Origin of the sequence: Psychrobacter sp. 78a-MNA-CIBAN-0178 (genome assembly GCF_040309625.1) — a bacterium.
GTDB classification, from domain to species: Bacteria; Pseudomonadota; Gammaproteobacteria; order Pseudomonadales; family Moraxellaceae; genus Psychrobacter; species Psychrobacter okhotskensis.
In genome coordinates, this window is the sequence record NZ_JBEOOZ010000004.1 from 115,343 (window position 1) to 173,013 (window position 57,671).

At 44.0% G+C, this 57,671-nt stretch carries 46 protein-coding genes and 1 pseudogene (1 of these 47 cut by a window edge); 20 read left to right on the top strand and 27 right to left on the bottom strand.

Features of this window, described 5'->3' with window-relative positions:
• The 6 genes from rpsA to AAEY80_RS04510 all read left to right on the top strand — a co-directional run.
• Positions 1-1,255, top strand: partial view of a 30S ribosomal protein S1 gene (gene rpsA, locus AAEY80_RS04485; protein ID WP_025653006.1) — the 3' portion only. 434 nt of this gene lie to the left of the window's left edge; 1,255 of the gene's 1,689 nt are visible here — the last part of the coding sequence; its start codon lies beyond the left edge, outside the window; the stop codon is at positions 1,253-1,255.
• A 334-nt stretch (positions 1,256-1,589) separates the two neighbouring features.
• Positions 1,590-1,895 carry an integration host factor subunit beta gene (locus tag AAEY80_RS04490; protein ID WP_025653005.1) on the top strand — a complete coding sequence of 102 codons (306 nt, stop codon included), beginning with the start codon at positions 1,590-1,592 and terminating at the stop codon, positions 1,893-1,895.
• Between the two features lie 98 nt (positions 1,896-1,993).
• Positions 1,994-2,398: a lipopolysaccharide assembly protein LapA domain-containing protein gene (locus AAEY80_RS04495; RefSeq protein ID WP_025653004.1), complete on the top strand. Its 405-nt coding sequence runs from the start codon at positions 1,994-1,996 to the stop codon at positions 2,396-2,398.
• A gap of 73 nt (positions 2,399-2,471) precedes the next feature.
• Positions 2,472-3,170, top strand: coding sequence for an orotidine-5'-phosphate decarboxylase (pyrF, locus tag AAEY80_RS04500; RefSeq protein WP_025653003.1), 699 nt, complete (start codon positions 2,472-2,474; stop codon positions 3,168-3,170).
• A gap of 231 nt (positions 3,171-3,401) precedes the next feature.
• A complete protein-coding gene (locus AAEY80_RS04505; protein ID WP_037026311.1) occupies positions 3,402-4,199 on the top strand; it encodes a metallophosphoesterase in 798 nt (265 codons plus the stop codon).
• A gap of 161 nt (positions 4,200-4,360) precedes the next feature.
• On the top strand, positions 4,361-5,197 hold the full coding sequence (locus tag AAEY80_RS04510; RefSeq protein WP_025653001.1) for a histidine phosphatase family protein: 837 nt from the start codon (positions 4,361-4,363) through the stop codon (positions 5,195-5,197).
• A 130-nt stretch (positions 5,198-5,327) separates the two neighbouring features.
• Here the strand turns inward: AAEY80_RS04510 and rpsT are convergent, their stop codons facing one another.
• Complete coding sequence (rpsT, locus tag AAEY80_RS04515; protein ID WP_010200097.1) at positions 5,328-5,594, bottom strand: 30S ribosomal protein S20; 267 nt, start codon at positions 5,592-5,594, stop codon at positions 5,328-5,330.
• A gap of 482 nt (positions 5,595-6,076) precedes the next feature.
• Between rpsT and AAEY80_RS04520 the strand changes: the two genes are divergently transcribed.
• From AAEY80_RS04520 to AAEY80_RS04540, 5 genes are all read left to right on the top strand, one after another.
• On the top strand, positions 6,077-6,778 hold the full coding sequence (locus AAEY80_RS04520) for an NAD-dependent epimerase/dehydratase family protein (RefSeq protein ID WP_025652999.1): 702 nt from the start codon (positions 6,077-6,079) through the stop codon (positions 6,776-6,778).
• 89 nt (positions 6,779-6,867) lie between these two features.
• Positions 6,868-7,383 carry a ribonuclease E activity regulator RraA gene (gene rraA / locus AAEY80_RS04525; protein ID WP_025652998.1) on the top strand — a complete coding sequence of 172 codons (516 nt, stop codon included), beginning with the start codon at positions 6,868-6,870 and terminating at the stop codon, positions 7,381-7,383.
• 234 nt (positions 7,384-7,617) lie between these two features.
• On the top strand, positions 7,618-11,388 hold the full coding sequence (gene mfd / locus AAEY80_RS04530) for a transcription-repair coupling factor (RefSeq protein WP_025653012.1): 3,771 nt from the start codon (positions 7,618-7,620) through the stop codon (positions 11,386-11,388).
• A gap of 219 nt (positions 11,389-11,607) precedes the next feature.
• Complete coding sequence (locus tag AAEY80_RS04535; RefSeq protein WP_025653013.1) at positions 11,608-12,039, top strand: HIT domain-containing protein; 432 nt, start codon at positions 11,608-11,610, stop codon at positions 12,037-12,039.
• A 315-nt stretch (positions 12,040-12,354) separates the two neighbouring features.
• On the top strand, positions 12,355-14,556 hold the full coding sequence (locus AAEY80_RS04540; RefSeq protein WP_025653014.1) for a neutral/alkaline non-lysosomal ceramidase N-terminal domain-containing protein: 2,202 nt from the start codon (positions 12,355-12,357) through the stop codon (positions 14,554-14,556).
• Between the two features lie 87 nt (positions 14,557-14,643).
• On the opposite strand, the gene AAEY80_RS04545 is transcribed toward AAEY80_RS04540, so the two are convergent.
• A complete protein-coding gene (locus tag AAEY80_RS04545) occupies positions 14,644-14,808 on the bottom strand; it encodes a hypothetical protein (protein ID WP_156915669.1) in 165 nt (54 codons plus the stop codon).
• 40 nt (positions 14,809-14,848) lie between these two features.
• Between AAEY80_RS04545 and AAEY80_RS04550 the strand changes: the two genes are divergently transcribed.
• Complete coding sequence (locus AAEY80_RS04550) at positions 14,849-16,249, top strand: adenylate/guanylate cyclase domain-containing protein (protein ID WP_025653015.1); 1,401 nt, start codon at positions 14,849-14,851, stop codon at positions 16,247-16,249.
• Positions 16,250-16,551: 302 nt separating this feature from the next.
• Here AAEY80_RS04550 and fdx read toward each other — a convergent pair whose 3' ends face one another.
• From fdx to AAEY80_RS04590, 8 genes are all read right to left on the bottom strand, one after another.
• A complete protein-coding gene (fdx, locus tag AAEY80_RS04555) occupies positions 16,552-16,890 on the bottom strand; it encodes an ISC system 2Fe-2S type ferredoxin (RefSeq protein WP_025653016.1) in 339 nt (112 codons plus the stop codon).
• A 93-nt stretch (positions 16,891-16,983) separates the two neighbouring features.
• On the bottom strand, positions 16,984-18,864 hold the full coding sequence (hscA, locus tag AAEY80_RS04560; protein WP_201577928.1) for a Fe-S protein assembly chaperone HscA: 1,881 nt from the start codon (positions 18,862-18,864) through the stop codon (positions 16,984-16,986).
• A gap of 249 nt (positions 18,865-19,113) precedes the next feature.
• Positions 19,114-19,695: a Fe-S protein assembly co-chaperone HscB gene (hscB, locus tag AAEY80_RS04565; protein ID WP_025653018.1), complete on the bottom strand. Its 582-nt coding sequence runs from the start codon at positions 19,693-19,695 to the stop codon at positions 19,114-19,116.
• A gap of 177 nt (positions 19,696-19,872) precedes the next feature.
• Positions 19,873-20,193, bottom strand: coding sequence for an iron-sulfur cluster assembly protein IscA (gene iscA / locus AAEY80_RS04570; protein WP_025653020.1), 321 nt, complete (start codon positions 20,191-20,193; stop codon positions 19,873-19,875).
• Between the two features lie 266 nt (positions 20,194-20,459).
• Entirely contained in the window at positions 20,460-20,876 is a 417-nt protein-coding gene (iscU, locus tag AAEY80_RS04575; protein ID WP_025653021.1) for a Fe-S cluster assembly scaffold IscU, read from the bottom strand.
• Positions 20,877-21,070: 194 nt separating this feature from the next.
• The gene (locus AAEY80_RS04580) at positions 21,071-22,297 is read right to left on the bottom strand and encodes an IscS subfamily cysteine desulfurase (protein ID WP_025653022.1); all 1,227 of its coding nucleotides are present in this window, start codon (positions 22,295-22,297) and stop codon (positions 21,071-21,073) included.
• On the bottom strand, positions 22,294-22,803 hold the full coding sequence (locus tag AAEY80_RS04585; protein ID WP_010199379.1) for an Rrf2 family transcriptional regulator: 510 nt from the start codon (positions 22,801-22,803) through the stop codon (positions 22,294-22,296). Before AAEY80_RS04585 ends, AAEY80_RS04580 begins: the two co-directional genes overlap by 4 nt.
• 466 nt (positions 22,804-23,269) lie before the next feature.
• Positions 23,270-23,914 carry a hypothetical protein gene (locus AAEY80_RS04590; RefSeq protein WP_025653023.1) on the bottom strand — a complete coding sequence of 215 codons (645 nt, stop codon included), beginning with the start codon at positions 23,912-23,914 and terminating at the stop codon, positions 23,270-23,272.
• 572 nt (positions 23,915-24,486) lie between these two features.
• Between AAEY80_RS04590 and AAEY80_RS04595 the strand changes: the two genes are divergently transcribed.
• Positions 24,487-24,759, top strand: coding sequence for an HU family DNA-binding protein (locus AAEY80_RS04595; protein WP_025653024.1), 273 nt, complete (start codon positions 24,487-24,489; stop codon positions 24,757-24,759).
• Positions 24,760-25,133: 374 nt separating this feature from the next.
• A complete protein-coding gene (locus tag AAEY80_RS04600) occupies positions 25,134-27,008 on the top strand; it encodes a SurA N-terminal domain-containing protein (protein WP_025653025.1) in 1,875 nt (624 codons plus the stop codon).
• 155 nt (positions 27,009-27,163) lie between these two features.
• Here the strand turns inward: AAEY80_RS04600 and purH are convergent, their stop codons facing one another.
• The 6 genes from purH to mrcB form a co-directional block, all read right to left on the bottom strand.
• Complete coding sequence (gene purH / locus AAEY80_RS04605; RefSeq protein WP_201615762.1) at positions 27,164-28,744, bottom strand: bifunctional phosphoribosylaminoimidazolecarboxamide formyltransferase/IMP cyclohydrolase; 1,581 nt, start codon at positions 28,742-28,744, stop codon at positions 27,164-27,166.
• Positions 28,745-28,896: 152 nt separating this feature from the next.
• On the bottom strand, positions 28,897-29,142 hold the full coding sequence (locus AAEY80_RS04610; RefSeq protein ID WP_037026284.1) for a helix-turn-helix domain-containing protein: 246 nt from the start codon (positions 29,140-29,142) through the stop codon (positions 28,897-28,899).
• A 325-nt stretch (positions 29,143-29,467) separates the two neighbouring features.
• On the bottom strand, positions 29,468-30,664 hold the full coding sequence (locus AAEY80_RS04615; protein WP_025653028.1) for a DUF3426 domain-containing protein: 1,197 nt from the start codon (positions 30,662-30,664) through the stop codon (positions 29,468-29,470).
• A 196-nt stretch (positions 30,665-30,860) separates the two neighbouring features.
• Positions 30,861-31,787: a 50S ribosomal protein L11 methyltransferase gene (gene prmA, locus AAEY80_RS04620; RefSeq protein WP_201565689.1), complete on the bottom strand. Its 927-nt coding sequence runs from the start codon at positions 31,785-31,787 to the stop codon at positions 30,861-30,863.
• A gap of 124 nt (positions 31,788-31,911) precedes the next feature.
• On the bottom strand, positions 31,912-32,778 hold the full coding sequence (locus AAEY80_RS04625; RefSeq protein ID WP_025653030.1) for a tetratricopeptide repeat protein: 867 nt from the start codon (positions 32,776-32,778) through the stop codon (positions 31,912-31,914).
• 33 nt (positions 32,779-32,811) lie between these two features.
• Positions 32,812-35,289: a penicillin-binding protein 1B gene (gene mrcB / locus AAEY80_RS04630; RefSeq protein ID WP_025653031.1), complete on the bottom strand. Its 2,478-nt coding sequence runs from the start codon at positions 35,287-35,289 to the stop codon at positions 32,812-32,814.
• A gap of 404 nt (positions 35,290-35,693) precedes the next feature.
• Between mrcB and AAEY80_RS04635 the strand changes: the two genes are divergently transcribed.
• Positions 35,694-38,528, top strand: a complete 2,835-nt coding sequence (locus tag AAEY80_RS04635) for a heavy metal translocating P-type ATPase (RefSeq protein WP_025653032.1) — start codon at positions 35,694-35,696, stop codon at positions 38,526-38,528.
• 118 nt (positions 38,529-38,646) lie between these two features.
• On the opposite strand, the gene AAEY80_RS04640 is transcribed toward AAEY80_RS04635, so the two are convergent.
• The gene (locus tag AAEY80_RS04640) at positions 38,647-39,369 is read right to left on the bottom strand and encodes a Bax inhibitor-1/YccA family protein (RefSeq protein ID WP_201606947.1); all 723 of its coding nucleotides are present in this window, start codon (positions 39,367-39,369) and stop codon (positions 38,647-38,649) included.
• Between the two features lie 297 nt (positions 39,370-39,666).
• On the opposite strand from AAEY80_RS04640, the gene AAEY80_RS04645 reads away from it, so the two are divergent.
• Together AAEY80_RS04645 and AAEY80_RS04650 are read left to right on the top strand one after the other, a co-directional pair.
• Positions 39,667-40,671 (top strand): NAD(+) kinase, encoded by a 1,005-nt coding sequence (locus AAEY80_RS04645; RefSeq protein ID WP_173238908.1) that lies wholly within the window; start codon positions 39,667-39,669, stop codon positions 40,669-40,671.
• Positions 40,672-40,709: 38 nt separating this feature from the next.
• On the top strand, positions 40,710-41,021 hold the full coding sequence (locus AAEY80_RS04650; protein ID WP_025653035.1) for a YeaC family protein: 312 nt from the start codon (positions 40,710-40,712) through the stop codon (positions 41,019-41,021).
• A gap of 106 nt (positions 41,022-41,127) precedes the next feature.
• Here AAEY80_RS04650 and AAEY80_RS04655 read toward each other — a convergent pair whose 3' ends face one another.
• From AAEY80_RS04655 to AAEY80_RS04675, 5 genes and pseudogenes are all read right to left on the bottom strand, one after another.
• A complete protein-coding gene (locus AAEY80_RS04655; protein WP_037026278.1) occupies positions 41,128-41,502 on the bottom strand; it encodes a HopJ type III effector protein in 375 nt (124 codons plus the stop codon).
• 168 nt (positions 41,503-41,670) lie between these two features.
• Positions 41,671-41,838 (bottom strand): annotated as a pseudogene (csrA, locus tag AAEY80_RS04660) (carbon storage regulator CsrA); the annotation flags it as partial.
• Between the two features lie 371 nt (positions 41,839-42,209).
• Positions 42,210-43,496: an aspartate kinase gene (locus AAEY80_RS04665; protein WP_025653037.1), complete on the bottom strand. Its 1,287-nt coding sequence runs from the start codon at positions 43,494-43,496 to the stop codon at positions 42,210-42,212.
• A gap of 342 nt (positions 43,497-43,838) precedes the next feature.
• On the bottom strand, positions 43,839-46,514 hold the full coding sequence (alaS, locus tag AAEY80_RS04670) for an alanine--tRNA ligase (protein WP_025653038.1): 2,676 nt from the start codon (positions 46,512-46,514) through the stop codon (positions 43,839-43,841).
• A 155-nt stretch (positions 46,515-46,669) separates the two neighbouring features.
• Positions 46,670-48,553 (bottom strand): DUF389 domain-containing protein, encoded by a 1,884-nt coding sequence (locus AAEY80_RS04675; RefSeq protein WP_173238906.1) that lies wholly within the window; start codon positions 48,551-48,553, stop codon positions 46,670-46,672.
• 309 nt (positions 48,554-48,862) lie between these two features.
• Between AAEY80_RS04675 and AAEY80_RS04680 the strand changes: the two genes are divergently transcribed.
• Positions 48,863-49,075 carry a hypothetical protein gene (locus AAEY80_RS04680; protein ID WP_025653040.1) on the top strand — a complete coding sequence of 71 codons (213 nt, stop codon included), beginning with the start codon at positions 48,863-48,865 and terminating at the stop codon, positions 49,073-49,075.
• 297 nt (positions 49,076-49,372) lie between these two features.
• Here the strand turns inward: AAEY80_RS04680 and AAEY80_RS04685 are convergent, their stop codons facing one another.
• Entirely contained in the window at positions 49,373-50,773 is a 1,401-nt protein-coding gene (locus tag AAEY80_RS04685; protein ID WP_037026291.1) for a L,D-transpeptidase family protein, read from the bottom strand.
• Between the two features lie 526 nt (positions 50,774-51,299).
• Here AAEY80_RS04685 and prmB point away from each other — a divergent pair.
• Complete coding sequence (prmB, locus tag AAEY80_RS04690; protein WP_025653041.1) at positions 51,300-52,475, top strand: 50S ribosomal protein L3 N(5)-glutamine methyltransferase; 1,176 nt, start codon at positions 51,300-51,302, stop codon at positions 52,473-52,475.
• 76 nt (positions 52,476-52,551) lie between these two features.
• Positions 52,552-53,655 carry a chorismate synthase gene (gene aroC / locus AAEY80_RS04695; RefSeq protein WP_025653042.1) on the top strand — a complete coding sequence of 368 codons (1,104 nt, stop codon included), beginning with the start codon at positions 52,552-52,554 and terminating at the stop codon, positions 53,653-53,655.
• A gap of 154 nt (positions 53,656-53,809) precedes the next feature.
• Here aroC and AAEY80_RS04700 read toward each other — a convergent pair whose 3' ends face one another.
• From AAEY80_RS04700 to AAEY80_RS04715, 4 genes are all read right to left on the bottom strand, one after another.
• Positions 53,810-54,295 carry a hypothetical protein gene (locus tag AAEY80_RS04700; protein WP_157824067.1) on the bottom strand — a complete coding sequence of 162 codons (486 nt, stop codon included), beginning with the start codon at positions 54,293-54,295 and terminating at the stop codon, positions 53,810-53,812.
• 26 nt (positions 54,296-54,321) lie between these two features.
• On the bottom strand, positions 54,322-54,522 hold the full coding sequence (locus AAEY80_RS04705; protein ID WP_101211734.1) for a hypothetical protein: 201 nt from the start codon (positions 54,520-54,522) through the stop codon (positions 54,322-54,324).
• A 110-nt stretch (positions 54,523-54,632) separates the two neighbouring features.
• Positions 54,633-56,393 carry a two-component system sensor histidine kinase CreC gene (creC, locus tag AAEY80_RS04710; RefSeq protein ID WP_201577300.1) on the bottom strand — a complete coding sequence of 587 codons (1,761 nt, stop codon included), beginning with the start codon at positions 56,391-56,393 and terminating at the stop codon, positions 54,633-54,635.
• An 82-nt stretch (positions 56,394-56,475) separates the two neighbouring features.
• Positions 56,476-57,291, bottom strand: coding sequence for a response regulator (locus tag AAEY80_RS04715; RefSeq protein ID WP_201577299.1), 816 nt, complete (start codon positions 57,289-57,291; stop codon positions 56,476-56,478).
• Positions 57,292-57,671: the final 380 nt, after the last annotated feature.

A 57,671-nucleotide genomic window follows, 5' to 3' on the forward strand; every position in this document is an offset into this window, starting at 1 on the left:
CACGCATCTTGAAGGCAAAGAGCTAGAATTCAAAGTCATCAAACTTGATCAAAAACGCAACAACGTTGTGGTTAGCCGTCGTGCAGTTATGGAAGCTGAAAACTCAGCTGAGCGCGAAGAGCTATTGAACAAGCTTGAAGAAGGTATCGAGATCGAAGGTATCGTTAAGAACCTTACTGATTACGGTGCATTCGTTGACCTAGGTGGTATCGATGGTCTATTGCACATCACTGACATGGCGTGGCGCCGTATCAAGCATCCATCTGAAGTCGTTGAAGTTGGTCAAGACCTAAAAGTTAAAGTATTGAAGTTTGACCGTGAGCGCAATCGCGTTAGCCTAGGTCTAAAACAACTTGGTACTGATCCTTGGGATAACGTTGGCGGCACTTACCCAGTGGGTAGTGTAGTAAAAGCACGTGTAACCAACTTGACTGATTATGGTTGTTTTGCTGAGATTTCTGAAGGTATTGAAGGTCTAGTACACGTATCAGAGATGGATCATACCAACAAAAACATCCACCCATCAAAAGTAGTTCAAGTGGGCGATGAAGTTGAAGTAATGATTCTTGATATCGATGAAGAGCGTCGCCGTATCAGCCTAGGTATCAAACAGACTCTAGCCAATCCATGGGATGAGTTTGATAAGAAACACGAGCGCGGTGATAAAATCACTGGTACGATCAAATCAATCACTGACTTCGGTATCTTTATCGGTCTAGATGGTGGTATTGATGGTTTAGTTCATCTATCTGATATCTCTTGGAACGAAACTGGTGAAGATGCTATCCGTAACTACAACAAAGGCGACACCGTTGAAGCAATGGTATTGTCTGTAGATGCAGAAGCCAATCGTATCAGCCTAGGCGTGAAGCAGTTAAGCTCTGATCCATTCAACGAATACCTAGTCAACAATGACCGCGGTGCTATCGTTAATGGTAAAGTAAAAGAAGTAGACGCTAAAGGTGCTACTATCGAGCTTGCTGACGAAGTTGAAGCGTACCTACGTGCCTCTGAGATCCAACGTGACCGCGTTGAAGATGCGACTAAGCATCTAACGGTTGGTGATGACGTTGAAGCGAAAATCATTAGTGTAGATCGTAAAACACGCAACATCAACTTGTCTATCAAAGCGAAAGACGAAGCTGAAGAGCGTCAAGCGATTAAAGATCTTGGTAGCACTAGCACGACTGCTGCTCCAGGTTCTGATGCACAGCCAAAAACCATTGGTGACTTGATTAAAGAACAAATGCAGTAAGCGACAAGCTATTAATATAGTAGTAACAAAAAAAAGCGACTCCGGTCGCTTTTTTTTATGATCAAATTTACCTAAGTAGTATGAATGATTGAGGTTTTTGCTAAAACAGGCAAACTCTTATTTCCATTTATCCCAATATCCGCTATCATTTGCAACATTGAGTAACAAGACACCAGTCAAATCAAGATTCAAGCGATATTACGGCTTTATGGTAACAGCGATAAGTTTAAGTGTTTATGAGTTAACTCATTAGTTAGCCAAAAAATAAGCCATCGTAAAAACAGATTTTGACAGACAGTCATTTTATCCATTAATCAACAGGGCAAGCGTCATAATGCAGCAAGCGATTAACAAATCCGAATTTATTAGTAATTTGAGTGCGAATTGTGAAAATATAACTGATACAGTTGTAGATGATGCAGTACGTGAAATATTAAATTTGATGACCCATACTTTAGCCAATGACGGTCGGGTAGAGGTTCGTGGGTTTGGTAGTTTTTGTCTCCATCATCGCCGCGCCCGTATGGGGCGCAACCCAAAAACAGGTGAGAGCGTACCGGTACCCGCCAAAGCGATACCGCATTTTAAGCCTGGTAAAGCACTACGTGAAGCCGTCAATGATAAAGTAGCCAATAAATAGTACAGTAGCAGCTATGCTATAGATGTGTTTATTAATGACACACTTTAGACTGCTATCATTAAACTATGAACTCTATTCAAAACCGAGGTATACGTCTCATGCGCATCTTACTGCTGATATTACTGTTCTTAAGCTTTGCTTATTCGCTAGGTTTAGTATTAGCCAATAATACTGAGGTCGGTGTCAATTTATTGTTCTCACAAGCACCGACGATGAATTTAGGACTGCTACTGATACTTTGTTTGATACTCGGTATTATCATTGGTATTTTGTTAGCGTTGCTTATCTTCCGTGTGCTGCAAAATAAGTGGGAAATCTCACGCTTGCAAAAGGCCAATATACATCTACAAGAGCAATTGACGCAAGCCAATATCGCTATCGATCGTCAAGCGAATGCGCCTACGGTAGAAGCTGCAGTTTACGGGACAACTGAGACCCATGTACAAGACACAGCGGTTAATATAGATGAAGCCTCTACTTTGGCTAAGCATAGGCGAGATTAAATCGCTGAATGAGATGAATGATTAAGCTGCACCTATAGTGCTTTGAATACTCTGATATAAATATGGCAAAACCATGAATAATGTAATTAAGTCTCCCGTCATCGTCGCCTTAGATAATATGACCATGGTGGCATCTTTAGCGCTGGCTGATCAATTAGATCCAGCGTTATGTCGCTTAAAGGTAGGCAAAGAGTTATTTACCCGCTGCGGGCCTGATATCGTCAAGAACTTGCAGCAGCGCCAGTTTGATGTGTTTCTAGACTTAAAATTCCATGATATTCCTAATACCACAGCGCAAGCCGTACTGGCTGCCGCTGAGCTTGGTGTATGGATGGTCAACGTCCATGCCAGTGCTGGCCTCGAGGCGATGTCATTAGCAAAACAGCGCTTATTGGATAATAACCTTAATACCCTGCTAATCGCCGTCACCGTACTGACCTCTATGGATAATCAAGCATTGACGCAAACGGGTATTACTGATGGCCTGGATGTGCAAGTGAGTCGATTAGCACAGTTGACCAAACAAGCGGGGCTTGATGGTGTCGTTTGTTCAGCACAGGAGGCAAAAGTACTTAAAGCATTATGCGGTCAAGACTTTAAGCTAGTAACCCCTGGTATTCGCTTGTTAGATGATAATGCGGATGATCAAAAACGCATCTGTACCCCGAAACAAGCATTGAATGAGGGCTCTGATTATCTGGTCATAGGGCGCTCGATTACTCAAGCTAAAGATCCTGCTACTAAGCTACAGACGATACTTCAAAGTATTTGATCTTTTTATGGTAACAGAATAATAAAAAAAGGCGGCCTAAATGGCTGTCTTTTTTACTTTTTGCTGGTCGATGAAAAGGTGCTACACTAGTTAAATTTATACTGATACCTACCTTAAACATATGATAGGCAATTACAAATTCGCATCGTCTATTAACAGACAGCACGCGGCCTCTAGTTTTGCTTGCTGCTCAATTTTGAGAAATGGTATTATCAAATAATATTGGATAGTATGAAATTACAGATTTTAAGCGACTTACATATTGACAGCTATGCGCGTCAATCGCATCCCATGGGACATATTCCCAAAACCGACGCAGATGTGTTGTTAGTAGCGGGAGACACCGCTAACAGCGATAACGGCATGCCATGGTTGCAGGAGCAAGCAGCGCGTCTACAAATACCGCTACTTACTATTGCAGGCAACCACGAGTACTTTGATGAAGATGTGTTGCATTTTGATAAGAAGCTTGCCACTTGGGACAATTATAATGCCCACTTGCAGCAAGGCGTTCGGGTTTTACAATGCCAACATTTTGATATCGGCGAGGTACGAATCTTAGGCTGTACATTGTGGACGGATTATCAATATCAGGCCAATGAAGACACGATGGCCGCTGCCAGACGTTTTATGCGTGACTATAAGCAAATCTATGCTGGCAACGATCTTTTCTCTCCTGAGGTATCGATGCAAATCCATGCTGAGCAGCGGCAATGGCTAAAAAAAGCCTTAATAACCTCTAAAGGGTTGGGCAAAACAACTGTTGTCATGAGTCATCATAGTGTCAGCGCCTTATCGGTGTCTGAAAAGTACGCTAGCCTACCGAGTAATGCGGCATTCGTTAGTGATTTTTCTGGCTGGATGCATGAAGACTGGGCGCCGACGCTGTGGGTGCATGGGCATACGCATGAGGCATTTGATTATCGTATTGGTAATACTCGCGTGATCGTCAATCCGCGTGCTTATCCTAATGAAGTCAGTAGTACTGAGATAGCATTCGCATGGAATAAGGTCATTGATATTGGGTGAGTAGCGTGTCTCATAACAACCTTATGTCGCAAACAGCAGCAGGTTTGATTTTGCAATCATGATAATAATCTGTCTTAAACTCTAATCATTATTACTGCTTATATTGCAACTGGATTTATATTTTGTTCATTCCTGATAAAAAATCTGCTACGCTTGCTGGCATGAGTAAATATCCTATTGATACCCCGTCAAAACTATCCGCTGATAAGCTTGCGAGCCACACGCCGAGTGCCCCAGCACCGTCACACTTACCGGATAGCATGATCTCGTCGGTCCGCCTTTTGCCCGAAGATAAACGACTGATTTTATTTACCAGACACTCCTTGCGCGAGCGTTCTGATGGTAATGGTTTTGCCAGCTACCAGTTGCCACTGACACCAAAAGGCCGTGTACTGGCCAAATCTTGGGGGCGTTGGTTGGCAGGACATTTGCCATACTCGCTCGATGTCGATAGCATCTCAAGCCCGATTGGTCGCTGTATTGATACTGCGCAGCTGATGCAAGAAGGCGCGGGACTACAGCGCAATATCGCTCATCAGTCTTTGCTAGTAGAGCCTGGCAGCCTAGTCACTGAGCCTGAGATTGCCAACGTGGTATTTAAAGAGATTGGGGTGCTTAACTTTATCAATCGTTTCCTCCAAGGCAACCTCGAAGGCACTAAAAATGCCTATCAGGGTGGTCTCGATATCTTGTCGCTTTTTTATCAACATCAACCGCAGCACGGGCATTTAATGCTCGCTGTTAGTCACGATACTTTATTGTCTGCTTTTTTAGCGGTCATGCTTGATGTGACCGAAATCGATTGGAATGATTGGCCTAAGATGATGGAAGGGGTGTTTTTGTGGTTTGATGATAAGCCCTTTGAGCAAGCCAATGCTTATTTTGTTTGGCGCGGTGAGGTTTATATCCGCCCGATTAGCGCTTTATTAGAGGGCTACCGTGCTGCTGGTTTTCATCCGAATAAATTGCTATTGCCACCTGAAGTAAAGTGGACTTAATTGTTTTTTTTGCCAAATGATGAATAATTTCTCAACAGGCATAAAAAAACCTTGCTCCAGTATTAGAACTGGTAACAAGGTTTTAGTCATCACGCTATAAAGGCGAGATGCGGTCTAAACGCTAGCAATCTTAAGCTTGTAGGCCTTTGATTGTTTTGTTTAGGCGGCTCTTACGACGAGCAGCTTTATTCTTATGAATAATACCTTTGTCAGCCATACGATCAAGAACCGGTACCGCTTTTTTGTAAGCTTCGGTAGCCGCGTCATAATCTTTAGCAGCGATTGCCGCATCAACACGTTTTAAGTAAGTACGAACCATAGAGCGTTGTGACGCAGAGTTCTGACGACGTTTGGTGTTTTGACGGGCGCGTTTACGAGCTTGTGCAGTATTAGCCACGCGTATCTCCTTGATAAAGACAGATAAAAATATGAATGTTGATTGCAATAATGGGTTTAACAATCATCGGTGACGAGCAGCCTCTCGCCAAACATGATGTCGATGTCTGATATTAAGACCTCTAATATCGATAGAACATCGCAAGCGCCAGAACTGTTTGGAATAATTAAACAGCGTTGACGTGTAAAGCCGGTTATCTTAGCAAATTATTGCGCTTAGGACAATATATTTGATAGTTAATGCACAAAGTAGTTAAACTATCTGCTAATATTTTGCTGTATTTGGCTATTAAGAGCAAAGTTGGTCGCCAAGCGATGCCTATTACTGACAAAATCTCTTACAATAAACTGTGTCTAACTGTGCCTAATAACCCTCAGTGATGCGTTAATTTAGGTATGATACATGAGCGATCTTTCTTTACGGATATGTCTTCTCATCATCATGGATTTTCTAACATTATACAAAATACAAATGGATAGGGTATGCAGCGAAAAGCAATTATGATTGGCGCGACAGGATTGGTAGGTCAACATCTTGTAAAGCAGCTTAGTGAGATTTATGATACGTTGATCGTGATTGCTCGGCGTCCACCACGCTATATCAATGCCAGTATGCGTTTTTATCAGGTCAATGATTTTGATAATTTAAGCGAAATCTTTGCCAGTGTTGGGGTTGATCGAACAACGGATGCCTTTAGTTGCCTTGGTACTACTAAGAAACAAGCGGGTAGTGATGAAGCTTTTCACAAAGTCGATCATGATTATAATGTCAATTTCGCTAAATTATGCCGCGATAAAGGTGTTGAAAACTTCTTTTTGCTGTCATCGATGAACGCTGATATCGGCAGTCGCTTTTTATACAATCGGGTCAAAGCGGAAACTGAGCAGTCGATTGTGGCCTTGGATTTTGCCCAGCTAGTGATTTTTCGCCCGTCTTTGTTACTTGGCAAACATAAAGGTCGTCCACTTGAAAGTATTGGCCAAAAAGCCTTTCAGCTTATATCACCGTTGGTGTCTGAATCGTTATCATTGCATCCTATTTCGGCCAAGCGTGTTGCTAGCGCTATGGCTATGAGCGCCCATGACATTTATCAGCGTAGCAAATACCGGACCGAACCGTTATTGGAGCACACGGATATCATTGAAAATAAGCAGATGCTGGCAATGACTAGAGTGAAAAAATAGCCTAAGCAGTACATAAAAAAATAGTTAAAATCAATTATAAGTAATTAAGGAGCCTCATCATGTCAAACACGATGCCAGAAGCAACCGCAATGAATAAAGAAAACTTTGTGACTTGCGATTTATTGGATGCCAACCCAGAGTCACAGGTGTGCTTGCCTAATATCGAAGGTAAGTCCTTTTATAGCTTTGGTGGTAAAGATAGGTTTTGCGGTGAAATCGTAACGGTCAAATGTTTTGAGGATAATAGCCGCGTAAAATCGTTATTAAATAGTGATGGCAAAGATAAAGACGGTAATGGCAAGGTATTGGTCGTCGATGGTGGTGGTTCTATGCGTTGCGCGCTGCTAGGCGATATGATTGCGCAGTCGGCGATTGATAATGGCTGGGCAGGGGTTGTGGTGTACGGCTGTGTGCGCGATGTTGATGATATGGCAGCAATGGATATCGGGGTCATGGCGCTCGGTTGTATCCCGCGTAAATCAACCCGCCGTGATGAAGGCCAAACTGACATCGAGATTAGCTTTGGTGATTTAACCCTAAATTCTGGTATGTTTGTTTATGCAGACAATAACGGCATTATCGCGAGCGACAAGCCATTAATTTAAAAACCGCTTATAATTTAAAAGCAGCTTAATGCATACAACTAAAAAACCTCAGCTTAACCGTTGAGGTTTTTACATTTACTCTGTCTTTATATACGAATATAATTTTTATCAACTATTTAGCTATTGGTTTTTTATTAAAAATGCTAAGTGACAAACCGTTACGGCATAAATTTTGGTAATTGCTGAAATATTCGTATAATAGCTTTCTGACTCTTAACGTTGATCCTATTCTTTATGCCTATCACTGCTTTGACTGACGCCTTTGACCCGATTAACCAGCAGTTATTCCCTATCCAGAATGCCCAGCGCCGTTGGCTGGCACCTGTGCATGGGGCAGTCAGTAGTTTGTGGCTGGCAAGTCTGGTGCAAACGCCGCTATGGAATGTTGCCGACCGTTTGAAAGTCGTGGTAACTCGTGACCAAAACCAGCTTAACCAGATAGAGACAGAGTTGGCATTCTGCGGCGTCGATGCTTATGTATTCCCTGATTGGGAGACATTGACCTATGATGAGCTGTCACCGCATCAAGATATCGTCAGCGAACGTATCAATCTATTAACCGATATGCCAGCGTCAGGCGTGCTGCTCATCTCGGTACAGGCGTTGATGCATCGGGTCGCACCGCCAAGCTGGCTGATAGGGCAGCATTTTGATTTGAGTGTGGGTGATAGATTCGACATCAACACCCAACGTGGCTTGTTGGCAAAGGCCGGTTATCGTGCGGTTGAGAACGTCTTTGAGCCGGGCGAATTTGCCGTACGCGGTAGTATTATTGATATCTTTGCCATGGGTCAGCCGTTTCCGCTACGTCTAGATTTATTCGACGATGAAATTGAAACCATTCGCTTCTTTAATCCGCAGACCCAGCGCACATTGACCGTTGATGACCTAAAAACGATGATGAGCGGCAACGATAGTAGCATGGGCAAAGAGTCGCTGTCGCTACTGCATAAACTGCCAGATATCTCAAAGCCTATTGAGCAATTTCAAATCTTACCCGCCAAAGAGTTTCCGCTTGATGAGGGGCGCGAGACCTTTCGCACTAACTTTGCTGCGATGTTTCCTAATACCAGTAGCCGTAAGTTTGAGCTGCATAAAGACGTCATGGCGGGTATCGCCAGTAGCGGACTTGAATACTATCAGCCACTATTTTTTGACTTAAAGGATTGGGAGGCTGAGAGTAGCTTATTTGCTTACCTACCAAGTGATGCGCTATTTATAACAGATGAGTTGATTAACGAAAAACAGGCAGATTATTGGTCACAGATTCAGCGCCGCTATGAAGAGCGCCGTCATGATATCGATAAGCCTATCGTCGCGCCTGAGTTGTTGTATTTATTATCAAATACTCTAAACGAGCACCTCAATCATTATCCACGCGTGATTCTCAGTGCCCGTAATGAACTCGCTACTATGACCGATGTCGCTGCGATTGATAGCAGTGATTCATTATTAAAAGATGCGTCATTGTTAGCAGACAAATCATTGCTGCAAGTTGAAGGGCAGTCAGATTCACAGTCACAACTGTCGCTTGTGCCGAGTAAGCAACAAGGTTTGGTGACGTTAAGCGCACAAGAGCCACCTCAATTGGCCGTGAACCATCAAAAAGCTGAGCCTCTTACCGAGCTGTTAGAGTTTTTAGCGCTGCAAGAACAAACGGCAACCCCAGTATTAGTAGTAGCAGAAACGGCTGGTCGTCGTGAGATTCTCATTGAGCTATTTAAAGGTAAAATTGATATCAAGGCTTATGATAGCTTTGAGGCATTTTTAGCAGCAGACAAATCAAAGAGCAATGGTAATAAGCTGCCGCAGGTTGGACTCACGGTTGCACCCATTGAGCGCGGGGTTTATGTTCCTGAACGTTTAGTGCTGATTAGTGAGACACAGTTATTTGGTCGGCAAGTACTACAAACGCGCCGCCGTCGTCAAAGCGGTGTGTCAGAAGAGTTTTTGGTTAAAAGTGTTACCGAGATAACCGAAGGTAGCCCAGTGGTGCATATCGAGCATGGTATCGGGCGTTACAATGGACTGATTACGCTAGATGTCGGCGATGGTGAACAAGAATTTATTCATTTGAAATATGCCGATGATGCCAGTATCTATGTACCGGTTGCCAATTTACAAATGATTAACCGTTATAGCGGCGGTGATCCTGCACTGGCGCCATTGCATAAAATTGGCAGCGGCAAATGGGATAAAGCCAAGCAAAAAGCGCTCGAGCAAATCCATGACGTGGCGGCTGAACTGCTTAATATGCAAGCACGGCGCGAAGCCAAAGTTGGTATTCATTTTAAAATAGATCCATCACAGTACGAGCTGTTTGCCAGTCAATTTGCTTTTGAAGAAACGCCCGATCAAGCCAATGCTATCCATGCGGTGATGGAAGACATGAGGCAAAACCAACCAATGGATCGCCTTATCTGCGGTGACGTAGGTTTTGGTAAGACTGAAGTGGCCATGCGCGCGGCGTTTATCGCGGTCAGCGCCGGTTATCAAGTGGCAGTATTGGTGCCGACAACCTTGCTAGCAGGCCAGCATGAAGACAATTTCCGCGACCGTTTTGCTGATTGGCCAGTGCGTATCGAAACGCTATCGCGCTTCGGTGGCAAAAAGCATCAAGAAACAGTGCTAACAGACCTTGCAGCTGGCAAGGTTGATATCGTTATCGGCACGCATAAACTATTACAACCCGATGTGAAATTCTCTAATTTAGGCTTGATGATTGTTGATGAAGAGCATCGCTTTGGCGTGCGTCATAAAGAGCGTATCAAGGCGATTCAGACTGATGTGGATAGTATGTCGATGACTGCGACTCCCATCCCTAGAACGCTTAATATGGCGCTCTCAGGTATGCGTGACATGTCGATTATTGCGACACCACCGGCACGTCGTTTGGCTATCAAAACCTTTGTCATGCAAAAAACTGATGCTCTAATGAAAGAGGCTATCTTGCGTGAGCTACTGCGTGGCGGGCAAGTTTATTTATTGCATAATGACGTGGCGAGTATTGAGCGTATGGCAGAAACCATACGTGAGCTGGTTCCTGAGGCGCGAGTAGGGGTCGCTCATGGACAAATGCAAGAGCGCCAACTTGAACAAGTCATGCAGCAGTTTTATCATAAAAAATTCAATGTGCTGATATGCTCGACCATTATCGAAACCGGCATTGATGTACCCAATGCCAATACGATTATCATTGAGCGCGCCGACAAGTTTGGTTTGGCGCAACTGCATCAGCTACGTGGTCGCGTTGGTCGTAGTCATCACCAAGCCTATTGTTATCTGCTAGTGCCTTCTATCAAAGGTCTTAAAGGTGATGCCAAGCGACGCTTACATGCGATTGAACGCGCCAATACCTTAGGTGCAGGCTTTATGCTGGCAAGCGAAGATCTAGAGATTCGCGGCGCGGGTGAGATACTTGGTAAACAGCAAAGCGGTAATATGCAAGCGATTGGTTTTAGCTTATATATGGACATGCTAGAGCGAGCGACGAAGGCGATTAAAGCAGGTAAAGAGCCTGATTTAAGCACACCATTGTCGCTGACCAGCGAGATTAACTTGCATAGCTCGGCGTTGATACCAGAAGAATATCTACACGATGTTCATCAACGTTTATTATTTTATAAGCGCATCAGTAATGCTGATGATAAAGAAGCTCTGACTGATATTCGTACTGAAATGATTGACCGTTTTGGCATATTACCTGAGCAAACCAAGCAGTTATTTGCCATTCACGGACTGCGTATACAAGCTGAGCCGCTAAAGATTAATAAGATTGATGCCAATAGTAATAGCATGACGTTAGAATTTGCACCTGATACACCGGTCGATGCCTTAGCGATTATTAAGTTGATTCAGAGCAATGGGCAGCGCTATCGTATGAATGGTGCCTCTGGCATTCGTTATCAGGATGCCGATAAACTGGCAACACCGCAGCAGCGCGTCAGTGCAATTCAAGAGCTATTACGCTATTTTAGTGAGCATATGGTGGCAGAGTCAGCTTAGCTTCATTGATTTATATTTTTAAACTGAACAGATTCGCTAAATAATTTAAATAAGGTGAATGTTGCATCCTAAGACAATCAGTCATAGCGCTATTTTATCGGTTGGATAACTGATAAAATAGCGACATCCTATATTTAGCTTATTATCCTTATAGCTTATTAATTTTTGAATTAATTCTAATTCCTTTTATTCAAGCGTCATAACAAGAGAACCGTCATTATGTTCCAACTTCATCATAAACTTGCTGCTGATAGTTTTTTAGTGGGTGATTTCCCATTATCGACCTGTCGTTTAATCAATGATTGCCAGTTTCCTTGGTTGATATTGGTGCCGCGGGTATCAGTTATCAAAGAGTTATATGAGCTGTCTGAGGCTGACCAAGCGCAGTTTTTGCGTGAATCGAGCTGGTTATCAAGCCAATTGGCCAAGACCTTCCAAGCTGATAAAATGAACGTGGCAGCACTCGGCAATCAAGTACCGCAGCTACATTTCCATCATATCGTTCGCTATCAAAACGACATGCAGTGGCCAAATCCAGTATGGGGTGTACCTGCTATACCGTATACCAACGAAGTATTGGCGCAGATGCAGCAGACATTAATGATGGCATTACGTGGTCATCATCAAATGCCGTTTGATTGGCAAATGTAATCAGGCATTAAATGATGAGTTGTCAGTTTTGCCTCAATGTTTTTATTAAAGTAGTTTTTATTTAAAAAAAGTCATAGTAAAGTTAGATTTAATGATAATTTCAGCTGAGTTAACATAAATCGTTTTACATTTGTCTGTTATTCATTATATTAGAGAGTGAGTTGGTTAAATGGATATAGCCAACTTATCTGCTCGTAGCCGTTTTTTGCGTATTAATCAGTATGATTTTTTTGCCGCATTGCAAACGCTTCGAGGTACTTAATCTTAGATTGGAAGCTTTCAGTCTAAGATTTCACTCTGTGTTAAGGATAACAGATGGCTACTTCCTCTATCGCACCTCCACTATTACGACCTTCTATGTTACTTATCTCTATTTGTACCGCGGCTCTCGGTTTGACTGCCTGTGAGACGGATTCAACTGAAGACTCCCCAGTAGATAGCTCTGTCACATTAAATTATAGTGCTTCTACGGCAGCGACATCTACAAGAGCAATGCCGACAACACAATATCTCGTTGGTAGCGGTAAGGCAGATATCACCGGTGCTGCTGCCGAGACGGGCATGTTTGGTTATGCTTCTGGACAGGTTGTGCAAGGTATTAATGACCGCTTATATTCTCATGCTTTTATTATCGGAGAGGATACGAATAGTCAAAATCAAGGTAAACGCGTCGTTTATGTCTCAGCAGATATGGGGGCGATGTTTACCGCGGTAAAGCTTGAGGTCATCAGGCGCTTAAAAGCAGATTATGGCGAATTATATAATGATGATAATGTCATGCTCACTGCTACTCACACCCATGTCGGCAATGCTGGCTACTCGCATCAACAGCTGTATCAAATTGCCAGTACTGATGATACCTTATCAGGCTATAGCAGCCAAAACTTCAATGCTATCGTTAATGGTATTGTCACCTCGATTAAGCGTGCTCACGATACCTTGGCTCCCGGGACGCTATCTTTGGCGCAAGGCGAGCTAAAAGGTGCAACGCTCAATCGCTCAGAATTTGCTTATGACAATAATGCCGATGCAAAAGACTTTGACAGTAATGTTAACGAGACCATGACTCAGCTGCGCCTGAATGCTGCCGATGGCACGCCAGTAGGTCTGATTAATTGGTTTGCACTGCATCCAACCAGTTTTAGTAATCAGTTTATGCATCTAAGCGCTGACAATAAAGGTTTTGCTCAGCGCGGCGCTGAAAAGATTTTTGGTAAAAATTCAGACAAGCCGTTTGTCGCCGCTTTTGCCAATGCTGATGAGGGTGATGTGCTGGCGGCAGGCGGCAATGCCAACTCAAAGCCAGGCTATCAAGGCAGTGATAATGAATGGGAAAATGTCAGGCGTGATGGGCAACTGCAGCTTGATAAGGCGGTTGAGCTTTGGAATCAAGGTGTGCCGGTTGCTGGACCAGTAGACGTACGTGCCCGTTGGGTCAATTTGAAGGGCTATCAAGTCGATGGTAAATTCACCAATGGCGCAGGCAATAAAGTCTTATGTATGCCAGCCCGCGGTTACTCGTTTGCTGCTGGCAGCGAGAATGGTCCATCGAACATACCGGGTATGTATGAGGGCATGACGCGAGAAAATTTCCGCATTAATGATGATATTAATAAAGTCGACCAGTCTTTCCTAGGTAGTTTGACGCGCGGCGCCTTTGGTATTGTTTCAACCGTCAGCCAAGATGATTGTCAGGCTGAAAAACAGGTGTTATTACCGACTGGCAGCTGGGGCTGGATTAATACTGAACAACCTGTTCAGCTGATGCGTATCGGTAATATCGCTCTCGTTGCTATTCCTGGTGAGCCGACCACCATGGTCGGACGACGGATGCGCGCGGCAGTACTTGCACAGCTAAAAGACTCAGGAGTTGATACCGTTATTATTAATGGCTTGGCCAATAACTATAGCGGCTATTTAAGTACGCGAGAAGAGTTTGCCACCCAGCATTATGAAGGGGCGTCTACTGAGTATGGCCCTTATCAAGCTGCTGCTTATGTCCAAGAATATACGCAACTGGCCGAAGCGCTACGGGATGGCATAGAGGTTTATGACAGCGCCACGCCGCCTGATCGCTCAGGCAAATCGTTTAATGAGCGTCCGGGGGTGGTGTTTGATGACAAGCCTTTAAGACAAAGTTGGGGACAAACCCTCACTCAGCCCAAAGCCAGTTATCAAAAAGGTCAGGTTGCCACTGCGGTATTCCGCGGCGCTCATCCTAAAAACAATCTACGTACCGAAGACAGTTTCTTAAAAGTACAGCGTTTTGAGAATGGTCAGTGGGTCGATTATTTGAGTGATAGCGACTTTGATACCACTTATACTTGGCAGCGTGAAGGCGCGGCTTATAGTAAGGCTATCGTTGATTGGCGAATCAGTAACGATACCCCAGCGGGTACTTATCGATTGACCCATCAAGGCGACTGGAAAAATGGTTGGACACGTAAAATTAAGCCTTATTCAGGCATTTCTAATACTTTTACTGTTCAACAGACCCTAGTATTTTCCATCTTTTGAATGCTAAAAAGCCAGATATTTAATATCTGGCTTTTTGATAATTGTTTTAAGTGATAACTGCCGTAAATTATTTTTATTTTGAGAGTCTTAAAAGTATTTGAAAGAAAAAGGAACGACCAAGGGTATTCTTTTGGTTACCAATGACATAGGTTGTATAAGCTTATTGTCGTATAATAAGCAATCACTATTATTATCCTCTTTTTTGTCATTGTCATCATGGCTACTATAGACATGCGCTGATGTATTTGTCATTGACTCTCATTAGTTTGTCTTGCTTAAGCGAACATTCCTTATGACCCTTTTAGATAAGTTAAGACCGAAAATCCTGTTGCAGGACGATAGGATTTATCGATTTGACTATCCAGAAGTCTTCGTTTTAATCCTGACCGTTGTACTGATGGCTGTGCATTTTGAGTTTAGCCCAATGTCAATGGCTTTGCTCGTTATCATCTCTCTGCCAAGCCTCATGATTCTTATTTACAACTATCGTCGCCAAACCAGCTTTTGGACGTCTAATATTGTCATTATTTTGTTGTCTGCAGTGATAGGTTCGCTACAGTTCTGCACCGTGATGTCCATTAGCTTAGCGGCGTTGATAGCTATTCGTATTATCATAAGTAGTCCTGAAAATCATTTAAAGCTGATAGCGGTATCGGTAGTAACCATCATTATTTTTTATTATGTCAGCGTTACTTTACATGGTACTGGGATGGACTGTTATGAAGGTTGGCTACCGGCCATCGTGCTGATTACGAGTATGACCGTCATTATTTTTCATTTTCGCTACATTTATCATCAATACATTGGCTACGAAGCCAGCGCGTTACAAGCAGGTGGGCGTTTAAATACTATGGTGTCTGTCATTAGTAAACTGACACGCTTTGTTCCTCCTCAAATCTGGGAGCCCATTGTAAAAGCAGATAGCCCTATTAGTGTCTCGAATAAACGGGCCAAGCTCACCATTATGTTCTCAGATATCGTTGGCTTTACTGAATTGTCTGATAGTCTAAGTGCTGATAATTTGGCCGATATTCTGAATACCTATATGCACTGTATGACCTTGATTGCGCATAAACACGGCGCAGTACTTGATAAGTTCATTGGTGATGGTATGGTGTGTTTTTTTGGTGAACCGGACAGTCGTGGCGCTCGGCAAGATGCCTTGGACTGTGTTGCCATGGCTATAGATATGCGCCGTGAAATGCGCACGTTACGACAAAAATGGCGACTCATGGGTTTTGATGGTTTATACATACGTATTGGTATTACCACCGGTTACTGCCATGTCGGTAATTTTGGTAGTAACAATCGCCTGAGTTATACGCTGATTGGCAAAGAAGCCAATCTAGCATCAAGGCTTGAAGCCAGTGCTGGGAAGGGTGAAATACTCGTTAGCGAAAGTACGCATGATTATATTTGTCACGATTATGAGTGTGATTATTCAGGTGCTTATCAATTAAAAGGCTTCGATGATAAGATTAAAGTATGGCAAGTACTTGATCCTGATGCCAATAAAGGTCGTTTATCAAAGTGGGTCGACCACACACTCCCTGGCTTTAATTTGCACCTCAACTTCAAAGATATGAAAGACAGTGATTATCAAGATGTGAGAAACCGCCTAAATCTTGCACTTGAACGTATTGAGCAAGAAGAGGCGGTGGCGCTTGAGGCTAATATAGTCGATACTAAATAAAATGGATACGTTATTTAATAACGCGAAACTGGTATAAGTTTTTCTGGCTTGCTGTGCCTACGCCGACAGAGGCTGCAAAACTCATATTAAAAACTAAGCATCCCAGTCCCGCTGTATCTTTTTCATATTGGACTGAATATAGCTTGAATAAGAGTAATAACAGTCGTCATTAGAAAAGCTTTAGATACGCTCTTTCTTTAAGTTTTTCCAAAAAAAAGGTCAGTTCATTGTTTTAACAATGAACTGACCTTTTTTACAATACCTAGATATTATAGGGAGCAAGAAGCTAATGCTGCGAGTGCTTAATGATTTTCTTTTGCATGGTTAAGCGTATATTTAGGAATCTCAATAGTTAAGTCATCATCATCAAGCATGACCTGACAAGACAGGCGTGAATCAGGCTCCAAGCCCCAAGCACGATCTAGTAAATCGGCTTCGATATCATCCATCTCATCTAAACTATTAAAGCCTTTGCGCACGACCACATGGCAGGTAGTACAGGCTTTTGACATCTCACAAGCGTGCTCAATCTTGATGCCTTTTTCTAATAGCGCCTTGCATAAATTGCTGCCAGCTTCTAGCTCGACTTCGGTGCCTTCAGGGCAAATTTCATGATGCGGTAGTACGGTAATCTTTGGCATAAATTGTCTGTCCGATGCTAATCAATTAAAAAAATAAAAATATAAGAGGTCAGCTTAGTAAAATTGCTAAGCTGTATTGGTTCGATATTTTTGCTACCAGTCTTTAGCACTCGTACCTGCCATGCTGGCTTTGACGCTTTGATTCATAATTCGAGCAGCAAAGGCATCGCTATGAGGCTTGAGTTTTGCTTGCTTTGCCTCGATAAGCGCCAAATCATCAGTACTGAGCGTGGTTTGTAATGCTTGTATTTGCTCAGCCAATAATTGCTGTTCATCAGATGTCAGTAAGGCAGCAAATTCGTTAAGTGCTGATTGCAGTGCTAAAACTTCACGTTCCGCTTCTACTTTGGTCTCAATTAAAGAGCGTGCATTTTTATCTTCTTCAGCATATTTAAAGCCCGCTACCAATAGTTGTTCTTTTTGTTCATCAGATAGCCCATAAGACGGCACGATTTCAATCTTGCTTTCTGTCTTAGTCGTGGTTTCTTGCGCACTGACGGTCAGCTGACCATTGGCATCAATACTAAAGGTCACTTCAATACGGGCAAAGCCAGCTTTCATTGGCGGGATACCGTATAGCTCGAAGCGGCCCAGTGAGCGGCAGTTATCTACTGTCTCACGCTCGCCTTGTACCACATGAATCACCATACCTGTTTGACCATCTTGATAGGTAGTGAATACTTGGCGTTTTTTGACAGGAATAGGTGTATTGCGTGGAATCAGTACCTCAACCAGACCACCCATGGTCTCAAGACCGAGCGATAGCGGCGTTACGTCTAATAGCAATAGATTGTTATCACTATCACCGTTGACCAATTGATGCGCCGTTTGGGCAGCGCCTAAAGCCACAACTTCATCTGGATTTAGACGGCAAAGCGGCTCTTTAGCAAAAAACTCAGTCACTACCTGCTGTACAGCTGGCATACGGGTAGAGCCACCGACTAAGATAACTTCATCTAAGTCTGAGGTAGATAGCTTGGCATCACGCAGTACTTGTTCACAGACACTTATCGTGCGGCGGCTAACGGGCTCTGCAATAGTTAGCAAGTCTTCACGGCGTAGCACACCTTGATAAGACTGCTCATTGACAGTGATATCGATATCGACCTGTTCAGCATCAGTTAGTGCTTGCTTATAAACTTTGGCTTGTTGCGCAAGTATTGACTTGTCATGCAAGCTTACGTCTTTGGGGTCGATATTTAATTGCTTAATCAGCCAATTGGTCAGTAAGCGGTCAATATCATCACCGCCAAGCGCACTATTGCCGCCTGTGGCCAATACTTCAAAAACGCCGTCATTTAGTTTTAAGATAGAAACGTCAAAAGTACCACCACCCAAATCATAAATTAAGTAATAACTTTCTTTATCACCTTCTTGATTAGGCTGATCGAGACCATAGGCAACGGCTGCGGCGGTCGGCTCATTTAATAGACGCAGTACATTGATACCAGCCGCTTGCGCCGCATCTTTGGTCGCTTGACGCTGCGCTTCATCAAAATAAGCAGGTACGGTAATGACAGCACCTGCAATACTATCTTCAGGTAATGCGCTTGCTGCACGTTGCTCAAGAGCGGCTAATATACGAGCTGACACCTCAACAGGAGATACTTCACCCTGAGCGGTGACAAAAGCTGGCATGTCATCTTTATTGCCACTTAATTCGTAAGGATGAGAGAATTTTATATCCGCTTGGCTGCGACCCATAAAGCGCTTAGCCGAGACGATCGTATTTTTTGGATCATCCGCTAAGTGGGCTAGGGCATCATACCCAACCAATGGCTTGCCAGTACTTGGATAATAGACCACAGAAGGTAGTAAAGTGTCGTTAGCTGCGCCTGCTTCTAATACTTGCGCCTTGCCTGAGCGCACCACAGCGACCAATGAGCGCGTGGTACCAAGGTCTATCCCTAGGCCAAAACGATGCTGATGGGGTTGGGCACTTTGATTGGGTTCGGCAATTTGCAATAAAGACATAAGATAACTCAAAGATAAAATGAATAAGTGAAATGGGGCAAATACAACATAGGCGCTATGACAGTTAACGGCTGCGATTCTTCTCTAACATAGAAGAGAGTAGCGTTTAATAGCGCTTAAAATATGGGATTATACGGTATCGTTGAGACTATTTTAACCACCGCTTTAGAATATTGCTTTAAATAAGAGCGATAAATTAGAAAAGCTTGCACATACTATCAATGATACAAGCTTTTGAGTATTCATTGTCTAAACGTATAAATCATCATCATCTGAATGCTCAGACGTTGCGACCTCATCAAGACCCGTTGTCACATCAGCATTTAACTTGACCAAGAATTTTAATTTTTGCGTCGCATCAATCGCGGTTTGCCAGTCTTTGCTTTGGTAAGCATTATTAAAACGCTGAGACTGTTTGGTCAAACGTTCTGTAATCTGCGGATGTAGCTGTTGTAACGTTGAGAGATTTTTATCTTCAATCGCCTCATCCAATTCGATACGCATCTGCATCGCATCTTCTAAAAAGTCTAAATCAGCGATTGAGTGTTCTAGGTTTTGTGCTTGTCCTGCCACATCTAACAGATAGCTTGCACGGCTATCAGGCGCACTCAGCGCTTGATAGGCTTGGTTAATCAATGCTGATGCTTGCTCAGACTGCTGTTGCGCTTGGGCGGCGTCTGTCAAGTTCTTGGCGACATTATCAGGATGATAGCGTTTTTGTAGCAGACGTAGATGCTGATCGAGACTTTCTTGATTGACGTCAAACTGTACCGGCTGCTCAAATAGGGCAAAGAAGTTATCAAACTGGGCTTCTTGAGTAATGTCTGTCATATCATACGCCTTGCTTTTTTTATTTATTTTTAAGGTTTTATCTAGCCAGTGGCTACTTTACTATTTGGTTGGCTGCACTGCTTACTGATTTAAGATTGGCTATTGCAGCACTTATTTACCATCGCCCGAATGTTAGGTCAAAAACCCTAAACTCAGAAAAATCAAATTATTTTATCATTAAACCGTAAAGGATTCGCCGCAACCACATTCGCCTTTCTGATTGGGGTTAGTGAACTTAAAGCCTTCGTTTAATCCTTCTTTTTCGTAGTCCATCAACAAGCCATCTAAATATACCAAGCTCTTAGGATCAATAAAAATACTGACGTCACGGCTTTCATAGCGCGTGTCATTTTCGTCAGGGGTATCTACGAACTCTAAAACGTAAGCTAAACCTGAGCAACCCGCTGTGCGGATACCCACTCGAATACCTTCGCCTTTACCGCGATTGTCCAAAAAGTCTCGAACATGCTGAGCGGCGCGTTCTGTCATTTCAATCATGCCAACTCCCATTGACTATCAATAATAGAGATAATAATTTAAGAAAACTGTAGATGATCTGACAACCAAAACAACGGGCTTGCCAAAATAACATCTGGATAACGATGAGTTAATAACTAAATTAATAATTAATAACTGCTAGAAAATAAAAGGTGACAATTACATAAGCGTCATTGTCACCTCTATAGCGTTAGTAGCGATGCTAAACACAACTACTAAAGTATTGCTATTATAATACTCAAAATACAATGCTTACGCTAATAGGCTTAGCTAGTCGCTTCTTCTGCCATAACAGCAGCTGCTGCGCCATGCTTACCTTTATAGTCGCTAATAGCGGCTTTAATGGCGTCTTCTGCAAGAACAGAGCAATGCACTTTTACGGGTGGTAATGCCAATTCTTCAGCAATGTGACTGTTCTTAATCTCACCAGCTTGATCCAAGCTTTTGCCTTTTAACCACTCAGTGACGAGCGAGCTTGAGGCAATTGCTGAACCGCAGCCGTAAGTCTTGAAGCGTGCATCTTCGATGATACCGTTATCATCGACTTGGATTTGTAGACGCATCACATCGCCACAAGCTGGGGCACCAACCATACCAGTACCAACGTTTTTGGCATTTTTATCAAGATTGCCGACGTTGCGTGGGTTTTCGTAATGATCAATAACTTGGTCACTATAGGCCATGGGGTTTTCTCCTAGTTAGATGATGAGCAGTGGCTTCTGAAAGTTGAAACACTACCCACTCATCGATAATTGGGGTCAAACATTTAGGTAATAAAAACGGTATTTATAAAATAAAATTCATAAAAACTATGTTTATAATTGTCTGATTCATCATTTAATAGCTATATCTAATAAGTACTTCATTGTTTCAGGTTTTAGTGTTCAGCCCACTCGACTGAATCTAAATCAACACCTTCTTGATACATATCCCAAAGTGGTGATAGGGCACGTAATTTATCAACCGCTTCGTGCATCTGCTTGATAATCGTATCGATGTTTTCTTCAGTAGTATAACGACCGAAACTAAAGCGAATTGAGCTGTGTGCCAATTCGTCTGGACGACCAATAGCGCGCAGTACATATGATGGCTCAAGGGTCGCTGATGTACAGGCTGATCCTGACGATACGGCTAAGTCTTTTAGCGACATCATCAACGACTCACCTTCAACGAAGTTAAAGCTGATGTTTACAATGTTAGGAACGCTGTGCTCTAAATCACCGTTTAGGTAGATCTCTTCGATATCTTGTAAACCATCCCACAGTTTTTGGCGCAGTTTTGCAGCATGGGCATGGTCTTCTTCGTAACGCTCATTGGCAAGGGCAAATGCCGCGCCAAGACCAACGATTTGATGCGTTGGCAACGTTCCTGAACGCATACCGCGCTCATGACCACCGCCATGTTGTTCTGCTTTTAGACGAATACGTGGCTTACGACTGACAAATAGCGCACCGATGCCTTTAGGACCATAAGCTTTGTGGCCTGAAAAGCTCATCAAATCGATTTTCATCTCTTCAAGATTAATGAGTATTTTACCGACTGACTGAGCACCATCCACATGGAAGACCACACCAGCTTCGCGAGTAATTTCGCCAATAGCAGCGACATCAGTAATCGTTCCAAGCTCGTTATTTACCATCATAAGTGATACTAAAATCGTATCGTCACGTAGCGCTTCTTTCACTTGCTCAGGTAAGATAAGACCGGTGCTTGGCTGTGGCTCAAGATATGTAATTTCAAAGCCTTCTTGCTCAAGCTCGCGGCAAGTATCTAATACAGCTTTATGTTCGATTTTACTGGTGATGATGTGCTTACCGCGAGACTGATAGAAATGTGCCGCCCCTTTGATCGCTAAGTTGTCAGACTCAGTCGCACCAGAGGTAAAGACGATTTCGCGTGGATCGGCGTTGATGACTTCTGCCACTTGTTGACGCGCCACTTCGACCGCTTCTTCTGCCTGCCAGCCGTAGCCATGCGAGCGCGAGGCGGGATTACCAAAGATGCCATCTACCGTCAGATATTCGCTCATCTTAGCTGCAACTGACTTAGCAACTGGGGTGGTGGCGGCATAATCTAAGTATATAAGGTTGTTATGTTGGCTCATGCTGGGTTTGCCTCGCTGGTCGATAGGGTAATAGTATTGATGTCTTTTATGGAAATATCTTTGGTAACGGTCTGCTGACGGTCTGAGACTGACTGCACGTTTTCCATGTCTAATAATTGCGCTAAAGTTATATTTTTCAAGTACTGTTCGATATGATTGGACAGTGCACACCATAAGTCATGGGTTAAACACATTGTACCACCTTGGCAGTCACCGCGTCCTTCGCACTGCATCGCGTTCACAGACTCATCGACAGCAGAAATAATGCTCATCACATCGATTTCGTGCAATGGCTTGGCTAAATGATAGCCACCTGCCGCACCGCGGATACTCGTGACTAAGCCACGTTTACGAAGTTTAGAAAATAACTGTTCGAGATAAGAGATAGATATGGATTGCCGCTTGGCAATATCGGATAACGATACCGCTGTCTCTTGTTGGCTGGTCTGTAACGCCAGATCTAGTAACGCAGTAACGGCATATCTGCCTCGAGTAGTCAAACGCATGTGTTATCTCCCAACTTCTCAGTTATAAGTGTATTTAACAACGATCTTAGTCAAGTAGTTTTGGTAAAAGCGAACTTTTGCCTCTGTTAATTGTCTATCAACTAAGTATGTCTTATCGCTATTAAACAACAGATGATGAACCCGATGTGTGCAACGATAGAGTAATTATACTTAATCCCGAGTAATTTAGTCAAGATTAAAGTGTGGTTGAATGGTTAATCCAATTGATTACTACGATTGATAAAAACAATGGTGGCTAAGGTAGGGTAAAAGCTGGCTTGTATAATAAAAGTTTTGTACCGATTTAAGCTTTTATATTTGTTTCAAGTTCACGGTTAGCAAATTAAAGCGATAAAAAAAGCGTTTGGTAGCTTATTGCAGCTATCAAACGCTTAATGGTCATTAAAGCAATCACCTAACAGGTGCATTATTATTTATCAATAAATATCACCATCATTAACGAAAACTAGTTCATCAATAGTGCTATGACTGAGCCAATCATAATTACAAGCGCCATAATAGTCACAATTATCAATGTCTTCTGTTTACTCTGCAATTCCTTTACGGTGGTTTCAAGCTCACGATTCTTAGTCGTTAATGTACTGATTTGCGTCTGCTGCTCTTTGATACGGAGCTTATAGCCATCTTTCTTTTCGGCCATTTCCGCGTCAGTCGGCTTAGATTTGCCTTTGCCGCCTTTGATTTTTTTGATCAAACCCTGAATCAAGCCACCAAGACCAAGCTGCATAATAAATTGCTTAACCAATTGTACTTGTACGGACTCACCGCGCATCTGTAGTTTTTCAGTCGTTTCGCTATCGTGGGTCGTGATGGCATTGATGACTTGGATACTATAAGCGTTGATGACCACGTCAGGCTCACTACGATCAATGGGTAACTGCGCATCTAATAACACGCCCTTGGTGCTAAAAGTGGCAAAAATCTCGACATGAGGCAAATACAAACGCAGCGCAACGACAGTGCCTTGCTTGGCAAGTGGATAAGCGGCTTTACGTAGCTCGGGATCTAAACGTAACAGTAGGGTCAGAGCCGACTCGACGAACACGAGAATAATATTAAGAAGAGAGGTGGACAACGTAGTACGCTTCATGTAAATAATCCGTTTTTTATTTGGCAAGTTAGAGGCAAAAAGACAAACAAGAGTCAAAGCCGACTCAAAACATATAGCAAGATTTTGCTTATAGTAACGTCTTTATAATAAAAAGTAACGTTGGTTTCTGTCACTTAGCAAATAATTGTCTTAAAATCATCTCACTAATGCTTAGCGTTATGTCACTAATCCCTAGAACTATATTGCTAATAATATATCGTTAACGAAACTGTTAGGATTTGCGCGTAGTAATGTCTATAGTGCTGTCATCAAAAGCTGAATAACTCGTAAAAGTAATAACTCGTAAAGGTATTGTTTAATGTATGAGTTAAAAAACAGTCAGATGTTCAGTTGCATATATTTTGCGTAACATTGGGTGTCAAATACGTAGTACAGTGCACAAAAATATGTAAAATTGCTTGCGCTCCTTATGCTGCCTTGATATAAAGACGTTAACAAAGCGAAACCTGTTTATGCGTGAGTCAGGTGGTTTTTATTGCTTAAGTGCTATGAGAGCGATACAATACCTGGCGTGAGCGTTTATTATCCCCCTTAAACTTGAAGGAAATTTTATGAATAAGTCAGAATTAATTGATAGCATCGCCGATAAAAGTGGTCTAAATAAAACTCAAGCTGGCGATGCATTGAATGCTGTTATGGAAAGCGTTGGCGAAGCTCTAGAAGCTGGCGAAAGCATTTCACTAGTTGGTTTTGGTACTTTTAGCGTAAAAGACCGTAAGGCTCGTACTGGCCGTAACCCTAAGACTGGTGAAGAGCTTAGCATTCCAGCAAGCAAAGTACCAAGCTTCAAAGCTGGTAAAAACTTAAAAGAGCGCTTGAACTAAGCCGATATAGTTAAGTCACTCTATTACAGACAAACCCTACATAATGACGTGTCATACGAATAAAAATAGCGTTTGTTGATAGTAAAATGATAGAGAATCGCTTATTGATTGGCTACAGCCTAAGTAATAAGTGAAACCGCAAAAAAAGCACCTAAATATTAGGTGCTTTTTTTACAGCCATCGTTTGTATCATATAACGTGAATATTTTGAGTCTAGCGTAAAAATCACGTATCATAGGCGCGCGATAGTGGGGTTGTTTAGACAAGCCTTATTTTGCCCTTATAACTTGCCCAGGTTTTTACCCTTGCCATTGCCTGCTTAGATAGCATTAAATGGTCTTTCATCAATATAGGTTAATAAAGCAGAGATAACTATGGATAAATTGCGCGATTTCTTAAAAAGCTGGCCAGGTCGCATTTTATTGATTTTATGCCTATCGCCGCTCGCTCTATTGGGTGTCGAAAGCTACTTTGGTGGCGGTGTCGATCCCAACCAAATTGCGCAAGTAGGTGAGGCAAGTGTTGGATTATCAGAATATCAGACTGCTGTTAATAATCGCCGTACTGAGACCTTAGAGCAAATTGATGATGCCAGTTTATTGAATGAAGATGTGCTGCATGAGCAAGTACTAAAAGGTCTGATTGATCGAACTTTGCTAGAGCAGCAAGCGGGTAAGCTGGGTATGACGGTCTCTGACGACACCATCAATCGTCTACTGCGTCAAGAAGAGATCTTTAAAGATGCGGATGGCAATTTTTCAAACGATCAGTTTTCAAACTTTTTGCGTCAGCGCGGTATGACCAAAGATCAGCTGTTTGCTGAGTTTCGTAACCAGTTAAGCCTCGATCAGCTGAATGCCAGTATCGTTGGTACGGCAGTGTATCCGATGCAAGCGGTTAGTCAGCTAATAGATCTACAGCTAGAGTCGCGTAATATTTGGTTGCATCGCTTTAATTGGCAGGATTACCAAGAACAAGTGAAGCTGAGTAAAAACGATATACAAGCCTACTATGATGCCAATAAAGACACGCTAAAAAGTGCGGCAATGGTCGACTTGGCTTACCTGCAATTGAGCCCGCAGACGGTCCAAATCACTGATGTCACGACAGAAGATTTGCAGCAGCAGTACGCCGCCTATAAGCAAGGACTGGCTGTAGTCGATGAGCGCAAAATCAGTCAAATATTGATAACGGGTAAGGATGCCAAGGCTCGAGCAGATAAAGTAAAAGCCCGTTTGGATAAAGGTGAGGCTTTTAGCAAGCTTGCTAAGACAGAATCTGACGATCCATCAGGAGAGACGGGTGGTGACATCGGTCGCTTCAATCCTTCTGTATTTGGCAATGACGCAGCAGCAGTTGAAAAAGCCTTGGAAGGCTTGAGCGTTGGCGATGTGAGTGCACCAGTTAAGACCAGCTTTGGTTATCAGATATTTACTGTAACCGAAGACAATGGTAGTAAAGTACCTAGCCTCGAGAGTATGCGTGAAGAGCTAACGGTTAAGGCCAAAGAGTATAAGCGTCAGGAAATGTATGCCGATAAAGTCACGGCAATTAACGATTTGGCAGCAGATGGTTTTAGTATCGAAGATATTGCTCAGCAAGAGGGCGTGACACTAAAGCGTATCAAAGATTATCGTAAAAAAGGCAACCAGTCAGCATTGTCGCAACCAGCAGTGATTAAGCAAGCTTTTGATGAGTTTACGATTCAAGACCAAGCGGTGACGGCAGGTATTGAAGTTGGTAATGGCACGGTATGGGTACAGCCAAGCAATTATCGTCCTACCAAGACGCTTACTCTGGCAGCGGCTACGCCAAGAATCACACAGATATTACGTCAGCAAAAAGCCACAGCATTGGCGTTAAAAGACGCTAAAAAACTGGCGGCTGGTATTAAAACAACGGCCGATATCGGTAAGCAACCGGTCAGATTTCAAGCCTTAGGCGAAGTCAATCGTCAAACCACACGATTGACAGAAAAAGAGCGCGGCTTGGCATTTAGTCAGCAAGCGGCCAATAATGGCGTTGTTGCTATTGCGAGTAAAACAGAGATGGGTGCGACGTTATTGGTTGGTGATCGTATCAAGACCGAACAACAATCACCACTGTCTGATATGCAACGTGCGCAAACGGCATCTATTATCCGTGATAATTTGGGTCAAGATCAGCTACAAGACTATCTAGAGTATCTACGTTTAGTGTATAAGGTTGAAATTAATGAGACTAATATGGCCAATGCGCAAGGACGTTAAGCCACTTATAAGGCATTTGTTAAACCCTTTGTCTGAATAAGCTTTATCAAATCTTAAGTATAAAAAAGCCACTATTGATAGTGGCTTTTTTTATGCAATACGATTTTGATTTATTCTTAAAAAATTTGTCTGAACAGCATTATCTTGACAGCAGATTAATGACGGAAATGACGCATACCAGTGAATACCATGGCGATACCATGCTCATTAGCCGCAGCAATCGTTTCGTTATCACGCATAGAACCACCCGGCTGGATGATCGCCGAGATGCCGACTTCAGCAGCGTTATCAATGCCATCACGGAACGGGAAGAAGGCATCTGAAGCCATAACAGCGCCTTCTGTCGCCAAGCCAGCATGTTCAGCTTTGATAGCAGCGATACGTGCTGAGTTGACGCGGCTCATTTGACCGGCGCCAACACCAATAGTGCGCTGACCTTTGGCATAAACGATGGCGTTAGATTTGACGTATTTTGCGACGTTCCAGCTGAACAGTAAATCAGCAATCTGCGCTTCCGTTGGTTGCACATCCGTGACGATTTTTAGGTCATTGGCAGTAATCAAACCCAGATCCTGCTCTTGTACGAGCAGCCCGCCGTTAACGCGCTTATAGTCGAGCTGGCTTTCGCGCTGCTCAGGGGTTGGTAGCTCGCCGCATACCAAGACGCGCACATTTTTCTTAGCAGCAGTCGCCTCAAGCACCCCATCTTCGATACTAGGTGCAATAATCACTTCTACAAATTGATTGTCGATAATTGCTTTTGCTGCCGCAACGGTCAATGGGCGGTTAAAGGCAATAATACCACCAAAAGAAGACTCAGGATCGGTGCTAAAAGCGGTGTTATAAGCAGCGACTTGGTCGGTATCGACCGCGACACCGCAAGGGTTGGCATGCTTAACGATGACGCAAGCAGGGGCGCTGAACGCTTTTACGCACTCAAGTGCTGCATCAGTATCAGCGATGTTGTTATAAGACAGTGCCTTACCTTGTAATTGCTTCGCCGTGGCAATAGAAGCTTGCTGGCTTTTTAGTGGATTATTTTCTGTATAAAATGCCGCGTTTTGATGTGGGTTTTCACCGTAACGTAGATCTTGTGCTTTTTCTAGCTGCACGTTAAAGGTGCGTGAAAAATTCTCTGGCTCTTGAGTCTCATTAACTCGGCTACCTAAGAAGTTGGCAATCATACCGTCGTATTGTGCAGTATGTTCAAAGGCTTTCACCGCTAAGTCGTAGCGTAGGGACGTGGTCAGTTTAGTGCCATCACCCAAGGCTTCAAGTACGCGCGTATAATCAGCAGGATCGGTTACGATACCAACGTGGGCGTGATTTTTCGCCGCAGAACGTACCATCGTAGGACCACCGATATCGATGTTTTCGATGGCATCGTTCATGGTGACATCCGCACGAGCAATCGTCTCGGCAAATGGATAAAGATTTACCACGACCAAATCAATACGCTCAATTTGATGATCGCTCATAACCGCATCGTCAGTGCCACGGCGTCCTAAGATGCCACCATGAATTTTAGGGTGTAGCGTCTTTACACGACCGTCCATCATTTCAGGAAAACCGGTATAGTCTGACACTTCGGTCACCGCAACATTATGCTCTGTCAGCAGTCGATAAGTACCGCCAGTAGATAACAAAGCAAAGCCTGCTTTAATAAGGCCTTGAGCAAATTCGACGATATTGGATTTATCGGAGACCGACAGTAGGGCAAGTGGGGCTGTACTCATAAGAAATTTCCATAAAAAAAGCCTGACGTAAACGTCTGGCAAGGTGATAATGACAATCGCTGCCGACAGTATCACAGTGGATAAGGTCATAAACGATAAATTGCCATACATAATGAGGGTTAATGACGATCGGTAAGCTCATCTGGCCGAGGTTACATTAAGTTATAGGTTTTAAGTTTTTTGCGTAACGTACCACGATTGAGACCCAAGATTTGCGCGCATTTGGTCTGATTGCCGCGCGTTTGCTCAAGGACGACAGACAATAGCGGCTCTTCGATTTGTTTTAAGATAAGCTCATACAAATCGGTGGGTATCTCATCGCCTAACATCGCAAAATACTGACGCACCACTCGCTCTACGTTCACACGCAAAGGTTCAGGAGTATGCCCATTGTTCATAAGGCTATCTAGAGAAGGCTCTAAATCACGGATAGAATGCTGATAATCGTCTTTATTATAATCGGCAAGATGCTCAGAGCTTTGGGCAAAACGATTGGCATTATGCTGTGCATGAGTTGCCATAAGATAATGTCCTTGAGATTAAAAAGAGTCAAACCATAGGGGTTTAGACGGGTATTATAACAAATTAATATCGGTTAGCATTGACAGATTGGACGTTATCTCAGTAGCAATGCTATTCAATGAAGACTGTTCAATTCCAAAGCATTTCGTTACTGCTATTTATTAAGGTCTCGCTTATTACTTCTATTTATTAAGGTCTGCTTCAATAAATAGGATTAATACGGACTTCACGGATTTGAGCATTGGCAACCGGTATCGTAAATAGCAGTTGTCTGCGACTGGCAGCCGCTATTTGGTTTTGGGTACTCAATAGATAATCATCTGGTGCTGCAATAAACTCTCCGAGTAGGGCATCTGTCCCGTAAACACTGACCTTAACATTAGGGTAAAGCTGGGCTTGTGGGCTTTGGTTGTTTAACGTTGCACTTACCTCACTAAAAGTCCCCGTTTTTTTAATTTGGCTAGGCTTGTGATTGAGCTCAGTGATCGTCAAGGCAGATAAGTCAGCGCTAGGAAGGCTGCAAGCCGCGATTGTGCAGATTGTCTGTAGGCGTTCTGCATGAGCGGGATTTTTTACCAAGGTTTCTAAATTAAAAATAACATACTGGGCAAAAAGTAGCAGCGCCAGTACCAAACAGCCTAGCGTCCACAGTAGAGAGGCAATTGAATGCCGCGCTGGTGTCGGCGCGAATTTCGCTTGCGCTTGCATTTTTTTGACCCGCTCTTCATGTGTTCGGTCTTCGTCTCTAAAGGGTACACCCATGCTAAGCAATAGCTGCGATAAATCCGTATCCTCTTGGATGCTATTGTCATTTTTATTTTGCTCTTTGAGCAGATCTTCGAGCCAAGCGTTGTCAGTCGTATCATCAATATTGGCATGGATGTTATTGGCCGCCGCTGAACTAAGTGCAACCTGAGCAGGTGAGGTAGACTGCGTTGCTGCCGACGCTGATTGCGCTGCTGACTTGGGCGTTTTATCAAGCTTATTACTGGCTATAGAATTAGTATGACTACTGTCGGTTGCATGGGTCAGCCAAGCGTCCATATTTTCTAACGAGTCATATTCCAAACTGCTTTCATCTGCTTCGTCGATATCCATGTCATCATAAATTAAACCATCATGAATTAAGCTGTCAGAAGATAAGACGGCTGAAGATTGCTTATTAGAAAGTTGTTTATGAATAGGCGGTTTGACATTACTTGTGTTATTTGGGTCGGTGGTGGTGCTATCTGCCATTTTTGGTGGCGTATCGGTGGTGACGATAAGGTGCTTATTGACCAAAAAACTCTGCTGACACTGATCACAGCAAACGGCGGTGTTTACTTTATTTAACTGGGTTTGTTGTAATTTAAAGCAAGCTTGGCAATGAGGGCACTGAGTTTTTATTGGCGTGGTCATAGGGTCGAATCCAAAAAAGTATGGTTATCAATACCGCGTAGCCACTCACCAATAGCTGCCTCTACTACTCAGGCTTCTACTTAGATACTCATCGTTAAATGCTTGATACATTTATGAGTGATAGACAAGGACAGAGTGGCGTCAAATACATAACATTTGACTGCCCCTCTATCGTAACAGATGTAATTAAATGTTGCTAGCCTGTAAATGTACCAGATAAACGCTGCCAATGTTGGTCCTCTTGCGCCGTAAAGGCGTGCTTCGGATCGAGCGCAAAATAAGGCTGATACGCAGCAGTCACTTCTTCAGTTTGTGACTCGATTAAGCCGGCTAACACGATACGACTTTTTGGTGCCATTAAGGTGACAAAGTAAGGTGCTAAGCCAATAAGGGGCTTCGCTAAAATGTTGGCGACCATCACTTCTACGGGTTTGACGTCGTTTTGTTTCCAGTAATCAGTAAAGTCTTCGGGTAAAAATGCTTGCAACCGATCATCGACATGATTGCGTACGGCATTTTGGTTGGTCGCCAGCACAGCTTGTGGATCGATATCAACGGCATAGACGTGACGTGCCCCTAACAATAATGCCGCAATACCTAAAATTCCTGAGCCACAACCATAATCAATCACCACTTTATCACTCAGATCTTGCTCTGTTAGCCAGTCGAGGCATAGGCGAGTGGTGGCATGATAACCAGTACCAAAGGCTAAGCCGGGGTCCATAATGATATTGGTCGCCTCAGGATTGGGCGGCGTTATCCAGTTAGGCACAATCCATAAGTTATTGGCGCATTCTATAGGATGATAATTGCTCATCCATTCACGTTCCCAATCTTTATCATCCACAGCACTTAGCCAAATACGACTGGCGTGTACCTGTGCGCCAATTTCGTGACTTAACTGTTCAACCGCATGACGGCTACCAGTGTCTGTGCTGGCATCGAACAATCCTGTCAGGATCACTTCATCCCATAAGGGTGACTCACCAGGCAATGGCTCAAACAAGGGTTGATCCCCTGCGTCATCTAAAGCGATTGATAGTGCACCTGCTTCTAGTAACAGCGCCTCAGCCAGATCGACGTTTGCTTTTTCACACTGTAAGTGCAGTTGTTGCCATGCCATAACGATAACCTTAATCTAAAATAAAAATGAGTGTTTTGGATAAATGATGCGTATGCACAATATAAAAAGTGAGTAGATAGCAAGTTATAGACTTAGTATTTACTCACTTCGGTATGTCTTGATACTAACGCAGTGCTTGCTTTGCTTCATTGATGACGCGTGAGTTACCCTGCGCTTGCCCTGATTGCAAAATAATTTGCCAGAGCGCGCGTCTGCGATTGGCATCTTGCGAGACGCTAAGACCACGGCGAGCCATGGCTTCTGCCTTGCGCGGTTGGTTCTTTTTGAGAGCGACTTGTGCCAGATAAAAATACACCGCTGAGGATTTGGGCGCGAGGCGCTGGGCGCGGGTAAAGCTGCTCTCAGCATTGGTCAGCTTGCCTGATTTTAACTGACCAATCCCTGTTTGCATAAGATTGCGAAATGCTGGCAGGTCACTGTTGTTAGTAGCCGCTTGTTGACTGCGTTGTTGCGAGTTTTGGCGCGCGCGCTCTAATAGGTCATTGTGCGACGGTATTGAAGGTTCAGAAATTATATAGTCATCACGGGACGGCGTAATGATTACGGCATCGGGCTGTGAAAACACAGGACTGGATGGGGAGTTAGGCGCTGTGTACACTGGAGTTTGTTGCGTTAATGGGTTTGTCGCTGAAGATGGGCCAGACGGCGCATCAGACTGGATAGGGTAGTCATTTTTTTCATCATTATCGTCGCCTTCTCCATAGCCCCTGTGATCAATAATCGGCGCTTGAGTCGCAGGTTTTACGTTGGTAACCGATGAAGGCGCTGCTGTCTCTTGACGTTGTGTTGCTGGCATCGTTTGAGCAGGTGTTGTTCTCGTCGCAGTAATGGGCGCCGTTTGACAGGCACTCAAGCTCATTATGCCAACGAGCGCACCAGCAGCAAGGACCGTATTCGCTAGGGTATTCTTTTTAGCCGTGCTAATAATGTCCTGCTTAACGGATACGCTTTGCTGTATAGATGACACCATGTTAAGCCCCTTTTTAAGTTTTTAAAAACAATGTTAGAACCATTCAACCGCACGGTCGTACCAAGTATCGGCACCGCCCTGCGCATCATTATCATCTTGGCTCTCGGTCTCAACCGCTTCGCCATTTGGAATGTCTAAGCCTTCGCGGCGGCGTTGCTGATTGATAGCGCCTTGCTCACTCTGTTCTTGAGCGCGATCTTGTTGATACAATCCGATGGCACAACTACTGGCTTCTTCGGGCAAATGTGCTGACATTACTGGCAAATAGCGCGCATCAGTACAGCGCTCATTTGATAGCTTACCAGAATTGTTTTCAAGCCATAACCACTCAATACCTTCCGGCTCAGGTAGTGATACTGGCGTCAATTTTAAGCGACTCATATAGTCGACCCAAACTGGTAATGCACCTGTGCCACCACTCAGACCGATTGGCTTATTATCATCACGACCGACCCAAACCACGCTGACATAGTTACCACTATAACCAGCAAACCAAGCGTCGCGATAGTCATTTGTGGTCCCTGTTTTACCAGCGAGATTCAGGTTGCTACCAAGCGACTGTGCTCGTTTAGCCGTTCCGCTGGCGACCACTTGCTGTAGCGCGTAATTGGTCAAAAAGTTGGTCTCAGGCGGGATACTACGCTGTGTATTGAGTCCAGTGCGCTGCAAGATACGACCGCGATCATCAATGACGCTACGAATACTATGAATGGGCGTGCGAAAGCCACCAGTAGCAAACACTTGATAGACGCCAAGCATATCCATTGGGCTAAGATTGACCGATCCTAATAATGCAGAAGGATAAGGCGATATTTTCTCTTTAATACCCATACGCTGTAGCTGCTTGGCAAAAGTATCGATCCCAAATTCCATGCCTAAGCGTACCGCTGCTTGGTTATAAGACTGAGACAGTGCAGTGGTAAAGGGGACATAACCATGATCACGCTTGTCATAGTTTTGTGGATTCCACTTCGTACCGTCATTTAGGTTGACGGTAACTGGTGAATCATCGACCGAACTTGCCAAATTATAGCGACCGCTTTCGAGCGCTGTCATATAAATGATCGGTTTTAATAAAGAGCCCACTTGACGCTTGGCATCGACGGCGCGGTTAAAGCCCGTAAATTCACTGCCGCTACCGACCACAGAGACCAGCTCACCAGTCTCTGGATTGGCACTGACCAAGGCACCTTGTAAATCTTTGGTTTTGCTGCTGCTACGACGGAGCTCGCCCAGTTTTTTATCGACTGCTTTATCGGCGGCTAATTGGGCAATAGGGTCGAGCGTACTAATAATCGTCAGACCTTCATTTTTTAAGTCATCAGAATAATAGACGGTATTCAATTCACGCTTGACGATATCGAGAAAGTCAGGAAATTGGCTTTTGCCTTCGACAGGCTTGTCAGCGATACCCAGTGATCTCTCTATGGCTTTATCATAGTCTGCTTGACTGAGCGTGCCCATCGCTAGCATGTTGCTAAGAACGACATTACGACGTGCTTTTGAATCGTTTGGATGGCGACGTGGATTATAGACACTCGGGCCTTTTGCCATACCAACGAGCAAGGCTTGCTGGTCTAAGCGCAGCTCGTTCAGCGGTTGATTAAAATAGAACTGCGCTGCCAAACCAAAGCCATTAATAGAGCGGTTGCCGTTTTGTCCTAGGTAAATCTCGTTCAGATACGTTTGTAGAATTTCATCTTTACTATAATGGAGCTCAAGTAACACAGCCATTAGGGCTTCATTGGCTTTGCGTTTTAGGGTGCGATCTGAATTCAGATAAAAGTTTTTAATCAGCTGCTGGGTGATGGTCGAACCACCTTGTCTAGAGCCGCCAGAGAAATTATTAATGACTGCACGGGCGATACCGCGTATCGATACGCCTTTATGCTCATAAAAGCCGCGATCTTCCGTGGCTATTAATGCATCAATCAATGGCTGTGGCACCTCATCTAAAGAGACGACCATACGATCTTCATTGCTGTCTGGGTAAATACCGCCAATACTAACCGGCTCAAGGCGAATAATGCCGCTCTTAGCCGGTAAAGTGCTTTGAATCGACTCAATCTTATTACCAGCAATCGTCATTTTGATGACTTGCTCAGTGTCTATATCGTTGGAGCTATAAGTAAAACCGCGCGTATGGATATAATAGGTATTGCCAGACTTACGATAGGTACCGGTGCGATCATAGGCTTTGTTGCTTTGATAATTAAGCAGCTCGAGCCATGTCTTAATCGTGCTGTTATCGACGCTGGCACCTTGGTAAAGCTCAAGTGGCTGCGAGTATACCTTGGCAGGAATATCCCAGCGCTTACCTTCGAACTTGTGGGTAATGGTGCGATCAAGCTTGATCAAATACAGCGCCAATAGCACCATGCCAGCGATAATGACAATTAATAAAATACTACTAAAGACCAAGCCGCGCTGCTGTGAGGGTAGCGTGCTGATAGCAGACGTAGATGACGAAGGAAGCTTGGAGATTGGTCGCTTAGAATTAGATTTTTGCACGGATGATGCACCATTTAGGGATAAAAAACTGCCTCATAATGACGCAAATTGACAAATTTTTCAATCTATCATCATCAACTCAGGCATTCAGTGGGATGACTCTGTGAGGGGTTATGCTGTTCACAGCACCGGCTTATAGTATAATCGATCTATTGACAGCGATGTTTATACGAAAACACAGCGCGCTTTTAATTTGCTTTATCAGTGCCATATAAGATAACAATTTACGATTATTCTAACGATGTTTTTTGTATGAATTAGCGGTTGATTCTCTATCTGTGCTAGCCGTGTCGAGCTTATTTAAAATAGCTGTTTTAAATAACATTAGGCATATTTGATGATAGCAAGTTTTCTCAAAGTGAATTGGGTTCGAGCAAACCTGTCTAAAGGAAGTAAGCGCGATTATGTCTAGTGCCCCCTCACCAATACCAACCTCCAGCCATTATTATGAAGACAACTCTATCACCGAAGGGTTGGTACTGCCCCTTGCTGGTCATTGCTTCCACTGTGGCGATCCAGTACCGCAGCCGCCGTTTTATGCCGATATATTGGGTAAATCCCGTGAGATGTGCTGCATGGGTTGTCAGTTGGCCTCGCAAAGTATCGTCGAGGCAGGGCTTGAGCAATATTATCTTGATCGTTCGGAAATCAACCGTACGGCAAGTTTGCCTACCCAACTGACGCGCCTCGAAGCCTATGATCATGATGAGATAAAATCACAGTTCGTCTACGCTCAAGATGGTCTGTCGGTGGCAGAATTGTCCGTTAACAACTTGCGCTGTGCTGCCTGTACGTGGCTTATCGAATCGCGTCTTTATGAGATTGATGGTATCAATAAGTGTCAGGTCAATTTGACCAATCAGCGTATGCGCGTCATTTGGGACGAGAGTAAGCTGCCTATCAGCCGTATTCTAGCTATTATCAATGAAATAGGCTACGAAGCTAAGCCTTACCGTCAAGATACCCATGAGGCAATGCTGGCTAAGCACAATAACAAGATGCTGCTACGCCTAGGAATCGCTGCACTTGGTGCGATGCAAGCAATGATGTATGCGGTCGCGCTATATTTTGGTGAATATAGTGGGATGTTGATATTACAGCGCGATTTTTTGCGTTGGGTGTCGTTATTCGTCAGTATTCCCGTGTTCTTTTATGCGGGCATACCGTTCTTTACGTCTGCATGGTCGGCAGTTCGCGCGCGCCAAGTCAATATGGATGTACCGGTCAGTATCGCCTTGATTGTTACATTTTTCGCCAGTTTGTACGCCACCATTACTGGAAACGGTCAGACCTATTATGATTCGGTCAGCATGTTTATTTTCTTCTTATTGGCAGGGCGTTATATCGAGTATAATGCTCGTCTAAAAGCGGCGACGATGGCCAATGACTTAGTAGTGGTAGAGCCAGTTTTAGTACAAAAAATTGCTGAAAACAAAGGAGACGCTGCGCTCATTTTGCAGCAGTTACAACAAAATGCCTTTGATAAAGTAGATACGAGTGCTATTAATCAGGCAGTTCATGAGACAGGTGCTGATAGTGCAATAAGTGCCGCAGTCAGCGCTCCAACGAAGTATACACCCAATTTTATGCAGAGTATGGATGCCAATGTTCATCAAATAACCAATCGTATAGCTCAAGACTGGCAACAAACCAGCCGTCAACCAGACCTATTAAAGCCAGATTTGTTAAAGCCAGTGTATGGTGCAGAACAAAAACAGATGGTGACCGCTCAAAGCTTGCAAGTGGGTGACATCATCATGGTTGAGGCTGGCTCTGAGATTATCAGCGATGGTATTTTGCTTAGTCCAACTGCGACCGTCTCCCAAAGTCTGCTGACGGGTGAGGGTGATTTAATCATCAAGTCTCAAGGCGACTATATCGTCGGCGGCGCACAAAACGACAGTCAGCCGTTTGAGATGCTGGTCACGGCACTGCCAGAAGACAGTCAGATTGGATTAATTGATCGGCTGATGAACCGTGCCATGAGTGAAAAGCCCAAACTGGCACAGCAAGCGGACAAGCTGGCTCGTTGGTTTGTGGCGCGGATTTTAGTATTGTCAGCATTGGTATTTATCGGCTGGTATTTTGTCGATCCAAGCCAAGCTATTTGGGCAACGGTTGCAGTCTTAGTGGCGACTTGTCCTTGCGCGCTGTCACTAGCCACACCGATTGCTTTGACTGTCTCTACCAATCGATTGGCCAGCTATGGCTTTTTGACCACGCGTGGTCATACGCTGCAAACCTTAGCAGAGATTACGCATGTGGCTTTTGATAAAACAGGGACATTGACTTATGGCAAGCCAAACTTACTGAACATTGAGCTAATAAAATCGTTCAGCCAAGATGAAAACGATGACTCAAGCGCGTTGCCTTTGCAAAAAGACCGTTTCTTAGCCATTGCTGCGGCCTTAGAAGTAGGCAGTCGTCACCCGATTGCTCATGCGCTACTGACCGCCGCTTATCAATTACATCTGCCGCCCACTCAAGCCTTGCTGCATTATCCAGCAGGCGGGGTAGAAGCCATGATTGATGGCGTTCTATATCGTATTGGTCATGTAGACTTTGCTTTGGATAAAGGTGCTACTGGTGCAAAGGCAGACAATGATTTAACGATCGATTTACTGAGCCAGCGTGCCAGCTCAGCGGTTGTGTTGTCTTGTCAAACAAGCTCCTCAACCACATGGCAAGCGCTGGCGTGCTTTTACTTTAGCGATAAAGTACGTGATAATGCCCGCTCAATGCTGGATACGCTCAAAGGCTTAGGTATTGAGTCTGTGATGCTGACGGGCGACCCCAGTCCGCAGGCGCTGGTCATGGCGGAGACTTTGGGCATGCAGGCGGCATATAATGGTCTGTCACCAACAGATAAGGTCAATCATATCCAGCAGCTGCAAGCACAAGGGTCAGTTGTGCTGATGGTTGGTGACGGTATTAATGATGCGCCCGTGTTGGCAGCAGCAGATGTGTCGACTTCGATTGCTGGCGCGGCAGATTTGGCGCAGGTGTCAAGCGATAGCATCATCCTTAATGGACAGATTGAAGCCATCACGGCCGCCAAGCGTATCGCGGATAAAACGGAACGCATTATCAAACAAAACTTCCGCTGGGCACTGGCTTATAACAGTATCGTATTATTACCTGCCGCGTTTGGTTATGTCCCACCTTGGCTTGCCGCCATTGGAATGTCGCTTAGCTCATTATTTGTGGTATTAAATGCGCTGCGTCTAAAACGTGCTTAGTTTCTTATACGTGGTATTTATCTGCATATAATACCTACTTTGGTTCAAATATAAAAAAACCGCCTTTAGCAAAAGACGGTTTTTATTTTAGGTATCATTATTATTAGCCAGTTATAGATTAGTCTTGTAGGTAGCTAAGCAGACGCATAAATTCGATATACATCCATACTAGCGTCGCAAGAATACCGATACTAAATAACCATTCGTAGTCTTCAGAAACACCAGCTGCTACGCCGCGATCAATGTTATCAAAATCAAGTAATAGCGTAAAAGAAGCGATAACAATCACAAATAAACTGAAGCCAATAGCGATAACGCCACCTTCAAATAAGAAAGGTAAGCTCGAACCGAACGCTAAAGAAAGAACCCACTGGGCGACATAAACGAGCATGATGGCTATAAGCGCTGAGGTGACGATAGAGCGGAATTTTTGCGTTACCTTAACGAGACCAGAGCGATATAGCCCTAGCATAACGGCTGCTGTCACAAAGGTCGCACACATTGCAGTCACTGGCACGCTTGGATACATTCTCATAAAAAACAGCGAGATGCCGCCTAAGAAGATACCTTCTAAGAGCGCATAAGGGACCGCGAAAGTTTTGGCTTTTTGTGGCTTAAAAGTGATAAAGATTGCGAGGCCAAAAGCGGCAAACATACTACCAAAGGCCGCCATGGTAATAAAACTTTGTGATAGACCTGCCATCAGCGCATAAAAGAAAAAGCCGACACCAGTGATAGCAGATAAACCAAGCAACAAGCTGGTCTTTTGGATGACACCTTTGACGGTCATCGGCTGACCGCCGATCGCAAGCTCTGCGCGACTGACAATAGGATTGGCCATACATATGTCCTTAATTAAAAATGATATAAATTACTGCTACTTTAGCAAAAGCTTGGTTATTGTCAACTGTGTTTGCGTGACGGCTGTCAAGGATTGACGCAGCCATCATCTGACTTATTATTTGGACTAGCTAGGGATGCTCAGTAGCGCGGTAAGCAGGCCATAAATGGGCGTGCAATGGTTGTTATATGGGGTTGATTACGACAGTTAACAACGATAATTGATAAAACATGCTAGTTTAAGCGCTCATTTATCGCTATCATTGCCCTGTATTTTACCGTTATTCCGAGTCGTTTTATGGAAAACTCCGCGCAGTCCGAAAGATTGCCACACTTACATGCATCAGAGCTGTTCCACGCCATCAAAAATCCAGCGTTTCGGCGTATTGGATTAATGGGGCGCGCAGGCAAGCGCAGCGTCACCCAAAGTCTGGTGCAGATTGCCCAAACGATCAATGAGATGAATCTCACCCTGATAATGGACATGCAAACCGCCCATCTACCAACATTGGATCTCACTGAGATCGAAAAAGTCAAAATCGTTAAGCGTAGCTTGATTGGTGAGATTTGTGATTTGGTCATCGTCGTCGGTGGTGATGGTTCCATATTGCATGCTGCTGAAGCACTGGCACGTTATCGCGTACCTGTGTTGGGCGTCAACCGTGGTCGCCTTGGTTTTTTAGCTGATGTCAAACCTGATGAAGCTGCTTTTAAATTGCGTCAAGTATTGATGGGCGATTATCAGTTGGATCATCGGTTTCTCTTGACGATGGAAATACGAGAAGGGCGAAATATTATCCATGAAGATATGGCGCTCAATGATATCGTATTGCATGCTGGTAAGTCAGTACATATGATTGATTTTCAGATGAAAATTGATGGTCACGATGTCTATAGACAGCACAGCGATGGCTTGATTGTGGCGACGCCTACTGGTTCCACAGCCTATGCACTATCTGGTGGTGGCCCTATTATTCATCCGAGTATGGATGCAATATGTCTGGTGCCCATGCATCCGCATACCTTGTCCAGTCGTCCGATTGTAGTCAGTGGCAATAGCGAAGTTTGTATTCGCATCCATGAGGACAATCGCACGCAGCCGATGGTTAGTGCAGATGGCAAGCCCAGCATACCGCTCGACCAAGAGCAGCGGCTTTATATTCGTAAGCACCCTGATAAGCTAACGCTGCTACATCCTCCAGGATTTGATTTTTATGAGGCGTGCCGTACCAAACTACACTGGAACGTCCATGCCGAAGAATTCAGTCTTGATATCGATGATGATATTATGGATGATGAATAAAAGCAGTTGTCGTATAAAAAATAGTCGTGGAGAGTGAGATGGATAAGCAAACAATATTAGCAACGCTAACACCAGACGTGGTCGATAAATTCCGTATGGCCATTGAGCTTGGCAAATGGCCAGATGGCCGTAAATTAACCCCTGAGCAGCGCGACACTTGTATGCAAGCGGTAATGGTTTGGGAGCATGAGCATCTACCTGCGGCCGAGCGTACCGGTTATATTCATAAACCTGTAAAGGACGATGGCTCAATCGTCGGTGCTGAATGTGATGTCGAGCACGAACATCATTATCCCAATATGCCCAATCCTAAGGGCGCTATCCAGCCAGTTAAGTTTCGTGATAAATAAGCTTTGTGATAAATAAGCAAGAGTATCGCTAATCACAGCAGTAGTCGCTCAATAAAAAAGCCACGCTATATTATATAGCGTGGCTTTTTTGTGTGCTTAAAAATGATTAAAGCGCAGTCGTATCAACACTTGGACGGACCGTCAATGGATTCTTTTGCATCAAAAACCCTTGCCAACCCCAATGCAAAAAATTGCGGATATTGGCATGATCAGTGCCTTTAGGCGTCTCTAGCACTTTGGTATAATGCTCACCAAATAGCTTCAGCGTGTCTAATTGATTGAGACCATGGTGTTTGGCAAAACCAAAAATTTTCGCACTGCCTTCGTTTTCGCCAGCGGCATTGTGCTGCATGCCATTAACGAAAGGAGCGGGCGCATAACGATAAAAATCATCAATAAAACTGATGACATCATTGAATCCAATGGCTTTTTTATTCAAACCATTAAGTAGAGCCGATACATCTGATTGGCGAATACTCATAAATAAATGACCTCAGAGCAGATTAAAAAGCAAAGTACGGTGCTTGGTGTGTGCTCAATGATTATTAGTGGTTAGGTGTTAAGACTCAGCTTAGCGATTAAAATAGTCTTCATCATCAAAGGAAGGCGCAAAACTGCCTTGCTCAAGATGCTGCATTTGTGATTGTACCGAACGCTCATGCTGTATGCGTTGGTAAATCTCTTCGCGGTGTACGGCAATGTCTTTTGGCGCATTAACACCGATACGCACTTGATTGCCTTTAACGCCTAGGACAGTCACACTGACCTCGTCACCAATCATTAACGTTTCGCCCACGCGGCGTGTCAAAATTAACATGCGTCACACTCCTTATGTCGCATCAACAGATTATTAATCATCAGATTACTTCTCAATTACAGGACATTACCGCCGCACTAAACACACCTTGTATTTAGCTTACAAGCTACTATGTCTAACGTTAGGCGAATAGCGGTAATGATAGGTAGATTCATTTAGCCCAAATGAAAGCCCCATTATAGGGGGCATAACAGATACTGTCACGGGTTTTCACAAAACTATTAGGTATATACCAATCAGAACAATAATAAAAATAAAAATAGGATCTAAAAAGACCCTATTTGGATAAACACATTATTGAAAGTAATTGATGCCGATGTAATCGATAACTGTTAATGCTATGTCTATATTTTTAATGGTTTTAATATAAATTATAGCCCAGCGATTTTGCTGTCGCCATCTTCACGATCAAGACCAAATGCCGTGTGCAGTGATTTAACTGCTTTTTCTAGATACTGCTCTTGGATAAGCACAGATACTTTGATTTCACTGGTCGATATCATTTGAATATTGATGTTGTTTTCTGCGAGGGTTTGGAACATGAGGCTAGCAACCCCAGCATGCGAGCGCATACCAACACCAACCAAAGAAACTTTGACGACTTCGCTGTTACCCAAGATTTCTTTGGCACCAATCTCGTCTTTGACTTCATCGTTTAACACTTTCATGGTTTTGTCCATGTCAGTACGATTCACCGTAAAGGTAAAGTCAGTGGTGCCATTGGTTGATAGGTTTTGCACTATCATGTCAATTTCGATATTGGCGCGACCAATAGGGCTCAAGATAGCAGAGGCGATGCCAGGGTGATCGGGCACACCGCGCACGACTATTTTTGCTTCGTCTCGATTAAAAGCGATACCTGAGATGATTGCCTGTTCCATATTGTCTCCTTCGTCTATCGTAATTAGGGTGCCGACATTGTTCTTAAAGTCGTCGTCAAAGCTACCATCGGTATTTTCATCAAAGCTAGAGAGGACGCGTAGCGGTACGCCATATTTACCCGCAAATTCTACTGAGCGAATTTGTAAGATTTTTGAGCCTAGGCTCGCCATCTCCAGCATTTCTTCAAAAGTAATTTTTTCAAGCTTTTTGGCTTTTGAGGTGACGCGTGGATCAGTGGTATAGACACCATCGACGTCGGTATAGATTTGGCATTCATCTGCGCCCAAGGCTGCGGCAATCGCAACACCTGTCGTATCAGAGCCGCCGCGACCTAACGTCGTTGCATTACCATCCTCATCGATACCTTGAAAACCAGCCACAATCACGATATTACCAGCATCCAATTGCTCACGAATGTTTTTATCATCGATGCTTTCGATACGGGCTTTATTATGTGAGCTATCAGTTTTAATAGCGACCTGACGACCGGTGAATGAACGAGCACCAATACCAAGATCTTTGATGGCCATTGCAAGTAACGAGATAGAGACCTGCTCACCCGTTGAGACCATTTGATCGTATTCGCGAGGATCAGGCTGGGTGCTAATTTGGCGTGCCAGATCAATCAAACGGTTGGTTTCGCCGCTCATGGCAGAGACAACGACCACCACTTGATGACCATTATCATGCCAGCGCTTAACTCGTTTGGCGACGTTTTTGATGCGGTCGATACTGCCCATCGAGGTGCCGCCGTATTTCTGTACTATTAACGCCATAAAAATCTACCTATTATTCATTAATGGCCTTTTATTATCATCGATAAGCAGCAATGTATCTGTCAATCAATGCTTGCGTAGATAAAGCCGTATTATAAGAGTTGCGCCCTATGCCTTTTGTTTATCCATTGGTGCCTGCGTTAAACTGAATGAGCGATATGAATGGAATTAAGGATATGCCCAAACGTCGACCTTTATACCATACTCGGCTTGTAAGGTTAAGTGTCAGTACGGATTAGATATATGGCGATTGGTTATAAAGCGTATAACCAATCGTATCATTCCTGCTGCTCGCCCATACTAATGACGTTTAACGCACTGAATGGCAGTCAGCTAAATGGCTTATTCACCAAGCTGGGTAGTTATCCAAGCGGGTAGCGCGTCAATGACTGCTTTACTGTTGCCAGACTTCGGTGCGCCGCCTTGGGCGTAATCGGGCTTGCCGCCGCCTTTACCGCCAAGCTCACTTGCCAAATGACGAATGATATCACCGGCTTTTACTTTAGCAGTGACAGACTTTGCGACACTTGCGGCTAAGGCTAGCTGATCGTCTTTATCACCAACCAATACAATCACGCTATCAGGCAGTTTGGATTTGATATCATCCATCAGCGTACGGATTGATTTGCCATCCACACCGCCTAAGGTGCTGATAAGAACTGGCGTACCGGCGATAGTCTGCACATCATCAAGCAAGTTAGCGGCTTGCGCACTGGCCATTTTCTGTTCTAAACGCTCTAACTGCTTCTCTAGGTCGCGCTGCTTATCCGCCATAGTACGGACACGCTGTGCCACTTCAGGGCGTTTTACTTTTAGCTGACTGGCAAGCTCGCTGAGTTGTTGCTCACTTTGCTGAATGTTTTTTATGGCATTCATACCTGTGACGGCTTCAATACGGCGGATACCTGCGGCAATACCTGATTCGCTAGTAATTTTAAAGACACCAATGTCGCCCGTACGCTGCACGTGAAGACCACCACACAGCTCAATAGAGAAGGGCTGACGCTGACCATCGACAATGCTGTCGGTGCCCATAGTAAGCACGCGAACGTCATTGCCATACTTCTCACCAAACAGTGCCATGGCACCTTGCTTCATCGCTTCATCGATAGACATATGCTCGATACGGGCTGGGGTATTGGCTTGGATTTGCTCATTAACGAGACGTTCTACACGTGTAATCTCGGCAGCAGTGACGGGCTTATCATAGGAGAAGTCAAAACGTAGCACGTCGCTTGAGACCAGCGAGCCTTTTTGTGTGACTTCATCACCCAATACCTCTCTTAATGCGGCATGCAATAAGTGAGTGGCCGAATGGTTTTTGGCACTAGCAGCACGGATACTAGATAAAACTTGGGCGTCAGCTGTTTGCTTAGTGCTGATATCACCCATGGTCACGACGCCATGATGAATAATGGCTTGCCCGGATTTTTTGGTATCTTGCACTTCAAAAACACCAGATGCGCTACGAATTTCACCCAACTCACCGACTTGACCACCACCTTCAGCATAAAACGGCGTACGGTCAAGGACGATAACGCCTTCCATACCTTCGCTTAAGCTATCGACAGGATTGCCATCTTGATAAAGGGCATTAACAGTCACGCCATTTTCTTCAAGTTGCTCATAGCCGATGAATGTCGTTGGGTTGTCTACTTGAATGACACTGCTATAATCAACATCGAATTTGCCAGCATCACGGGCGCGTTCACGTTGTGCTTGCATGTGCTCATCAAACTCCGCTTCGTCGATTACAATACCGCGTTCACGAGTGATATCGGCGGTCAAATCAAGCGGAAAGCCATAAGTATCATAAAGTTTAAAGGCGGCTTCGCCAGAGAGGGTATCGCCGTCTTGTAAGCCTTCAAGTTCGCTGGCAAGCAAGCGTAAACCCTGTGCCAATGTCTTGGCAAACTGCGCTTCTTCTTTTTGAATGGCGTTTTCGATGACGCTTTGTTTGTCTTTTAGCTCTGGATAGGCAGTGCCCATTTCAGCGACCAGTGGCGCGACCATCTTATAAAAGAAATCACTATCAGCGCCCAACTTATTACCATGACGTACGGCACGGCGAATGACGCGGCGCAGCACATAGCCACGACCCTCATTACTTGGCGTGACACCATCAGCAATCAAAAATGAAACAGCGCGAATATGATCAGCGATGACTTTTAGCGACGACTGCTGCTGATTTTCAATGTCTAAAATCTCAGCAGCGGCATCCATCAAGTGCACAAATAAATCGATTTCGTAGTTGCCATGCACACCTTGCATGATAGCGCTGATACGCTCAAGCCCCATGCCAGTATCGACACTAGGAGCAGGTAGTGGCAACATGGTGCCGTCTTTTTGACGGTTAAACTGCATAAAGACACAGTTCCAAATCTCGATATAGCGGTCGCCATCTTCTTCGGGTGTACCCGGCAAACCGCCTTCAATGTCTGCGCCATGGTCATAAAACACTTCGGTACAAGGGCCACAAGGGCCAGTATCGCCCATCGTCCAAAAGTTATCTGATGCGTAAGGCGCGCCTTTATTATCACCAATACGGATAATACGCTCGCTAGGAATACCGATGTCTTTATGCCAAATATCAAAGGCTTCGTCGTCAGTCTCATAAATGGTCACATATAGACGATCTTTATCGATAGCCAACCATTCATCGGATGTCAAAAATTCCCAAATGTACTCGATACCCGCTTGCTTAAAATAATCGCCAAAGGAGAAGTTGCCCAGCATCTCAAAGAAGGTGTGATGACGCGCCGTATAGCCAACATTGTCCAAATCATTATGCTTGCCGCCCGCTCTTACGCATTTTTGCGAGGTTACTGCACGGGTATAATCACGCGGCTCCATGCCCAAAAACGTTTCTTTAAACTGATTCATACCGGCATTGGTAAATAGCAATGTCGGGTCATTGTGCGGAATTAGGCTAGATGAAGAAACAGGGGTATGCTGCTTGCTTATAAAAAAATCGATAAAAGCTTGACGAATATCGGCTGAGCGAAATGGCTGGCTCACAGCGGCTCCTTACTGACGGATAGAATTGAATAGATAAAGTAAAATAATTTTGCAAGCGATTTTAGCACAAACGCCCAAGCTCTTGGTACAAGAGTTACAACTGCTAGGTTATTCTGCGTCTCTAAATAGTCGATGGTTTTGGTAGCGCATAAAAGCTAATTGGTCAAAATCGCCGCATCGGTCTTGTCGAGTTTGTCTTGTATCAATGGATTGGACTCAATGACTTGTACTGGCAAGTAGCGCAGCTGTAGCTTAATGGGTAAATACTCAGGGAAATTCTCTGCCATATCTTGGGTAATGACAGTTTCGATTTGTCGTACATCGTATGAGGTAGGCGTCGTCTCTCCGCGAATGACCGCACGTACGACTTTATTTTCTTTCGAGGTATCAAACTGAGTATTGGTCAGTACGTTACCCTTATCAATAAAGTAGCTGTTGATGGCTTCTTTGACGCTGCTTTCAAAGACTTGCTGCTTGGCGTTGGTTTGTAGATTAATAGTTAAATAAGTGCCCAACCCTGCTAACAACAATAGGGTCACTGCATTACGTTGCAAAAAAGTCAGGTAGGTGTTTGATTTGTAGTCGTCCTTGACCAAACGACGAAAGCCTAAAAGCCATAATACAAGCGCATTGGTAAATTGGATGGCAATAATGTTGGTAACAGCTAACAGTAAGGCGCCAAAGCCTAGCTGAATCTCGCCATTGGCAAATAAAATACCACTGGCAGCCAGTGGCGGCACCAAAGCGGTTGCTACTGCTACGCCGACCACTGCCACTGATAGGTGCGGTGATACCATCGCATAAGCACCAGCAGTACCACCTGCTAAGGCAATCATCAAATCCATCGAGGTCGGCTGAGTGCGCGATAGTATCTCTGTCGTTAATGGCTGATCTTTGTGCAGCCAACCGACGACGAAGCCGACCAGTACGACCAATGATACGCCGACGATAACCGTAATCAGTGATTTACGTAGCAATGGCATACGATGATCAATAATCGCTAATGCTATGCCAGTAATGGGACCTAACATCATGGCAACCAACATGGCGCCAATGACCACGGCAGCTGAATTGGTTACCAACCCATAACTGGCGATGATGGCAGAAAGTATATTCATAATAAAATACATTTTGCTAGGCAGAGCGTTGGCCTCGATTCTGACTCGTACTTCTGGATAGTCTACCTTTTGGTTGCTGAATTGCTCAGCAACAAACTGCTTATAAGACTCCAGTTTGGCTTCTTTTTGTTCTTTGACTTCGTCCTCTTTCTCTTCCTCTTTGTCGTTATTCTCTGCCTCGTCGTTAGGCATTTTTTCTAGTGCATCATCTTTGCTTGACTCATTTTTAGATTCATTTTCAGTAGCAGTCAACGCTTTGGCATTGGGCTGCGTTTTTCCTTTGGAGGCTGGCGTGACTAGTGTTTCAGGTTCTACTGTATTTTCTGCACTTGTACCTTGTATGGACATACTTTCGTCTGTTTTGGGATCCGTCGCATCCGCCGTGGATTCATGGTCAATTGTTTTGCTAGCGTCGGTTAGCACCCTAGAATCGTCAGTAGCTTCTGCTTCAACGGTGGCTTCATCAACTAGGGTTTCCTGACTATCTTCAGTACCTTGCTTTTCTACATCATCAGCATTTGACGCGCCAACTTCTGTTTTTTCCATGTCGGCAGATGCTTGGGTTTCTGGCTCCGATGTTTCAACACTCGCCACTACCACATCGGGTCCAAGCGACTCCATCTTTACTTTAGCTTCAGGATGTTGAGCACCTAGATCATTTTCCTCAATGCCGTCTTGCTCAATGTCATTTTGCTCAATGTCGCTTTCAGTATTGCTTGGATTTTCATTGTTTAAGGTTTCATTATCCAAGGTTTTATGAGTCTGGATTTTATCATTTGGACACGACATTTCATCGACATTAGCTTCATCAGTTGCATTATTATTAGCAATAGACTCTGACACCTGCTGAGCATCAATCTGGTCTAAGGCATCTTTTGTCGTTGCTGACTCAACAGCTGACTGTTTATTAGATAAGGTCATAGTGAAAAACTTTCTTAGCGAATGACAGAAAGTCGCTATTGTAATGATAAATGTAGAAAACCGTAGGAGTTTTTTGCGACTAGGCAGGCGAGAAGTAAGCGGATGGGAAATCAACTAATACTGATAAAAGCATCATACTTTACGATTTTTTACGATAAATAATATTGCAGATAATTCCCTTATTATAACAAGGCTTTTATGCTGAGTCACCCGTTATAACTGGCTTAAAGGTTTGGATTAAATACTTACTTTCCTTGTGGATTTAGTGTATAAAGGGAGTATACCCACAACAAAAATGAGGAATAAATTATGAACTGGCCATTATTTTCTGTCATCTACTCCATAGCAGCAACCGTCACCATTGGCGTATTCATGATTGGCGCCTTGGTTACAGGGTTTAATCAGATTCCACATATCCAAATGGCAGTAGCCGCAGGTATCTTGATCTCTATTCCTGCAGGATTGTACTTTACCAAAAAAGTAGGCAGCATCACTGGTAATGAGGAAGGCTATAAAGTATAAGTCATAGGGCAGTGGGCAATTTTTACTTTACGGGTTATATTTTAAATTGATGTTCTAAGCGAGTGCTTTACATCGTTATTTTATACCGTTACTTTACATTGGCACGTTAAATACGGAAAGCTTACTTTGTAGAGTAAGCGTGGATGTATCATAAGAAAAGCGCCAATAAGACGCTGCTTTAGGAAGCTGTTTTGCTGCTCTCTGATAGTAAGTATCTAAAAATTGAGTGAAACTCAGTCATAAAAAAAGACCCTCTTAACAGGGTCTTTTTTTCATTAAGCATTTTGTTAAACTAAACTATTTTAGGACAACGGTTGCGCCATTCTCAATGTTGGCATACACCTCTAGTACATCCCAGTTAGTCAAACGTACACAACCTGCTGATGCTTGACGGCTGATACCTTCAGGTTTTGGCGAGCCATGCAAACCATAAGACGGTTTAGACAAGCCCATCCATACAACACCGACAGGGTTGTTCGGTCCTGGTGGCAGCATATGAACCTTTTTCTGAGCACCGTCACCGACAGTCGCTTTATACCAAGGCATTTTTACCTTGTTGATAATTTTGAAAGTACCCTGTGGAGACGGTGTGGCATCGCTACCAATAGTCGTTGGGTAGGTGGCGACCAATTTGTCATCATTGTAGGCGTACAATGTTTTGTCTGCTTTATTGGCGACAACGCGGTTGATGCGCTGATTCAGCGGTCCACGGGTGTTAAGGACTGTAATGGTTTCGCCAGCTTGGTAAGCTTTATTTTTATTTAGCTTATCTAAGTAGCGTACGTCCATGTGGAAGCGTTCGCCCAGCATCTCTTTGATATCTTGATAATACAAACCTTTCATTTTCGACTTCGCTTCTGAGCCAGCAGGGGTAGGCGCGAAGTTGGTTTTGAGATCATCTTCAGTCAGTGTGTAAGTCACTAACACGGGCTTATTGGCAGGAATGTTTTTGATTAAGGCATTCCATGTTTTTTGATCCATTTTGCCGGTTGCTGGCAAGCCTTTCATGGTTTGAAAGTTGATCAAGGCTTTTTTACTGTTCATACCCCAGCCGCCATCGATAGGACCCGGTGAAGCATGGTTCCAATCGAGTAATGCCTGCATTTTAATAGTCATCGCTGAGTTGACCTTCATGCTTGGTGACCAGACGGCATCATTGACTTGTTTGGCATAGTTGGACAAGTTTAGCGTGGTGTATCTTTTACCATCTTTGTCTTCGATGTTTTTGATGGTAGGGTCATCGCTAAAATCTTGACGCTTTTCGCTTTCAGGTAACTCAAAAGACAAAGGGTCAGAGGAGTCAATAGACGAGACGTCGCTAGGGGCGGCAACGGCTTGACCTTCACTAATATCATCAGTGCTGTCAGATTGCTCATCTTTACGAGTCAGCTCTTCTGCGCTCATATTATCAGCAGTGCTCGATTGAGCGGCTGCCATCGGCTTTTGGCCTTGCTTTGAATCAATCAATTGCGTCATGCGGTCAGCTGGCTTAGCAGTAGTGGCGGGAGCGCGACCATCGACTGAGCGGCTACGATTCTCTTGCACATCAAGGCTCACTTTCTTAGCGAGGCTAGGCATGGAGTCGGATGTGCGTACTGGCAATGAGCGAGTATTATCAGCGGTGGCGGCAAGCGCACTCACGCTGGCACTAACGACTACGATAGATATGGCGGTAATAAGAGGCTTTATTTTCATCATATTTAAGTTACTTGTGGTTGCTACTAATACGGCTATTATGCGCATAATTGAGACGCTTCGCAAACTTTTGACACATATTTTTATACCTATATAGTACTAAACGTCAACTGCTGACGTATTCACTACAGTTGGGCAATAATTTAGCCATGGTGTGTATGGATTTTTGCTAGATTCTAGGGCGTGTCTTCAATCCAAGCGCTTGTATTTAAATGGGCTAAAAATGGCTAAACTTTGCCAAACGTCGTCAAACAGCTGATTAATATCTCGATATTATTTGTGCTATTTTCCTCGTTTGACGGCAATTTATCTCATTTTTATGACTATTTTTAACATGAGAACATGGCCTAACTCAATACACTCAGTGTTTTTCTGTTTTTAGTAAACTAAAAAACACAGTGATTGGCGCAACCTAGTGTTTGCGTCTATAATGTAGGGCTAGATTATTATTTAATAAGTCGGCTTTTTATAGAGAGCGATTTAACCCATCCGCATGTAGTCAGTGAACATGTAATCAGCAAGGTGCGATATGTCAGAAGACCAAACAATGAGCGCAGAAGAGTTTCAAAACCAATACTTCAATGAGACTGAGCCTAAGGGCTTGGACGGTGAGATGGAGTACGATTTGAAGACAGGCCTTCTCGGTGAGCACGATGAATTTGCCAACTTGCATGCAGAGCTCGAAGAAGCGCGCGAGCAACTGGTTAGTATTCGTGATTTTATACGCTTTTCGGTCACTCAACTTCGTAACTATGATGTGGTCGTGGCTCAAGGCACGACAGATGAGTTTGCTGAAGCATCAGCGATTGTATTGCACTCGTTGTCGTTAGATTGGTCCGCGAATGAGCAGATTCTAGACTGCCGGCTGACCACGTCAGAGAAGCAATTGGTATTGAGCCTGTTAGAAGAGCGTATCGCTGAGCGTAAGCCTTTAAGCTACTTGATCAATTTATCCTACTTCTGTGATTTGCCTTTTTATGTTGATGAGCGCGTGCTCATTCCGCGCTCGCCTGTAGCAGAATTAATACGTCAACAGTTCCATCCGTATTTTGATGTCAATGAGCTGGCGAAGCCACTGGGTATGACGGTCAATGATAAGGCTACTGCCTTCTATGATCATGGTTTGGATGTCAAGCAGCTATCACAGCCTGAGCGTGTTTTAGACTTATGCACCGGCTCTGGCTGTATTGCTATTGCCTTGGCGACGCGCTTCGTCGATGCCTTGGTCGATGCTGTAGATATTGATAAAGGCGCGCTTGAAGTGGCGATGGTCAATGTCGATCATCATGATCTTGGCCATCAAGTGAATGTGATTGAGTCGGATCTGTTTGCCAAGATTCCTGCTGAAAATCAATACGAGCTGATCGTTACCAATCCGCCGTATGTCGATGCTGCTATCATGGCAGACTTGCCACCAGAGTTTTTATACGAGCCTGAGCATGCGCTAGCAGCAGGTCAAGATGGACTGGACTTGGTACACCGCATTCTTTTTGAAGCGCCAGACTATCTCAGTCCAGAAGGCTTACTGGTCTGTGAAGTGGGTGATAGTGAGTGGGCGTTAAAGCAAGCCTATCCTGAGATTCAGTTTGACTGGTTAAAGTTCGCTCATGGTGGTCATGGGGTGTTTGCGATTACTTATGATGAGCTAATGGCACATCGTCAGCTGTTCGCTCCTTTTGTGCAGATGTTAGACAGTCATAAATAAGTATAAATTAGCAGTCAAAAATTACAAACGATTGATCAAAGAAGCATAAGTTACGTTTACTTGTTTAAGGATAAATATGGCAGGCAATAGTATCGGGCAAGTTTTTACGGTCACCACCTGCGGTGAGTCGCATGGTGCCGGTCTCATGGCAATCGTTGATGGCGTGCCACCGGGTTTAGCATTATCCGCAGAAGATTTGCAGATTGATTTGGATCGCCGAAAGCCGGGCACGTCTAAGTACTCGACCCAGCGCCGCGAGTCTGACGAAGTTGAGATCATCTCTGGTGTATTTGAAGGCAAAACCACAGGTACTTCTATCGGTCTGCTGATTCGTAATACCAATCAAAAATCCAAAGACTATAGCGAAATCAAAGACACCTTCCGTCCCGGTCATGCCGATTATACTTATAGTATGAAGTATGGTTTTCGTGATTATCGCGGTGGCGGTCGCTCTTCGGCGCGTGAGACTGCAATGCGCGTGGCGGCGGGCGCTATCGCTAAGAAGTATCTGCAAGATCGCTTGGGCGTACAAATTCATGGCCATGTGACGCAGATTGGTAATGAATACAGTCAGGTCACCAACCCCGAGCAAATCGATTGGGACTTTGTCAATAGCAATCCGTTCTTTTGTGCGGATGCTGATGCCGTCAGTCGTTTTGAAACCTTGATAGATAGCTTGCGCCGAGAAGGCACCAGCTGCGGCGCCCGTCTAGAGATTATTGCTAGCGGTGTTCCAGTCGGTTTAGGTGAGCCAGTATTTGATCGCCTCGATGCGGACATTGCTCATGCAATGATGAGTATTAATGCTGTCAAAGGCGTTGAGGTTGGTGATGGTATGGCGGTCGCAGGGCAGTTTGGTCATCGCTCTCGTGATGAGCTGACGCCGGACGGCTTTACTGCCAATCATGCTGGTGGTATTTTGGGTGGTATCTCATCGGGTCAAAATATTCGGGTCAGTATCGCGCTCAAGCCAACTTCTAGTATTACTACCGCTGGCAAGAGCATCAATACAGAGGGTGAAGCAATTGAGATGCTAACCAAAGGTCGTCATGACCCTTGCGTGGGTGTCCGTGCCACGCCGATTGCAGAAGCCATGTTAGCCATTGTTTTGCTAGATCACTATCTGCGCCATCGCGGTCAAAATGCGGATGTAAAGCCACCAGTAGAATCGATTACTTAGTGGTTTGATTTCGCTAATTATTCAAGAAAAGTCTTTTCCCTGTTGATGGATTTCATTGATAAGGTAAAAGACTTTTCTATTTTAGAACTTATAAGCTATTTAGTGATCTAACCGTAATGCACTTTACCACTCAGCTTTTATAGCTTGAAGCTATTTACCCTTCTGTGACAATGATATTTTTAGCGTAATGTAAGAGTATTCTTCTATAACAAAAATTCTTGTTAGATCCTTTAGCTTCGGCGTATTGCTCATGAATAATGATGTCGTAGTCGCAAAAGCCATCTTCTGAAAATATGAAGGAGCTACCTTGACTGTCTATCATTGAGATACGGTCGCCATTATTATCATATACGCGCGTATCCCAACCTATTGAGATGTCTATTGGGTGATTTGCTGTTTGCGCGCTAAAACGAATTGAATACTGCTCCTCACTTTTAGGCGTGATAACTAACCTTTGTTGTTTATCTATCTCTTCTGAGCTTACGTCTGTGCTTTTAGAAAGATACTCGCCTTTTACTGAGTAAATATCATAGTTTGTTTTATTGATTAATTTAATATGAGTAGCAAAAAATTCGCTGTAAATAAACCATACTACAAGAAATAGTAGTAATACTTTTAATGGTTTGTTTAGTGATGACATGTTAATCATATTGGGCACTTAGTGATTTAAGCAAGCAATGGATAATCATTAACCGCCACACATTGCTGATGACGAAACACCAGAAGTAATTGCTGACTAGGAATGGCTAGCCAATGCCCAAAATCAATACTATCAATACCTTCGCATGACAGCGCTTGTAGGCAAAAATGACGACTACCGCCTAAACAGTTTTCTAGAACTTGGGTTTGATTAATAAGGTTTTTCATAGTGTTTCTACTTTTACTGTTGATGACGAATTTGAATAACAGCATCATAAAATAAAGAGATAGAAAACCTGTGTAGGAATGATGGAAGTTTAATGAATTGTCATAAATTTTTATTCTTGAGCCAAGGGTAGGGTAATGCTGACCATGACCCCAGAACGTTGCTTGATACCCGCAAATTCTCCCTCACTATGCGTATGAATATTATTAATAGCGACCTGACCACCGTGATGCTCGATGACTTGTTTGACCAATGTTAACCCCAGTCCTGTGCCCTTTTTGGGTGTAGGCGCGGATGCGGTAGAGGAATCTGCTTCATTAGCGTTTTGGCCAACGCCATAAGTAGCATGGCTGTTATGTGGGTGGCTGTTATGTGAGTGGTCGTGATGCACATGACCGTGATGAGACAAGCTAAAATAGCGGTCAAACGCTTTAGTCACCGCGTAATCTGGCAATAACTGACCATCGTTAAATATATCAATTTTGACGCTTTGTGCTGAGCGATGAATATAAATATTAATTGTGCTTTCAGCAAAATGAATGGCGTTGTCCAATACGTTTTGTAGCACTTGTACCAACCAAAATTGATCGGCAAAAACGTTAATATGAGCGGATATATCTGCGTTTAAAGGTGATGATTCACTAACCACTTTATCATCTGCATAGATATGAATAGGGGCTAGGTGCTGCTGTTGCAACTTCGCGGTATTGTCTTTTGCAAGGCTCTGCATCAACGGTAATAAGGGAGTAAGTTGTTGATTCAGTTTAAAGGTCGGTTGTTCAATCTTAGCGAGTAACAGTAGCCTATCGATTAATTGCTGCATTTTTATACTTTGTTCACCAACGGTTTGGATAAGCATCTGCCGATCGTCTTCATCCAAGCCGTCGTCCTCTAGCAGCTCGCTACTGGCACGAATGGCCGTCAACGGGCTTTTTAGCTCGTGGGTCAACGTATGCACATAGTCGTTGACATAGCCTCTATTCTCTAAGCGATGCTTCATGGTTTCAATGGTATCGGTCAAGCTATTGAGCTCATGACCTAAGTAAAAATAGGGCTTTTTGGTGTCTTCTGCCAGCGCCTTGGTATATTGGGTCACAAGGCTGATGCTTTGTTTAAGCCACCATGCCACGAGCCCAGCTAAAATAAGAGCGACAATACTAATGAGCAAGGCAGTAATCAGCATACGCCGACGAGTATTGTCCAAGTAAGGCAGCACGCTCGCGACTGGCTTACCGACGCTAACGACGCCAATTATATTGCTTGCCTCATCCTTGATTGGCTGCGCCACATACATGACCGTACCATCGCGCTGATTGTGATCTCGTGTCGTACTTCTCGCGCCGTATTGGCCTTTTAAGGTGAGATAGACATCATTCCAGCGGCTATAGTCCTGTCCTTCAGCATTGTCAGGCGTGCGGAATGAATCATAGATGACCGTGCCTTGCTTGTCTGTGACATAGACTCGAAAGCTACTATAGGTTTTTTCATCATACTTGATGTCTGGGCGGGTTATATTGTTGTTTGCTAAGGTATTAATAAATGCAGTATCAAGTTGGCTTTGATAATCCTCATCATACAGCTCTTTTGATTGCAGTGGTTGCTGTAGGCTGGCTGCTAGTAGTTTACTGGTGTCTAAGAGCGTGTCCTCAATCACTTGCTGCACGGTCGGCTTGACGTAGCTAAAAAGCTGAGTAAACACGACGATGCCGCAAATAATCAGCACTAAAGCCACTGCCAACCAAATCCTAAAAAAGATACTTAAATTTAGCAACTTTTTTGGGTCAGCCGTTTGTTGTGCCGTGCCAATGGGATGCAGTTTTGCATACCAATTACTTTGGCTGGTATTAGCACTGTTATTGGTTTGATGAGTCATAGGTCTAAAACTGCTATTAGTGCCCAGCAAGGTTGCTTTGAGCGTATAAATATACTATTTAGCAGCGAATGAACATCAAAGCCTAAGCTGGACATAACGCATAGCCAAGACCACGATGGGTATGAATGACTTCAATGCTAGAATCGACGCTTGCCAGCTGCTTACGAATGGATTTGACATGACTGTCAATCGTCCGTGCCAAGCGATGGTCAGGATAATCACTGACAGCATTGAGTAGCTGTTCACGGCTAAATACTTGATTGGGCGCTTTTAATAAGGTCAATAAGATTTTGCGTTCAGTGTTACTCAGTTCAAGCTTTTGCTCTTGCCACAGTAGCGAGTAATTGAGCGGTTGATAATGCCAGATACCAGACTGACACTCAAACGTCAGCGCTTGCCCCGACATGTTATTAGAAGAGCCATTGCTTAGTGAAGTATTGTTAGATAAAGCATGGTCGGCGCTATTATTTGCTGTTACTGTATGGTTATTGGCAGCCTGCTCATAAAGTAATTGCTCACGTCGCCAAATCGCTTTTAGGCGGGCGACCAACTCTCTAGGACTAAAGGGTTTGGCACAATAGTCATCACCGCCCATCTCTAAACCTAAGATACGATCGACCTCATCACTACGTGCAGTCAAAAATACCACAGGCACATCCTTGAGCGTACCTATATCAGGCGCATGACGTATCTGCTGGCATAGGCTTAAACCATCACCGTCTGGCAACCCTACATCCAAGATAATCGCTGATAAATCTTGCGCTTTTTCGCTACGTAGCAACGGTAGTACGCTGCTGGCATTATCTAACCAAGTGATTTGCCAGCCTTCACGCTTGCAAGTCACTTTAAGCGACATAGCAATAGCGGGATCATCTTCTACCAATAATATATGAGTCATAAGCGTTGTATCGTTTTATAAAAAAATTAAGCTAAAGTAGCGTCAATCACAGCTATATTTACAAAGATTGGAAAATGTTAATAAGGTGTCATACAGTCAGTATCAATCCATTAAATTATCGTAGCATAAAAGTAGTGCTACATTTTGCTAGCATTCATCAATCGCTGTGAAAAATTGATGGAAAAGCTGAGGCAAGTAATAGTAAGTAAGATAATGGTAGGACATTGAACCTTACTGACACTATAGTCTATTCACAATAAAAGAGCGTCACTATATCAACGTGCTACTGGTATAAATTTTTCTTGCGTGCTGTTCGCCAGCGTGACAGAGGCTGCAAAAAATTCATTCCAGTAGCCTAGTAAAATTGTATCGTTTTTAAA

What these genes read in the sequence shown, in the direction of transcription:
- AAEY80_RS04490 (WP_025653005.1), top strand. Translation starts at nt 1,590, where the DNA reads ATGCAGCAAGCGATTAACAAATCCGAATTTATTAGTAATTTGAGTGCG.
- AAEY80_RS04495 (WP_025653004.1), top strand. Translation starts at nt 1,994, where the DNA reads ATGCGCATCTTACTGCTGATATTACTGTTCTTAAGCTTTGCTTATTCG.
- pyrF (WP_025653003.1), top strand. Translation starts at nt 2,472, where the DNA reads ATGAATAATGTAATTAAGTCTCCCGTCATCGTCGCCTTAGATAATATG.
- AAEY80_RS04505 (WP_037026311.1), top strand. Translation starts at nt 3,402, where the DNA reads ATGAAATTACAGATTTTAAGCGACTTACATATTGACAGCTATGCGCGT.
- AAEY80_RS04510 (WP_025653001.1), top strand. Translation starts at nt 4,361, where the DNA reads ATGAGTAAATATCCTATTGATACCCCGTCAAAACTATCCGCTGATAAG.
- AAEY80_RS04520 (WP_025652999.1), top strand. Translation starts at nt 6,077, where the DNA reads ATGCAGCGAAAAGCAATTATGATTGGCGCGACAGGATTGGTAGGTCAA.
- rraA (WP_025652998.1), top strand. Translation starts at nt 6,868, where the DNA reads ATGAATAAAGAAAACTTTGTGACTTGCGATTTATTGGATGCCAACCCA.
- mfd (WP_025653012.1), top strand. Translation starts at nt 7,618, where the DNA reads ATGCCTATCACTGCTTTGACTGACGCCTTTGACCCGATTAACCAGCAG.
- AAEY80_RS04535 (WP_025653013.1), top strand. Translation starts at nt 11,608, where the DNA reads ATGTTCCAACTTCATCATAAACTTGCTGCTGATAGTTTTTTAGTGGGT.
- AAEY80_RS04540 (WP_025653014.1), top strand. Translation starts at nt 12,355, where the DNA reads ATGGCTACTTCCTCTATCGCACCTCCACTATTACGACCTTCTATGTTA.
- AAEY80_RS04545 (WP_156915669.1), bottom strand. Translation starts at nt 14,808, where the DNA reads ATGACAAATACATCAGCGCATGTCTATAGTAGCCATGATGACAATGAC.
- AAEY80_RS04550 (WP_025653015.1), top strand. Translation starts at nt 14,849, where the DNA reads ATGACCCTTTTAGATAAGTTAAGACCGAAAATCCTGTTGCAGGACGAT.
- fdx (WP_025653016.1), bottom strand. Translation starts at nt 16,890, where the DNA reads ATGCCAAAGATTACCGTACTACCGCATCATGAAATTTGCCCTGAAGGC.
- hscA (WP_201577928.1), bottom strand. Translation starts at nt 18,864, where the DNA reads ATGTCTTTATTGCAAATTGCCGAACCCAATCAAAGTGCCCAACCCCAT.
- hscB (WP_025653018.1), bottom strand. Translation starts at nt 19,695, where the DNA reads ATGACAGACATTACTCAAGAAGCCCAGTTTGATAACTTCTTTGCCCTA.
- iscA (WP_025653020.1), bottom strand. Translation starts at nt 20,193, where the DNA reads ATGATTGAAATGACAGAACGCGCCGCTCAGCATGTTCGAGACTTTTTG.
- iscU (WP_025653021.1), bottom strand. Translation starts at nt 20,876, where the DNA reads ATGGCCTATAGTGACCAAGTTATTGATCATTACGAAAACCCACGCAAC.
- AAEY80_RS04580 (WP_025653022.1), bottom strand. Translation starts at nt 22,297, where the DNA reads ATGAGCCAACATAACAACCTTATATACTTAGATTATGCCGCCACCACC.
- AAEY80_RS04585 (WP_010199379.1), bottom strand. Translation starts at nt 22,803, where the DNA reads ATGCGTTTGACTACTCGAGGCAGATATGCCGTTACTGCGTTACTAGAT.
- AAEY80_RS04590 (WP_025653023.1), bottom strand. Translation starts at nt 23,914, where the DNA reads ATGAAGCGTACTACGTTGTCCACCTCTCTTCTTAATATTATTCTCGTG.
- AAEY80_RS04595 (WP_025653024.1), top strand. Translation starts at nt 24,487, where the DNA reads ATGAATAAGTCAGAATTAATTGATAGCATCGCCGATAAAAGTGGTCTA.
- AAEY80_RS04600 (WP_025653025.1), top strand. Translation starts at nt 25,134, where the DNA reads ATGGATAAATTGCGCGATTTCTTAAAAAGCTGGCCAGGTCGCATTTTA.
- purH (WP_201615762.1), bottom strand. Translation starts at nt 28,744, where the DNA reads ATGAGTACAGCCCCACTTGCCCTACTGTCGGTCTCCGATAAATCCAAT.
- AAEY80_RS04610 (WP_037026284.1), bottom strand. Translation starts at nt 29,142, where the DNA reads ATGAACAATGGGCATACTCCTGAACCTTTGCGTGTGAACGTAGAGCGA.
- AAEY80_RS04615 (WP_025653028.1), bottom strand. Translation starts at nt 30,664, where the DNA reads ATGACCACGCCAATAAAAACTCAGTGCCCTCATTGCCAAGCTTGCTTT.
- prmA (WP_201565689.1), bottom strand. Translation starts at nt 31,787, where the DNA reads ATGGCATGGCAACAACTGCACTTACAGTGTGAAAAAGCAAACGTCGAT.
- AAEY80_RS04625 (WP_025653030.1), bottom strand. Translation starts at nt 32,778, where the DNA reads ATGGTGTCATCTATACAGCAAAGCGTATCCGTTAAGCAGGACATTATT.
- AAEY80_RS04635 (WP_025653032.1), top strand. Translation starts at nt 35,694, where the DNA reads ATGTCTAGTGCCCCCTCACCAATACCAACCTCCAGCCATTATTATGAA.
- AAEY80_RS04640 (WP_201606947.1), bottom strand. Translation starts at nt 39,369, where the DNA reads ATGGCCAATCCTATTGTCAGTCGCGCAGAGCTTGCGATCGGCGGTCAG.
- AAEY80_RS04645 (WP_173238908.1), top strand. Translation starts at nt 39,667, where the DNA reads ATGGAAAACTCCGCGCAGTCCGAAAGATTGCCACACTTACATGCATCA.
- AAEY80_RS04650 (WP_025653035.1), top strand. Translation starts at nt 40,710, where the DNA reads ATGGATAAGCAAACAATATTAGCAACGCTAACACCAGACGTGGTCGAT.
- AAEY80_RS04655 (WP_037026278.1), bottom strand. Translation starts at nt 41,502, where the DNA reads ATGAGTATTCGCCAATCAGATGTATCGGCTCTACTTAATGGTTTGAAT.
- AAEY80_RS04665 (WP_025653037.1), bottom strand. Translation starts at nt 43,496, where the DNA reads ATGGCGTTAATAGTACAGAAATACGGCGGCACCTCGATGGGCAGTATC.
- AAEY80_RS04675 (WP_173238906.1), bottom strand. Translation starts at nt 48,553, where the DNA reads ATGACCTTATCTAATAAACAGTCAGCTGTTGAGTCAGCAACGACAAAA.
- AAEY80_RS04680 (WP_025653040.1), top strand. Translation starts at nt 48,863, where the DNA reads ATGAACTGGCCATTATTTTCTGTCATCTACTCCATAGCAGCAACCGTC.
- AAEY80_RS04685 (WP_037026291.1), bottom strand. Translation starts at nt 50,773, where the DNA reads ATGATGAAAATAAAGCCTCTTATTACCGCCATATCTATCGTAGTCGTT.
- prmB (WP_025653041.1), top strand. Translation starts at nt 51,300, where the DNA reads ATGTCAGAAGACCAAACAATGAGCGCAGAAGAGTTTCAAAACCAATAC.
- aroC (WP_025653042.1), top strand. Translation starts at nt 52,552, where the DNA reads ATGGCAGGCAATAGTATCGGGCAAGTTTTTACGGTCACCACCTGCGGT.
- AAEY80_RS04700 (WP_157824067.1), bottom strand. Translation starts at nt 54,295, where the DNA reads ATGTCATCACTAAACAAACCATTAAAAGTATTACTACTATTTCTTGTA.
- AAEY80_RS04705 (WP_101211734.1), bottom strand. Translation starts at nt 54,522, where the DNA reads ATGAAAAACCTTATTAATCAAACCCAAGTTCTAGAAAACTGTTTAGGC.
- creC (WP_201577300.1), bottom strand. Translation starts at nt 56,393, where the DNA reads ATGACTCATCAAACCAATAACAGTGCTAATACCAGCCAAAGTAATTGG.
- AAEY80_RS04715 (WP_201577299.1), bottom strand. Translation starts at nt 57,291, where the DNA reads ATGACTCATATATTATTGGTAGAAGATGATCCCGCTATTGCTATGTCG.